A 48,983-nucleotide genomic window follows, 5' to 3' on the forward strand; every position below is an offset into this window, starting at 1 on the left:
TCCAGCCCGGTCCGCAGCCCGGCGAGATCGGCCGCCGACGCCGGTGTGCCCTGCTCCCCGAGATCCGTCATGTCTCCAGGATGCCGCTGGGCACCGACAGTGACCGTCAGCCCCGCGCCCCGAATCGCGGACGGATCGCGACACGACCACAGTCGATCATGCGACCGCTTCCAGAACCGTCCCAATTCGATCACGAACTCCCATATAGTGACGGCGAGTTGAGCATCAGGTGTCGCTTCTCGCCCAGGACACGCCCGAGGAAACGCCCGAAAACACGACCGAGGAACGTTCTCCCCCCAGAACACGACCGAGGACCGATTGATGACCGCGCCCCTCACCTCCGGCGAACGACCCACCTTCCGCGCCGTCGCGCCCGCTCCCCTGATCGCCGCCGTCCCGGCCGCGCTCGCGGTGGTCGGCGCGGTCGCCCTGGCGCCCGACTCGGTGCGCGCTCCCCTCGCCTGGGGCGCGGGCGCGGCCGCGGTGCTGCTGTGCGCGGCCGTCGCGGTGGCCGCCCGCGCCGTACAGTCGGCGAAGCTGGTACGCCGCCGACTCGACACCGTGACCCAGGACGCCGGACGGCTGCTCCAGGAACGGGCCCGGCTGGCCGAGGAGTTCAACCAGGAGCGGGCCAGGCTGGCCGACGACTCCGCGCGCGAGCGGGCCCGGCTGGCCGAGGCGGCGGCACGGGAGCGCGTGCATCTGACCGAGACGGCGGCGCGGGAACGCGCCCGCCTCACCGAGGAGTTCGCGGCCGAGCGGCAGCACCTCACCGACGAAGGCACCCGCCTCGCCGAGGAGAACGCGCGGCTGACCGAGCGCGCCCGGCAGGCCACGAGCGAACGGGCCGCCGCGATCTCGGCGACCGCCAACGCCGCCGGCCGCATTCAGGCGCTGGCCACCGGCATGCTCGCCGACCTGCGCGCCATGGAGGAGCGGCACGCCGACGAGGAGGTCCTCGCCGACCTCCTCCACCTCGACCACCGCACCGCGCAGGCGGGCCGCCTCGCCGACTCCGTCGCCGTCCTCACGGGCGCCCGCTCGGGCCGCCGCTGGGCACGCCCCATCGTCATGGAGTCGATCCTGCGCGGCGCGATGGGCCGCATCGGCGGCTACCAGCGCGTACGCGTGCACTCCGCCAGCGCGGCCGCCGTCGCCGGACACGCCGCCGAGGGCGTGATGCACGCGCTCGCCGAACTCCTAGACAACGCCGCGAACTTCTCGCCGCCGACCGCCGAAGTGCATGTGTACGTCGAAGAGGTCCCGGCCGGTGTCATCGTCTCCGTCGAGGACAGCGGGCTCGTCATGGGCGACGTCCAGCTGCGCCGCGCCGAGCGCGCCGTCTCCGGAGACGCGGAGAACACAGCGGAGCTCGGCGGGCTTTCGGGCACCCGGCTCGGCCTCGCGGTGGTCGGCCGGCTCGCCCGCAAGCACGGGCTGAAGGTGTCCTTCCGGCCCTCCGCACGTGGCGGCACGGGCGTCCTGGTGCTCATCCCCCAGGACCTCCTCACGCCTGCGAGCACGCCGCTGTCGTCCGCACCGCTGCCCGCGGAGCCCGCGCCGGCCGCGGTTCCGGTGCCGGCCACCGAGGTGTCGTACGCCGCCGCCCGCGCCGTGGGCGACCTCGACCCGGACCCGGTCCCCACCCACGACTCGCCCCGGCACGAGCCGCTCCCGCCGTCCACGGGCGCCCTCCCCAAGCGCCGCCGGGGCCGCACGCTGGCGCACGCCGAGCGCAGCCGCGCGCACGCCACGCCGCCGCCCCAGGCCGATCCGCAGCCCCGTACCGCCGACGACGCCACAGCAGGCGCCGCCGCCCGCTTCAGCAGCTTCCGCGAGGCGGTACGCGGCGCGGCACAGGGCGCCGAGGACGCCGTACGACCCGAAGACGCCGCACAGGAGACCGAAGCCACACAGGAGACCGAAGCCACACAGGAGACCGAAGCCGCACAGGAGGCCGAAGCCACACGGGAGGCCGAAGCCGTACGGGAGACCGGAGCCGCACGGGAGACCGGAGCCGCACGGGACACGACCCCCGCCACGCCTCACTCGCACCCGGAAGGCGACACCACTTCATGACCGGCACGACCACCGCCGACGCGAAGCTCACCTGGCTCATCGAGGGTCTTCTCGAGCGCACCCCGGGCGCCAGGCACGCGCTCGTGCTCTCCCGCGACGGCCTGAAACTGTGCCGGACTCCGGAGCTCTCGGTCGACCGGGCCGACCAACTCGCCGCGATCGCCGCCGGCATCCAGTCGCTGACCCACGGCGCGTCCGTGGAGTTCGGCGACGGCAGTGGTGGAGTGCGCTCGGCCATGGCCGAGTTCTACGGCGGGGTCCTGTTCATCGTGGAGGCGGGCGACGGCGCGCACCTGGCCGTGGTCACCGCCGAGGACGCGGACGCCGGTCTGGTCGGGCACAACATGAGCGAACTCGTGGAGCAACTCGGCGAACACCTGAGCGCGCGGCCCCGCACCTCATGAGCCGGCCGGGCAGGGACGACGCGCCCGACCGGCTGTACACCCTGACGGGAGGGCGCAGCCGGTCCGCGCACGGCACCCCCTTCGACCTGGTGACGCTCGTCGTCGCGGAGTGCGATCCGGTGGTGGGCATGCAGTCGGAGCACGCCGCGATCCTGCGGCTGTGCGAACGGCCCACCGCTGTCGTCGAGATCGCGGCGGAACTGCGGCTGCCGGTGAGCATCACAAAGATCCTGCTCTCCGACCTCCTCGCCGTGGGCCGCGTCAGCGCCCGCCACCCGCACGCCGCCACTCTCCCCGATCCCGACATCCTGGAGCAGGTGCTCGTTGGACTCCGTAACCTCTGACGCCCGTACGTCCACGGGTGTCCCCGGCACCCGTACGCCCCTGGCGGCGTCGGCCGACAACGGCCTCAGGATCGTGCTCGTCGGCGGCTTCGGCGTCGGCAAGACGACCCTGGTCCGGTCCGTGAGCGAGATACGTCCCCTCACCACCGAGGAGACGATGACCCAGGCCCGCGCGGCGGTCGACGACATCAGCGAGGTGCGCGGCAAGTCCGCGGCCACCGTGGCCTTCGACTCCGGCCGCATCACGCTGGACGCCCGCAATGTGCTGTACCTCTTCGGCGCGCCGGGGCAGGAACGCTTCTGGTTGCTCTGGGACCGGCTGTTCGCCGGGACGCTCGGCGCGGTCGTCCGCGTCGACACCCGCCGTGTCGAGGACTCCTGGTACACGATCGACCGCCTGGAGCACCACGGCACGCCGTTCATCGTGGCCTGCAACGACTTCGGCGGCCCCACGCACCCGCCCGCCCGGATCCGCGAGGCCCTCGACCTCGACCCGGGCGTCCCGCTCCTCGACTGCGACGCCCGCTCACGGGAGTCCGCCAAGCGGGTGCTGATCACCCTCGTCCAGCACCTCAAGTCTCTGTCCACCCCACGATCACCGGAGTTGGCGCTGTGACCCCCGCCCCCGTGCCCCTCAGCGGGCCCCGGTTCCAGACCGAACCCGCCGAGCTGTACCGGGAGATGCGGCGCGACCACGGTGCCGTGGTGCCGGTCGTGCTCGACGGCGACGTACCGGCGTGGCTGGTGCTCGGTTATCGCGAACTGCACCAGGTCACCGGCGATCCAGTCCTGTTCAGCCGGGACTCCGACCTGTGGAACCAGTGGGAGCGCATCCCCGGCGACTGGCCGCTGCTGCCGATGATCGGCCGCAGGCAGCCGTCCATCCTCTACACGGTCGGCGAACGCCACCGCGAGCGCGCCGCGATGATCAGCGACGCGCTCGAAGCGGTCGATCCCTTCGAACTGCGCTCCCACACCGAGAGGTTCGCCGACGAACTCATCGACACGATCTGCGCCAAGGGCGAGACGGACATCGTCGGGGAGTACGCCGCGCTGCTGCCCGTCCGCGTCCTCGCGACGCTCTACGGCTTCGCGGAGGAGCAGGGGCCGGGCCTGGTCACCGCCCTGAACGACATGATCAACGGGCGGGAGGGGGCACTGGCGGGCCAGCGGCACCTGGCCGCGTCCATGGCACGGCTGCTGGCCGACCGGAAGGCCGAGCCCGCGAACGACGTCGTGTCCAGGATGCTCGCGAGGGCGGATTCAAGGGATGGCGGCGGCTTCACCGACGAAGAGGTGATGCAGGACCTGATGGTCATGATGGCCGCGGGCCACCAGCCGACCGCCGACTGGATCGGCAACTCGCTGCGCCTGATGCTGACGGACGAGCGTTTCGCGGCGTCGCTCCTCGGCGGCCGGCACAGTGTCGCCGAGGCCATGAACGAGGTCCTGTGGGAGGACACTCCCACCCAGAACGTGGCAGGGCGCTGGGCCTCCCGCGACACCCAGCTCGGCGGCCGCCGCGTCCGCGCCGGCGACCTGCTGCTGCTCGGCCTCCAGGGCGCCAACTCCGACCCCCAGGTCCGCACCGACGGCTCCGCCCTCACCGGCGGGAACAACGCCCACTTCTCCTTCGGCCACGGGGAGCACCGCTGCCCGTTCCCGGCCCAGGAGGTCGCGGAGGTCATCGCGCGGACGGGGATCGAGGTCGTACTGGACCGGCTGCCGGACATCGACCTGGCCGTACCAGCCGAGTCGCTGACGCGGCGGCCGTCCCCGTGGCTGCGGGGCCTGACCGGACTCCCTGTGAGATTCACGCCCACTCCCGCTCTTGGAGGCCCTGCCGCATGACCACTCGTATCGCCCTGGATCCCTTCGTCACCGACCTGGAGGGCGAGAGCGCGGCACTGCGCGCCGCGGGCCCGCTCGCCGCCGTCGAGCTGCCGGGCGGCGTCCCGGTGTGGGCGGTCACGCACCACGCCGAGGCGCGCGCCCTGCTCACGGACCCCCGGCTGGTGAAGGACATCAACGTCTGGGGTGCCTGGCAGCGCGGCGAGATACCCCCGGACTGGCCGCTGATCGGGCTCGCCAACCCCGGCCGCTCCATGCTCACGGTGGACGGAGCGGACCACCGGCGCATGCGCACGCTGGTCGCACAGGCTCTCACCCCACGCCGGGTGGAGCAGATGCGCGAGCGGATCACCAAGCTGACGGAGGGCCTGCTGGACGGCCTGTCGGACTCCGCCGGGGTGATCGACCTGAAGGCCGACTTCGCCTACCCCTTCCCCATGTACGTCATCGCCGACCTCATGGGCATCGACGAGTCCCGGCTCCCCCGGCTGAAGGAGCTGTTCGAGAAGTTCTTCTCGACGCAGACTCCGCCGGAGGAGGTCGTCGCGACGCTGACCGAGCTGGCGGGCATCATGGCGCAGACGGTCGCGGCGAAGCGTGCCGAGCCCGGCGACGACCTCACATCCGCGCTGATCCTTGCCTCCGAGGACGGCGACCACCTCACCGACGAGGAGATCGTCTCCACCCTGCAGCTGATGGTCGCGGCGGGTCACGAGACGACGATCTCGCTGATCGTCAACGCGGTGGTCAACCTCTCCACCCACCCCGACCAACGCGCCCTCGTTCTCTGCGGCGAGGCCGACTGGGCGTCGGTGATCGAGGAGACCCTCCGCCACTCCACCCCCACCTCCCACGTCCTCATCCGCTTCGCGACGGAGGACGTTCCGGTGGGTGACAAGGTGCTCCCCGCGGGGGACGCCCTGATCGTGTCGTACGGCGCGATCGGCCGTGACGAGCAGGCCCACGGTCCGACCGCCAGCGCATTCGACATCACCCGCAGGACCGAGAACCGCCACATCTCCTTCGGCCACGGGCCCCATGTCTGCCCCGGCGCCGCCCTCTCCCGCCTGGAAGCAGCGGTCGCCCTCCCGGCCCTGTACACCCGTTTCCCGTCCCTCGATCTGGCGATTCCCGCCTCCGAACTCCGCCACAAGCCCGTGGTGACCCAGAACGACCTCTTCGAGCTGCCGGTACGACTGACGACGGGGTGATGTGGGGAGGGTTTTCGCCCCCGCCGCCCCTACCCGTCCCGACCTGCCTTTCGGCTGCGGGCCGGTGGGGGCTGGTCGCGTAGTTCCCCGCGCCCCTTCAGGAGGCGGCGGGGGCGAGAAACCCACCCCCAGGCCCGCACCCCCGTCTCACCCGACGGACGACGTTTCGCCCAGGTTTCCCGAAACGGCTAGGCTCCGATCGTGGCTGATATCCAGATCCCCGCTGACATCAAGCCCGCCGACGGACGATTCGGCGCGGGCCCCTCCAAGGTGCGTACGGAGGCGCTTGACGCGCTGGCCGCGACCGGTAGCTCTCTCCTCGGTACCTCCCACCGCCAGGCCCCGGTGAAGAACCTGGTCGGCAAGGTCCGCGACGGCGTGCGCGAGCTGTTCTCGCTCCCCGACGGGTACGAGGTCATCCTCGGCAACGGTGGCTCCACCGCGTTCTGGGACATCGCGACCCACGGCCTGATCGAGAACAAGTCGCAGCACCTCAACTTCGGCGAGTTCAGCTCCAAGTTCGCCAAGGCCGCCAAGCTCGCCCCCTGGCTGGCCGAGCCGACCGTGATCGTGAGCGACCCCGGCACCCACCCGGAGCCCCAGGCCGAGGCGGGCGTCGACGTCTACGCCTTCACCCACAACGAGACCTCCACCGGTGTAGCCGCCCCCATCAAGCGGGTCGCGGGCGCCGACGAGGGCGCGCTGGTGCTCGTGGACGCCACGTCCGGCGCAGGCGGCCTCCCGGTCGACATCGCCGAGACCGACGTCTACTACTTCGCCCCGCAGAAGTCCTTCGCCTCCGACGGCGGCCTGTGGATCGGCGTCTTCTCCCCGGCCGCGATCGAGCGCGCCGAGCGGATCCACGCGTCGGGCCGTCACGTCCCGGAGTTCTTCAGCCTCCCCACGGCGATCGACAACTCCCGCAAGAACCAGACGTACAACACCCCGGCCCTCGCCACCCTCTTCCTCCTCAACGAGCAGCTGGAGTGGATCAACGGCCAGGGCGGCCTCGCCTGGTCCACGGCCCGCACGAAGGACTCCTCGACCCGCCTCTACACCTGGGCCGAGGACTCCAAGTACGCCACGCCGTACGTCGCCGACCCGGCCAAGCGCTCGCAGGTCATCGGCACGATCGACTTCGCCGACGAGATCGACGCCGCCGCCGTCGCCAAGGTCCTGCGCGCCAACGGCATCGTCGACACCGAGCCCTACCGCAAGCTCGGCCGCAACCAGCTCCGCATCGCGATGTTCCCGGCGATCGACCCGGCGGACGTCGAGGCCCTGACGAAGTGCGTCGACTACGTGATCGAGAAGCTGTAGTTCTTCCTCCTGCGGAGCTCGTTTCCGTACGACATCGAGGGCGCCCGGCACAACCGGGCGCCCTCGTTCGTCAGCCCCGCCGAATGCCGTTGATGTCGAGCAGCAGCCCCCGCTCCGCCTGCCGCAGTTCACTTGCTTTGCCGGCGCTCCTGCTGGATCGTCTCCCGGTCGCGCAGTTCCTCCGTCTGCCGACGCAGCCGTTCCATCATCACCGCCAGGTCTGCACGTGCGGGAGGCTCTCGCCGAGAGGGTGACAAGCGGGGCAATCAGTGCCTCTATGGAGGACATGAGCAGTACCCCGACTCCGAGCCCCGAGCTCGCCCCGCTCGCCAAGCAGTACGCCGTCCTGCTGACGAGCCACAAGAAGGACGGCACAGGCGTCGGCACCCCGGTGAACATCGCCGTCGAGGGTGACCACGCGTACTTCCGCACCCCGGGCAGCACCTGGAAGGTCAAGCGCCTGCGCAACAACCCGGAGGTGGAGATCGCTCCCTCCACCTTCCGTGGCGCGCCCACCGGGCCCGAGATCCACGCCCGGACGCGGCTGCTCGACCACGGCAGCGAGGAGGACAAGCATGCGGCGAAGCTGCTGCGGCACAAGTACCCCTTCATGCAGGGCGTCTTCGTGCCGCTCGCCCACAAGGTGATGCGGACACCGACGCTGCACTACGAAGTAAGGCCGTTGGAGGAATAGCACTTGAAGTGATGCAGGTCAGCTCCGGCGCAGCAGCCGCCTGAAGCCGATGACGACGGCAAAGGCGGCTGCGACCGCGATGGCGCCGACCTTGAACCCGTCGCTCAGTCCGTCGCCGTTACTGCCAGAAGCCGAACTGCCGCCCTTCGAAGGCGACTTGGACCCGGACCCGTGGTATCCGGGCACGCTTTCCGGCTGCACGCCGCTGTCCGCGCCCTCGCTCCCGTACATGAGCTCGGACCCGTCGGGGGTGTAGGTGAGGGACTCTCCCTGCCCCTGCAGGGGGACGTTCAGCCGCCCCTGACGCTTGATCTTCCCGCCGTTCCAGTTGTACGCGATCCCGCCGAAGTACCCGCGTACGGCGAGTTGCTTGCCGTCGGGCGAGAAGGCGCCGTCGGTTGCCCAGAGGTCGATCGTGGCGACGGGCCTGAAGACGTTGGTGCCGGAGGCGGAGAGCTGGGCGGGGCCCTCGTAGAGGTGGCCGCCGTCCTCGTTCTTGTCGACGATGTAGACGCGTCCGGTCTTGGGATGGACCATCAGCGACTCGGCATTGCGCGGCCCGTCCGAGTACTTCACGACGTACTGCGTGGCGCGGATCGTCTGGTCCTTGAGCACCTTCGGCTCGGGCAGCTTGTAGACCCACACGTGGTCCCATTTGCCGCCGAGATTGTCGCCGATGTCGCCGACGTAGAGGTTGTCGTCCGGGCCGATGGAGATGGCCTCGACATCCCGGGGGGCGCCGACCCCGCTCATGGTGACGGTGGCGACGGTCCTGCCCGTCCTGCTGTCGACGGCGTACAAGTACGCCCCGTCGTCGCTGTCGTTGTGGGTCCAGTAGATGCCCGGGTGGGCATGCGAGGCGGCGAGTCCGCTGGACTCGGTGATCCTGGGGTCCTTGATCGTGAACCCGTTGTCCGCGCTGTCCGCGACGGCCGGCGCCGCCAGGGCGACGACGAGGACGGCTCCGGCGAGAAGCGAAGGCGATCGGCGCATGGCCCCAAGCCTGCCATCCCGGCGGACGGTTCACGCGGCGGCCGCCCGCCTGAACTCGCGTGGAGGCGTGCCCCGCATGGAGGCGTGTCCCGCACGAAGGCGCGTCCCGCACGAAGGCGCGTCCCGCACGAGGGCGCGTCCCGCATGAAGGCGTGTCCCGCATGAAGGCGTGTCCAGCCTCACACCCCCACGGCCCGAGACACCCCCACTGATCGTCCATGATGAGCGGATGCTCAGGTTCATGCCCGTCGGCGACTCCATGACGATCGGTAGCGCGGGCGAACACACATGGCGTTACCGAATGTGGCAGCACCTGCGCGCGACGTACGGGGGCCCGTTCAAGATCGTCGGTCCGCGCGAGACGCTCTACGACAAGGCGATGGACTCCCCCGACTCGTACGAGTACGCGGACCCGGACTTCCCCCGCGCCCACCTGGCCGGCTGGGGCGAGGGCTGGCTGCACATGGCCCCGCTGATTCGCGAGACGGTCCGCGCGCAGCGCGCCGACGTCCTGCTGGTCTCCCTCGGCCTGATCGACCTCGGCTTCTACACGAACGCGGCCCAGACGGCGGACAACGCCCGCGCCTTCATCGAGCAGGCCCGCGCCGCGAACCCGCGCATCCGCATGGTCCTCCTCCCGGTGATACCGAACGTCCGCGCCGAGTCCGACGCCCCCTTCGCCGCCGAGGTCGCCGCCTTCAACGAACTCCTCGCCAAGGCCGTGGCCGACCTCGACGAACCCCGCTCCCCGCTCCTTCTGGCCTCCCCGCCGCCCTCGTACGACATCCACTTCGACACGTACGACGGCACGCACCCGAACGCGAGCGGCGAGCACAAGATCGCGGAGGGGTTCGCGGAGGCGATGTACCAGGCGTGGGACCTGGGCGAGCCGTACACGGCCGAAACCGCCTGACCGATTCCCAGCGTTGCCTGGTCACCGTGCGTATCGTTGTACGGCGCGGCTGCACTCGACCGGGTGGCAGCCGGGAGGATCGCCACCATGACCGTCGTAGAGAACGACAGGATCGCCATGGCCACCATCAACGAACAGATCCTGGACGAGATGTTCGACCAGATGACCGTCCCCGAGGGCTACCTACGGCGGTGACGTCGACATGACCACCACGCTCCTCGGCCTCACCCTCGAGACAGCCGAATTCCCCCGGGACTGAAACGCGAGCATGTGGCACGATGCCGCGATGCTCGCCAACTCACCCATACCTCCAGCCGTCCCCGCAGGTCGGTTGGCCCGGACCCCGCAACCGGTACTCGACCTCCCCCACGGCCTGGAGCTGCGTCCCTGGCGGTCCGGCGACGCCGACGCGTTGGTGGCCGCGGGCCAGGATCCGGCGATTCGCCGATGGAACCTCCTGCACGTGGCGTCCCTGGAAGACGCCCGCAAGAGGATCGCGCGCATGCACGAACGCCGGCAGGCCGAGCAGGGCGCGATCTGGGCCATCGCGCGGTCGGACGACTACAACGGCGACGGCGGCGAGGCCATGGGACTCATCGGATGGAACGACATTGATCTCACCGGCGGCAGCGCCGAGATCGTCTATTGGATTCTGCCCGCGGCCCGTGGCGGCGGTGTCGTGGTCGAGGCCGTCAAGCGCCTCAGCCGGTGGGCCCTTGAGGACCTCGGGCTGCACCGCCTGCGGCTGTGCCACTCGGTGGCCAACCCGGCGTCCTGCCGAGTGGCGGCGAAGGCCGGCTACTCCCTCGAGGGCACCATGCGCGGCGCGCTGCTGCACGCGGACGGCTGGCACGACCAGCACCTGCACGCGCTCGTCCAAGGGGACAGTGCCTCTTAGGTACGTCTCCTGGGCACGCCTCTTCGCTCACCGCTCAGGTCCGGGCAGTGGTCCGCGCTGTCACCAGCGCGAAAGAGAGGTACTCACCCGAGTCGGCGGTCAGCATGTCGATGACGGGCTGTTGCGCGGCCCGCCCCTCCGGCAGGTGCTCAGCGCACGCCCGGCTCCACAGCAGCCAGTCCCGCCAGGCGTCCTCCTGCAGCCGCGCGGACGTCACCGTCACCAGTTCGGTGATCTCCCACTGGAACCGCCACCACTCGGCGGTGTGCCAGGCGATGGCCTCCCAGCCGACCACCGCCTTGATGTGCGGGGGAATCGCGCCGAGTTCGCGGATCTCGCGGGTCAACGCGGGTGTGGCGATGCCCAGTTGGCCACCGGGCCGCAAGTACCGCACCAGGTACGGCAGATAGCTGTCCGCCGTACCGAAGTACTCGAACGCGTCGATGCTCACGATCGCGTCGAAACTCCCCTCCTCGAAGGGCAGTTGATGCGCCTCGGCCCGTACGGCCGCCACCTGCCCGCCGACGCCGGCCGCCGCGAAGACGGCCGCCGCCTCATCGGTCCCGACCCACCAGTCGGCCGCGACGACCTGTACGCCGTACTCCCGCGCGAGGAAGACGGACGTCGCTCCCTTCCCCGACCCGAGGTCGAGCACCCGCATGCCGGGCCGCAGGTCCAGGTCCCGGGCGAGGTCCTCCAGGAGCCACAGGGGGTTGGGGCCCATGTCGAGACCGAGCAGCCAGGCCGGGTCGTAGGCGGAGGAGCGGGGGTAGCGGTCCGGGCGTACGAGGGCGGCGATTTCAAGCGGGGTCACGAGGACCGAGCCAAGCGGATCAGGGGCGGTGGGACAACTGGCTTTCGGGGACTTCCGCTTCTCAGACGCCGGAGGGGCTGATTCTTCAGCCCCTCCGGCGTCTGAGGTCGAGCGCGAAGCGCGATGACGGGGGCGATCACGACGAGCGCGAGCCCGAGATGTCGGCCACCGGATACGGGACCCGAGCCGGAATATCCGCCCCCGCCGGGGCGACGACAGCAGCGCTGTCAGCAGACATGGAAATACTCCACAGGTGGGCTGGAAACATTTCCCCGGGACATGAAAGCGACCGGAAAAGTCAACTTCTATTCCGAGAGAGAAGGCCGGGGCGAACGGAATCCAATGAAGCGGGACGCCCACACAATGCAATCCGAGGCGGGGTGCCGACAGGCACAACCCGGCCTCGGGACGAGCCCCCACCCTGACAGTCACAGCCCCTTGCCGACGGCAGAAGAATCCGCAAGACCGATGTGGCAATTCCCGCGCTTGACGAACTCCATGCCTTTGCGAGCACAGCGTGGAGGTGTCGGAATGTGCCCACACTTTCTCCGAAAACGCAAACCGTCGCCTCCCACACAACGAATAAGAAGCGGGGCCACCCCACGGTCGCTTCGCGCCCCCGGCCACCCGACCCGCCACGAGTGCGAACGCCCTTGCCTAGAGCGCACTCCACCCCGTTGGCTAAGGAGTCATGAAGTACACGCAGCTCGGACGCACGGGACTCAAGGTCAGCCGACTCGTCCTCGGCACCATGAACTTCGGTCCGCAGACCGATGAGGCCGACAGCCACGCCATCATGGACGCGGCGCTGGACTCGGGGATCAACTACTTCGACACCGCGAACGTGTACGGCTGGGGCGAGAACAAGGGCCGTACGGAATCGATCATCGGAAGCTGGTTCGCCAAGGGTGGCGAGCGGCGCGACAAGGTGGTCCTCGCCACCAAGCTGTACGGGAACATGGCGGTCGACGGCGACCCGTGGCCCAACCACGACAAGCTCTCCGCGCTCAACATCCGGCGGGCGGTCGACGCCAGTCTCAAGCGGCTCCGGACCGACTACATCGACATCTACCAGTTCCACCACATCGACCGCGCGACTCCCTTCGAGGAGATCTGGCAGGCGATCGACGTGCTGATCCAGCAGGGGAAGATCCTCTACGTGGGGTCCAGCAACTTCCCCGGATACAAGATCGCCCAGGCCAATGAGATCGCTGCCAGGCGCCACGGCACGATCGGCCTCGTCAGCGAGCAGTGCCTCTACAACCTCGCCGAGCGGCGCGCCGAGATGGAGGTCATCCCGGCCGCGCAGGAGTACGGGCTCGGGGTCATCCCGTGGTCGCCGCTGCAGGGCGGTCTGCTCGGCGGCGTGATCAAGAAGGAGGTCGCGGGCGGGCGCCGGGCGAGCGGCCGGGCCGCCGACTCCCTCGCCAACACCACCATCCGCGCGCAGATCCAGGCGTACGAGGATCTGCTCGACAAGCACGGCCTGGAGCCCGGCGAGGCCGCGCTGGCCTGGCTGCTGACCCGGCCCGGTGTCACCGGGCCCATCGTCGGCCCGCGCACCGCGCAGCAGCTGGAGTCCGCACTGCGCGCCGTGGAACTGGAACTGTCGCAGGAGCTCCTGACGTCCCTGGACGAGATCTTCCCGGGACCTGGGCCGTCGCCGGAGGCCTTCGCCTGGTAGCGCCCCGTGAGGGGCGCGGGGAACTGCGCGACCAGCCACGGCCGGCCCGCGGCCGGCGAACCCCCCGCGGCACCCCGGCGCTCCGGCGGAGCGCGGCGGTGGCGGTCGGTTACCTGACCGCCGCCGCCAGCGCCACCACGACGAACATCAGCACGAGCACACCGGCCATGATCCGGTTACGGGTTTTCGGGTCCACGCATCGAGCCTAACCGGCCGCTCCGAGCGGCCAGCGGGCGACCGCCTCATAACGGGGCTGCTCCCCGGGCACCCCCGATTTCGGCAGCCGGCTGCGGACGAGGCACAGCTCTCCCACCGTCCACTTCCGCCCTTCGAAGGCGCCCATGGCAGTGACGTACGCCTCGAAGTGCGCGGAACCGCGGCTGCGGGCCACTGTCAGATGCGGGTGGTAAGGGCGGTGCTGCCCCATCGGGATGCCCGCCTTGCGCGCGGCCGCCTCCGCCCGGTCGGCCAGCAGCCGCATGGTCTGCAGGTCGCCTGCCACACCCACCCACAGGGCACGCCCGCCGAAGTGGCCGCCGCCGCGCAGGGACACGGAGAAGGGATCCGTGCGGTGGGCCGCGCGCGCCAGTCGTTCCGAGAGGTCCGGGACGATCCCCTCGTCCACCTCGCCGAAGAACGCGAGCGTGAAGTGCCAGCCGGGGCGGCCCGTCCACCGCAACGCCTCGGCCCCCGGCAGCTGCTCCAACTCATCGACCTCCGAGGCGAGTTCACGGATCGCACCCTCCGGAGGCAGCACCGCCGCAAAAAGTCTCATGGCGTCACCCTTCCAGGGAACGGATCATCCGGCGACCCCCGCCCACACGGCCGCCGGCGACCGGCCGGGCCAGGTGCCGGCCCGGCCCGTGCGGCCGTCCGTCGTCACGCCGCCGGCGCCAGCTGCTTCTCCCGCTGCTCCTTCGGTACGAAGCGGACGTCCGGGTGGCCGTGGTGCCAGCCGAGGGAGAGGCGGAGGCCGCCGATGCGGGCCAGGATCAGGCCGATCGTGGTCGCGGCCGTCAACGAGATCAGGCCGCCGAGGGCGAAGCCGACACGGGCGCCGTAGGCGTCGGTGACCCAGCCGACGAGGGGTGCCCCCAGTGGCGTACCGCCCATGAAGACCATCATGAACAGCGCCATGACGCGACCGCGCATGGCGGGGTCGGTGGCCATCTGCACCGAGGTGTTCGCGGTGACGTTGACCGTCAGGCCGAAGATGCCGATCGGGACCATCAGGAGGGAGAAGAGCCACAGGGAGGGGGCTGCTGCCGCCACCACCTCCAGCGCCCCGAAGGCCACCGCCGCCGCGATCAGGATGCGCAGCCGGGCCGTGCCGCGCCGGGCGGCGAGCAGCGCGCCGGCCAGCGAGCCGAGCGCCATCAACGTGTTGAAGAGGCTGTACGCGCCGGCGCCCGCGTGGAAGATGTCGTCCGCGTACGCCGACAGCCAGACCGGGAAGTTGAAGCCGAAGGTGCCGATGAAGCCGACGAGGACGATCGGCCAGATCAACTCCGGGCGGCGCGCCACGTAGTGGAGGCCTTCGCGCAACTGGCCCTTGCCGCGGGGCGTCCGCTCGACCACGTGCAGTTCGCGGGCGCGCATCAGCAGCAGGCCCGCGACGGGGGCCACGAAGGAGAGGCCGTTGAAGAGGAAGGCCCAGCCGGTGCCGACGCCCGTGATCAGCAGGCCCGCCACCGCGGGGCCGACCAGACGGGCCGACTGGAAGTTCGCCGAGTTCAGGCTGACCGCGTTCTGCAGCTGGTCCGGGCCGACCATCTCGGAGACGAAGGACTGGCGGGCCGGGTTGTCGACGACCGTGGCGAGGCCTACGGCGAAGGCGGCCAGGTAGACGTGCCAGACCTGGACATGGCCGGAGAGGGTGAGGAAGGCGAGCGCCAGGCCGGTGACGGCCATCGCCGCCTGCGTCACAAGCAGCGTGGGCCGCTTGGGGAGGCGGTCGACGAGGACACCGCCGTACAGCCCGAACAGCAGCATCGGCAGGAACTGCAGCGCGGTGGTGATACCGACCGCGGCGGACGAGCCGGTCAGGCTCAGCACCAGCCAGTCCTGGGCGATGCGCTGCATCCAGGTGCCGGTGTTGGAGACGACTTGGCCGAGGAAGAACAGGCGGTAGTTCCGGATCTTCAGCGAGCTGAACATCGAGGAGGAACGGGACGGGTGAGAGGTGCGGGAGGTAGCGCTGGGGGCGCCGGACGCACGGTCGGGAGCGGACGGGGAGTCGTGGGTGGCTGGTGCGGGGGCGGAATCTGCTCCGGGTCCCGTACTCAAAAGGGCTCGCCTCCTAGGCAGTCGTTGACGTCGGCGTCATGGGAGGGCGTCGGCGATGGTCGAAACAGGGGAGCGGCCCTCCCGGGGGAGGGCCGCAGATGGTCACAGATGCGCGAGCTTTTCCAGAACGGGGGCGGCTTCGCGGAGCTTCGCCCATTCGTCCTCGCCGAGGGCCTCGACCAGTCCGGCCAGGAACGCGTTCCGCTTGCGGCGGCTTTCTTCGAGCATCGCCTCGGCCTTGTCGGTCTGCGTGACGACCTTCTGGCGCCGGTCCTCGGGGTGCGGCTCCAGCCTGACAAGACCCTTGGCTTCGAGCAGCGCGACGATGCGCGTCATCGAGGGCGGCTGCACATGCTCCTTGCGGGCGAGCTCGCCCGGCGTGGCGGTGCCGCAGCGGGCCAGGGTGCCGAGCACCGACATCTCGGTGGGGCTCAGCGACTCGTCGACCCGTTGGTGCTTGAGTCGACGCGACAACCGCATCACTGCGGAGCGCAAGGCGTTCACGGCGGCCTCGTCGTCGCCATGGGTGAGGTCAGGCATGTCTTTAGCTTAACTCATTACCCTCGCTAAAGACCACCGCAATGCCCGTGAACCGCGCCACGGAACCCCGACATCACTCATATGAGTGAGCCCGCTCGGGAAAGTGACCCCTCGCCCGCCGCGGTCCGGCGACCCTCGACTCCATGGGGACCAGCGTGCTCAGCCTGCGGATAGACGGGGAGCTGCTCAACCGGCTCCGAGACCACGCCGCCAAACGCGGAATGAGCGTCCAGGACTATGTCGTCCGAACGCTCATTCGCGATGACTTCGACGAGCGGTTCCAGACCGCGGTCGAGGAGACGGAGAAGTTCTACGGGGTCACGTGAGCCGATGGGCCACGTGAGACCCCGTACGGCCGCTTACGTCAGACCCAGCGCCGGCATCAGGTAGTAGAAGGCGAACACCGCCGACACCACGTACATCGCGATCGGGATCTCGCGGCCGCGACCGGCGGCCAAGCGCAGCACCACGAAGGTGATGAAGCCCATGCCGATGCCGTTCGTGATCGAGTAGGTGAACGGCATCATCATCATCGTCACGAAGGCCGGCATGGCGATCGTGTAGTCCGCCCAGTCGATCTCCTTGACCGAGTGGGACATGATCAGGAAGCCGACCGCGATGAGCGCGGGCGTGGCGGCCTGGGACGGGACCATCGTGGCGACCGGGGTGAGGAACAGCGCCACGGCGAAGAGCGCGCCGGTGATGACGTTCGCGAAGCCGGTGCGGGCGCCCTCGCCGACGCCCGCCGTGGACTCCACGAAGCACGTGGTGGCCGAGGAGGAGGTGGCGCCACCCGCGGCGACGGCGATGCCGTCGACGAAGAGGACCTTGTTGATGCCCGGCATCTGGCCCTGCGCGTCGGTCAGCTTGGCCTCGTCGCTGATGCCCATGATCGTGCCCATCGCGTCGAAGAAGGTCGACAGCAGCACGGTGAACACGAAGAGGATGCCGGTCAGCACGCCGACCTTGTCGAAGCCACCGAAGAGACTGACCTTGCCGACGAGCCCGAAGTCCGGGGTGGCGACCGGGTTGCCCGGCCACTTCGGGGTGGTCAGACCCCAGGACGGGATCGTGGCGACGGCGTTGATGATCACCGCGACGACCGTCATCGTGACGATCGAGATCAGGATCGCGCCGGGCACCTTGCGCACCATGAGCGCGAGCGTGAACAGCGTGCCGAGGATGAAGACCAGGACGGGCCAGCCGTTGAGGTGGCCGTCGGCGCCGAGCTGGAGCGGGACCGTGGTCTGCGCGATGTCCGGGATGCGCGTGACGAAGCCGGAGTCGACCAGGCCGATCAGCATGATGAACAGGCCGATGCCGATCGCGATGCCCTTGCGCAGGCCCAGCGGCACGGCGCTCATGACGCGCTCACGCAGACCGGTGGCGACCAGGAGCATCACGATGAAACCGGCCAGCACGACCATGCCCATGGCGTCCGGCCACGACATCCGCGGGGCGAGCTGGAGTGCGACAACCGTGTTCACACCCAGACCCGCCGCCAGCGCGATCGGCACGTTGCCGACGACACCCATGAGGAGCGTGGTGAACGCCGCGGTCAGGGCGGTCGCGGTGACCAGCTGACCATTGTCCAGGTGGTGCCCGTACATGTCCTTCGCACTGCCCAGGATGATCGGGTTCAGCACGATGATGTAGGCCATCGCGAAGAAGGTGGCGAAACCGCCGCGGATCTCACGCGGAATGCTGGAGCCCCGCTCGGAGATCTTGAAGTAGCGGTCCAGGCCGCCCTGCGCGGGGCGGGGATCCGGCTGCTCCGGGGTGGGGGCCTTGGTGAGGGCCGAGGTGGACATGCGTGACCTCATACGTGCGGGGCCTTACGGGGCCAGTACGGGCGCCCTGACGATGGGATTCCCCCGCTCGAGCGGAGTCGAGAGTGGGGGAGGGTGCCGGGCTGGGAACTTGATCGAGTCTGGCCGTTACGCGATCACCAGCAGGTTTCTTCGACGTTTCCGTTGGTGTTTCGTACGAACAGAAAGAGCCAGACTCAGACCGTTTCAGTATGAACATATGAGTCCGAAATCGCTATCTCCGCGCGTAGACCGTTGGTATACAAGGGCGGGGACGGGCCCGGCTCCCGCGCGATCCGCGGCCTCGTAAGCTGTGCACATGGCGAAGTGGACCCCCAAGCACGAGGCGCCGGAGCCCCTGGAGGGCCCCGTCGTCGCCACCATCACGGGCGGCACGATCCTCTGGTTCGTCCTCTTCCTGGTGCAGCTGCCGTTCTACGGCTGGTTCGACGACCACGGGCACACCTGGTGGGTGTGGACGTGCCTGGCCGGCGCGGGTCTCGGACTGATCGGCATCTGGTACGTCCGCAAGCGCGACGCCGCCATCAAGCGCGCCGCGGCCGCCGGCCCGGATCAGGCCGCCACTGCCGCGGAGTAACCAGCCCCCCTACACCCAGGGCATCACTCCCCCGCGCCCCCGTCCTCCCCAGGTCGGATCTTTGGGGCACTCGGCAGGTGAAGCCGTATATACGCACGTACCGTCGAATGCATGACGCACATCGACGCGGGCGCCGAACTCGATCCCGTTCACCCCGTGCCCATGCCCGCCTCGCGGCGGTCGGAGGGGCTGTCCGCCGCCGAGGTGGCCGAACGGGTCGCGCGGGGCGAGGTGAACGACGTCCCCGTGCGCAGCAGCCGCTCGATGGGCGAGATCGTCCGCGCCAACGTCTTCACCCGGTTCAACGCGATCATCGGCGTGCTCTGGCTGGTCATGCTGTTCGTGGCGCCGTTCCAGGACAGCCTGTTCGGGTACGTGATCATCGCCAACACCGGGATCGGCATCATCCAGGAGTGGCGGGCCAAGAAGACCCTGGACTCGCTCGCGGTGATCGGCGAGGCGAAACCGACCGTACGCAGGGCGGGGGTCGCCGTCACGGTCAGCACCTCCGAGATCGTGCTCGGCGACCTCATCGAGATCGGGCCCGGAGACAAGATCGTCGTCGATGGCACCTGCGCCGAGGCCGACGGCCTGGAGATCGACGAGTCGCTGCTCACCGGTGAGGCCGACCCCGTGGTCAAGCACCCCGGCGACCAGGTGATGTCGGGCAGCTTCGTGGTCGCGGGCGGCGGCGCGTTCACCGCGACGAAGGTGGGGCGGGAGGCGTACGCGGCGCAGCTCGCCGAGGAGGCGTCCCGGTTCACGCTGGTCCACTCCGAGCTGCGGACCGGTATCTCCACGATCCTCAAGTACGTGACGTGGATGATGATCCCGACCGCGATCGGTCTGGTCATCAGCCAGCTCGTGGTCAAGCAGCACGGCTTCAAGGACTCCATCGCGCGGACGGTCGGCGGGATCGTGCCGATGGTCCCGGAGGGGCTGGTCCTGCTCACCTCCGTCGCCTTCGCGATAGGCGTCATCCGCCTTGGCCGGAAACAGTGCCTCGTGCAGGAACTTCCCGCCATCGAGGGGCTCGCCCGCGTCGACACCGTGTGTCTCGACAAGACCGGCACCCTCACCGAGGGCGGCATGGACGTCACCGAGCTGCGGCCGCTCCAGGGCGCCGACGAGTCGTACGTGCGCAAGGTCCTCGGCGCGCTCGGCGAGTCGGACCCGCGGCCGAACGCCTCGCTCCAGGCGATCATCGCCGCCTACCCGGACAGCGAGGAGTGGCGCTGCACCGAGTCGCTGCCCTTCTCCTCGGCCCGCAAGTACAGCGGGGCGTCCTTCAGCGAGGGGGACGGGGAATCCAGTACGTGGCTCCTCGGCGCCCCCGACGTGCTGCTGCCCGCCGGAGATCCGGCGCTCGCCGAGACCGAGCGGCTGAACGAGGCCGGGCTGCGGGTGCTGCTGCTCACCCGGGCCTCCAAGGACCTCGACGCCCCGGAGGTCAAGAAGGGCGCCCGGCCCACCGCCCTCGTCGTCCTCGAGCAGCGGCTGCGCCCGGACGCGGCGGACACCCTGCGCTACTTCTCCGAGCAGGAGGTCAAAGCGAAGGTCATCTCCGGCGACAACGCGGTGTCGGTGGGCGCGGTGGCCGGGAAGCTCGGGCTCACCGGCTCCGTCGTGGACGCGCGCCACCTCCCCGACGAGCGGGAGGAGATGGCGAAGTCGCTGGACAAGGGCACGGTGTTCGGGCGGGTCACCCCGCAGCAGAAGCGGGACATGGTGGGCGCGCTGCAGTCGCGCGGGCACACGGTGGCGATGACGGGTGACGGCGTGAACGACGTACTCGCCCTGAAGGACGCCGACATCGGTGTCTCGATGGGCTCGGGCTCGGAGGCCACCCGGGCGGTGGCCCAGATCGTCCTTCTCAACAACAGCTTCTCGACGCTGCCTTCGGTGGTCGCGGAGGGCCGCAGGGTCATCGGGAACATCACCCGGGTCGCGACGCTCTTCCTGGTGAAGACGGTCTACTCGGTGCTGCTGGCCATCCTGGTGGTGTGCTGGCAGGTCGAGTACCCCTTCCTGCCAAGGCACTTGACGCTGCTCTCCACCCTGACGATCGGCGTCCCGGCCTTCTTCCTCGCGCTCGCCCCCAACAAGGAGCGCGCGAAACCCCACTTCGTACGACGGGTGATGCGGTACTCGATCCCGGGCGGGGTCATCGCCGGGCTGGCCACCTTCGTGACGTATCTGCTCGCCCGTCACTACTACACGGGCGAGGGCTCACTGGACGCGGAGACCAGCGCCGCCACGCTGACGCTCTTCCTGATCTCGATGTGGGTGCTCGCGATCATCGCCCGGCCCTACACCTGGTGGCGGATCTGCCTCGTCGCCGCGATGGGCGGGGCGTTCCTGCTGGTGCTCGTGGTGCCGGGCCTGCAGCACTTCTTCGCGCTGAAGCTGGTCGGCGCGACGATGCCGTGGGTCGCGGTGGGCATCTCGGCGGTGGCGGCGGCCACCCTGGAGTTCCTGTGGAAGTGGGTAGACCGCCGCTTTCCCGCGTAGGGGTTACTTCACGGGTTACTGCACGTCGACGTAGTCACCCGTGGCGTTGACCGCCGGGGTGGTCGTGGTGCCCGCGAAGCTGTAGCGGAAGTAACCGTCGACGGTGGCCGTCGTGGTCGTCTTCAGGTTGCCCGTCGAGTCCGACGTGATGGTCTTCAGCGTCGTGTAGGTGCTGGAGCCACTCTTGCGGAACTGCAGCTTCACCGACTGGTTGGCGTAGCCGTGGTACAGGAGGTCGTCCCAGTTGGCGCGGGACAGCTTGCCCGTGACCGTGACGGTCTTGCCCTTCTGCACCGGCTCCGGCGAGGCGTTGACCGTCAGCTTGGAGGCGCGCTGGACCTTGGCGGTCTTGTAAGCCTCGGTGATGATGTAGTCGCCGTCGTTGCCCGCGGCGCCGGCCCACACCTTCCAGGTGCCGGCCAGGATGTTGCCGTAGATGTTCTCGTTCGGGTCGGCGACGACCGTGACCTTGCAGGTCGCGGTGGTGGCGCTGGAGGCGGTGCAGGTGCCCTGGTCCGCGTCCGGGACGATCGCGCCGTCGACGTTGTCGATGTCGGAGCCGTGCCAGAGCATGGCGTAGCCGTCGTAGATACCGGCCGGGTCGGTGGCCGTCACCGCGATGGTGAAGGTCTTCTTCTGGGTGGTGCCGACCACGATGTCCTTGCCGCCGTTGACGGTGACGCTCGTGATCGTGGTGTCGCCGACGGTCTCGTCCGCCGGAGAGGCGGTGGAGAACGGCGTGACCTTCGAGGTGGACGGCACCTTCGAAGCGAGACTTACGGAGTGACTGTCCGCCTGCGCGGCCGGCACGGCGAGGGCGGAAAGGGCCAGGGCGCCGGAGACGGCGGCCACGGTGGCACGTATGCGCATGCGATCCCCAAGTGGGAAAGGGGCCCCGGTGGTGGTCGTTCCTCACGGCTCGTCGTCGCACGGGGCCCAAGTGATCATGGAGTCTGTTGACTCGGATGATCAGATCCGCGACGGGTGCGAATGGTTGTACGGGTGATGAAGATTTTGTGTGCGTATTAACAAGATCACAGGTGGCCCGGGGAACGTCCGGCAACCGCCGCACACCCCCCCGGGCCCGATACCCGTCATCAGCCACCCGATTTCAGCCGCTGCCCGACGTCAGTCGAACCAGCGGTCACGCGCCAACTCCTCCGTGCGGGACGGGTCCTCCAGGAGGGCCGCGACCTCGAAGCGGCGCGGCCACTGTCCGGCCGCCCAGGCGAGTCCGGCGGCGACGCCCTCCAGGGTGGCGGCGTGCAGCACGCCGTCCCGGGTGCGCCGCCAGTCGAGTTCGGTGCCGTCGACGACGAGCTCCTCGTGTTCGACGTACGAGGTCGGGGTCGACGGACCCAGCAGGACCCGCACGGAGTCCGGTACGTCGTGTTCGGTGCCCTCGGAATCCACTTCCCCGGTGACGGACTCACTGAGCCGCCGCACCTGGAACAGCTCGGCGAGCTCGGCAGCACGCGAGGGCCGTACGGGAAGCAGCGGCACCCCGCCGGTGAAGGGCAGCAGGTCGGGCGAGTCGACGACCACGGCGTCGGCCGCGTCCACCACGCGCACCTCGCCGTCGACGACGGCCCGCAGCTCGTCCGGCAGGGTCACCTGCTCAGGGTCGAGGTCGGCCAACGCGCCGTAGAGGGCGTGCAGTTGGGCGCCCGAGACCTTCCGGTCGGGATCGGCGAGCCGGTCGAGGAGCTCGGCGGCGCCGCCGGGTTCGGCGAGCAGGGCGGCCACCGAGGTGCGGACGCCGAGCGCCCGCAGCACCTGCTCGTCGTCGAAGCCGGTGGCGTCGGCGGCGTCGTACAGGCCGTGCAGGAGCGGGTCGCCGCCCGCGGCGCGCAGCCCGGCGGGGCGGCGGCCGTCGAGGACGGGATGGTCGCGCAGCCACCAGGCGGTGTACGGCCGGACGATCTCGTGCGTGCCGTCCGGCAGCAGGATCCGCACCGGCTGGGTCAGCGCGTCCCGCAGCGGCGGCTGCGAGAGCAGCGCGAGGGCCTGCGGCCACCGCTCGTCGTCCACCAGGTCCAGGTCCCGTACGGCGACGATCTCGGTGGCGACCGGCGGCACCGGCGTGTCGGGCAGCCGGTCGAGCACGTCCTCGCACCACACGTCGACGGCGTCGAGGAGGCCCGCGTCATCAGGCTCGGCGAAGTCGGAGTCGCGCGGCTCCAGTTCGTCCGGGTCGAGGACGACGTCGGTGGAGCGTACGAGGGCGAAGTTGGCGAGAACGCCACAGGCCGCGAGCGGCTGTTCGCCCCAGCGGTCGGCCAACTCGTTGTCGATGAAGGCGAGTTCGTCCTCGCGCATGACCTGCGCGAACGGGCTGCCGGGCAGCACCAGTTCACCCGCGGGCGCGAGTTCGCCCTCGTCGTCCGGGAGGGCGAGGGCGCCGAGCCAGGGCTCGTCGCCGGGTTCCAGGCCGGCGTCGCGGACCAGCGCGAGCACGGTGTCGGCAAGCTCCTCGGCGTCCGGTGCGTCCTCGTCCCACGCCCCGCCGTCGTCGTCGAGAGAGGCGGCGACGGCGGCGCGCACCTGCGGGGTGGTGAGCACGGCGCGGGGCGTGGCCGGGAGGGCGCCCAGCTTCTCCAGGAGCGGATGGGCGGCGTCCGGGTGGGCGACCTTGAGGCCGAGGCGGGCGAGGGAGTCGGAGGTGGCGGCCCAGGTGTCGTCGGGGGTGGGCCCGTCGGGAACCGGCAGCAGAACCTGCCGGGGGCCGATGGTCGTACGCCCGTCGGCGAGCGGCACGGGCAGCCCGGAGAGCCGGTCGGGGTCGACCCCGGCGAGGCTGTCGTAGAGACTCCGCCACCAGGTCGGGTCCTTCTCGAGACCGGCGAGGCGGTCCACGGCCTCCGTGAGGGGTACCCGCGCGACCCCCAGCGTCCGCAGCTCCACCCGGCGTTCGAGCCCGGCGGGCAGCAGGCTGGGGAGCACCTCGGCGAGGACGCGGACGGTCTCGGCTCCGGCGCCCTCGACGACCTCGGCGTCACGGGGGCGCAGGGCGGCCGGGTTCTCCGCGGCGCTGGTCTCGGGCCATTCGGTGGGGGTGTCCGGGGCGCTGTCCGGCTCGATGGCGGGCGGCAGGAAGGCGGTGCGCGGCAGCCGGTCCAGAATCGCCTGGCGCAGGGCGCCGTCCAGCTCGCCCTTGCCGAGCGGGCCCGGCACGAGGTCGATGATCGCGGCGTCCACCGGACGCCAGGCGGCGAGCAGTTCGGCGTACGCGTCCGCCGCGCGCTCCACCAGGAAGCCGGTGAGCGGGCCGGGGGCGGCATGGCGGCGGGTGGTGTCGAGCGGGAAGGAGGCGATGAGCAGGGCGGGCACGCCGAGCGGCTCGTCGCTGGGCGTGGGCGCGTGCACGACGGGGCTGGTGCGGGGGCGGCCCGGGGTGCCGTCACCGCTGTCCACGGGCACGGCCCAGGTCACGGACCAGTGCGGGCGCAGCCGCTCCTCGACCGGGCGGTCGGCGAGGAGGGCGGGGTCGAGGGGGCCGTGGTGGGAGATGGTGCGGTAGCGGGTGGTGCCCTCGTGGGAGTCCTCGAGGGTGACGCCGTGCTCTTCGGTACGGCGCCGGAGGGTGCGTACGTCCGCGTCCCCGATCTCGACGACCACTTCCTCCAGGCCCGGCAGGGCGAGCAGGAGGGCGTCGTCGATCTTCTGCAGGAGGCGCTCGGCGAGATCCTCGGCGGCGGGGTCCCGCAGGGGCAGGATCACGACGGTGTCGTACGGATCAGGGGCGGTGCCTTCGGCGGCGAACGGCAGCCGGAGCAGGGGCACATGACCGTCTCGCCGGCGGATCTCGTCCCCGAGTCCCGGGCTGTGGCGGGCGGTGTCCCCCGCCAGTTCGCGGGCCTCGGCGAGGGACCAGCGGACGCCGCCGTGCCGCCCGACGACAGCGGGCTCGTCCGTGACGGCCAGCACGGCGGCGAAACCGACGCCGAAACGGCCGACGGCGCCGACCGCCGTGTCGTGCGCTTCGCGCTTCGCGGAGGCGCGCAGCGTGGAGAGCGATTCGACGCCGGCAGCGTCCAGGGGGGCGCCGGTGTTCGCCGCGACGAGTACGTCGTCGCGGAGAGTGAGGCGGAGGCGGCCGGGGACGCCGGCCCGTGCCGCCGCGTCGGCCGCGTTCTGGGCGAGCTCGACGACCAGTCGGTCCCGGTAGCCGCCGAGGACGAGGTCCTCCTCGGCGTTGGCGTCCTCGCGGAACCGGGCCGGGCTGGTCGCCCAGGCGTCCAGCACGCCGCGTCGCAGGCGCGCCGTCCCGAACGGGTCCGCGCCCTCGGCTGCCGGCCGCACGAACTTGCTCACGGTTCACTCTCCCTCTCGGCTGGCGCGACCGCGAGTGCTGCGCTCGGTCGCGGCATGAAGGTACCGCGCGCCCGACCGACCTCCGGCCGGGGCTCTCCCTCGCACGGCACCCGCGCCGGTGCGGGCGCCAGGGTCTTTCGCCCCCTCCGCCCCTACCGTCTCGCACCTGGGGGCCGCGCCCCTTTGGGGGCGCGGGGAACTGCGCGACAAGCCCCCACCGGCCCGCACCGAACGAACAACCCGGGGGGCTGGGGGGCAGAGCCCCCCAGGTACGGGAATAGGCAGGGGCGACGGGGGCGAAAACAGATCCCCGGGCTACGAGTGACCGAGTTCCGCCGACTCGTCCGTCGTGATCGAGACCGAACCGGAATCCGGGGAGGGCCGCAGCGGGAAGGGGTCCACCCGGGTTTCGTCGATCACCGGCAGAGCCGGGCGCGGAGGCTTCGGCATGACCGCGGCCTCGGAGTGCCCACCGCAGCCGTACGAGAGGGAAACCACGTGCCCGTCGGCGGGCGAGAACTCATTGGCACAGACACCGAACGCCTGTCCGAGCGAGCCCCCGATGGGGTTGAGGAAGCCACAGCTGACGCACGACGCGGGCGCGGCCTGCGCCATCGCGGTCTTCGGGCCGTACCCCTCCTCCCACCGATCGGCCGCGACATGCAGCCCGTACCGGGACAGGACGCGCGCACGGCGCAACCCCAGCTCCTCCGCCACGGCGGCGATCGAGCCACGTCGAGGCGCAACCGGCAGCGTCGCCGGCCTCCCGCCCGCGACCTCCGCGTCCTCCGCTTCCACCAGCTCGGCCATCTCCTCCGAGACCGGCGAGTTCGGCGGCGGCTCGTCCTCGCCGGTGAAACCGGGCTCGAGGCGGAGATCCTCGGCGTCCGTGGGCAGCAGGTCCCCCGGCCCCATGTCACCGGGCCGCAGACGCTCGCTCCACGGCACCCACTCGGGAGCGAGGAGGGCGTCGGGACCGGGCAGCAGGACCGTCTCGTCGAGCGTGACGAACTTCGCGCGGGAGGCGCGGGCCACGGTCACCGCCCAGCGCCAGCCGCGGTAGCCCAGCTCCTTGCACTCGAAGAAGTGCGTGACAACGCGGTCCCCCTCGGAGACCAGCCCCACGTGATCGCCGACGATGCCGGGTGCGGCGGCCTCCTCGGCGGCGGCGCGGGCGAGGTCGACGGCCTCGGCGCACAGGCGGTCGGGGGTGCGGCTTCGCGTTGTCGCTGCGCTCACAGGTATCGCTTCTCTCCTACGCCGTCTCACGGGTGCGCCGTTTCTCGGCGGGGGTGCGGACGGAGCGGACCGGGGGACCGCGTCGACGTCCGCGCCCGATCGCACTCGGGCGCACCTACGCCATCCATTCTGCGGGATGGCCGAGAGGCGCGCGGCCGAGAACAATCGCCGCAGGCGCGTTACGCACGCTACCTTCTCCTGGCCCCTGGGCCCACACCGGCGGGGCTCTTCTGCGCTCCGCGCCGGGCTTTCCGCCGCTCCGCGGCCAGGTCTTCGCCGTTCCGCGGCCAGGTCCTCGCCGCTCCGCGGCCGGGTCCTCGCCGCTCCGCGCGCGGCTCTTCGGCGCTCCGCGGGCGCTTTCACGCCGCTCCGCGGCGGTTTCTTCGGCGCTCCGCGCCGTGTTTCCCGCCCGCCCACCCGACTCGGTCCGTCCCTCGGGCTCCGCCCGGACGCTCGTCCACGTCGCTCGTTCCCGTCGCTCCTCCCCGTCGCGACTCCCCAGCGCTCCTCCCCATCGCTCCTCCCCGGCGTGCGCCCACGACGTGCGCCCACGGCGTGCGCCCCCGGAAGGCTCCGGGAAGGACTTCCCCCGAGCACACCCCGACATCCCGCCCCGCCCCACTCGGCCCCCATACGCGCGGTAACCGCACTACGCACCCCCATCTCGGGGCACTATGACGGAGTGGCAGCCGCAAGGGCGCCCCAGGGAGCCACCGGAGTCGGTGGCGGCGCCAAGGGGAGCAGTCGGAGTGGCGGATCGGGCCGGGTGAGTGGGTCCGTCCGTGCGGTCGGGCGTGCCCTGCACTTCCCGGTGACGGGGACCGCGCGCGGGATCCGGAAGGCGACGCACGCGCACGGGGCGGGTGAGTCGGGGCTCGGCAAGCTGATCGAGCTGCACGCGGTGAACGGCGCCGGGGACGTCATGATCACCGTCGCCCTCGCCTCCACCGTCTTCTTCTCCGTCCCGACCGACGAGGCCCGCGGCCGCGTCGCCCTGTACCTCGCCATCACCATGGCGCCCTTCACCCTCCTCGCCCCCGTGATCGGCCCTCTCCTCGACCGCCTCCCGCACGGCCGCCGCGCCGCCATGGCGGGCGCGATGCTCGCCCGGGCCTTTCTCGCACTGCTGCTCTCCAGCGCGGTCGTCACCGGCAGCATCGAGCTGTATCCGGCGGCCCTGGGAGTGCTGGTCGCGTCGAAGGCGTACGGGGTCGTACGCAGTGCTGTCGTGCCGCGGCTGCTGCCGCCCAAGTTCTCCCTGGTGAAGGCCAACTCCCGGGTCACCCTCGGCGGGCTCCTCGCCACCGGCGTCGCCGCGCCGATCGGGGCGGGGCTGCAAGTGCTCGGCCCCCGCTATCCGCTCTACGGCGCCTTCCTGATCTTCATCGCGGGTACGTTCCTGTCGTTCACGCTGCCGCACAAGGTCGACTCGGCCAAGGGCGAGGACAGGGCGCTGCTCGCCGCGGACGAGGAGCATCTGCACGGGCCGCAGCTGATCAAGAAAAAGGTGCGGCGGCCCGGACTGCGGACCGTCGGCACGGCCGTCACGCACGCGCTCGGCGCCAACGCTTCCCTGCGCTGCCTCTCCGGCTTCTTGATCTTCTTCCTCGCCTTCCTGCTCCGCGAGCACCCGCTCACCGGCGAGAGCGCGGCGGTCTCGCTGGGGATAGTGGGCGTCTCGGCCGGCGCGGGCAACGCGCTCGGCACCGCGGTCGGAGCTTGGCTGAAACAGCGCGCTCCCGAGATCATCATCGTGACGGTCGTGGCGTTCGTGCTGGGGACCGCGATCATCGCCGCCCTGTTCTTCGGCGCGGCCCTCGTGGCGTGTCTCGCCGCGGTCGCCGGGTTCGCCCAGGCCCTCGCCAAGCTGTCCCTGGACGCGCTGATCCAGCGGGACGTCCCGGAACTCGTCCGCACGTCCGCCTTCGCCCGCTCCGAGACGCTGCTGCAGATGGCCTGGGTCATCGGCGGCGGCATCGGCATCGCGCTGCCGCTCAACGGCACGCTCGGGCTCTCCGTGGCCGCCGCGATCGTCGCCGCGGGATGGCTGACGACCGCACGGGGGCTGCTGAGCTCGGCGCGGCACGGTGGAGCCGTGCGGCCCCGGGTGGCCTGAGCCGGGCGGCCAGGCGGGGGCACGGCACGGCACGCCGTACCCCACGTGGGGAGAGCGCTGGACGTGCCCGATAGCCTTCCGACATGACATCCCTGCCCCGCGGCAGAGCCGCTAATGGACTCAGCGCTGCGCGCCGCCGTCGCGCCGTTGCCGTCGTCGGCACCGTATCCGCCGGACTTCTCGTCCTGTCCGCCTGTGACAAGCCGACGCCGCTGGCCACCATCACGGTCGGCAAGAACTCGGTGAGCTCCGAGACCGACTGCTACAACGACGGCAAGGAGGTGAAGACCGCGGATCTGGCGAGCTGCCTGAAGTCCAAGGACATCAAGTCCATCAAGGTCGACCCCGACGAGACCGTGCGGTTCGGCGTGGAACCGGAGATCGCGGACAAGGGCTGGACGATCCTGATGAACGGTCAGCCGCTGACCGACTCCAGCAACAAGACGTACCGCACGATCCCGGGCAGCGTGTTCTTCAACGCCCAGTACGGCGCCAGCGGCAACTCCACGCTCGTCTCCATCAAGGAGGGCGAGAAGACGGTCACCGGTCTGTGGTCCTTCAAGCTCAAGAAGGACTCCTGACCACGTCTTCCGCGGTACGTGTCCTCGTAGCCACCGCGGTCCCGGCCGAACGGGACGCGGTGGCGGGGGCGTTCGCCGGCCCGCTCCGTGAGGTCCCGCTCCCCGGGGTGACGCTCCACCGAACGAGCGGGGCACCCCGGTTCGACCTGCTCGCCGCCGGCGTCGGCCCCGCTCTCGCCGCCGCCTCCACCGCCGCCGCGCTCACCGCGGCCGCGATCGGCGGCGAACCGTACGACCTGGTCGTCTCGGCCGGCATCGCCGGCGGCTTCCAGCCCGACGCCCCCGTCGGGTCGCTCGTCGTCGCCGACGACATCACCGTGGCCGATCTGGGCGCGGACACCGCGGACGGCTTCGTCCCCGTCACCGGACTCGGCTTCGGAACCGTCAGCCACCGTCCACCGGAAACACTCGTACGAGCGATCGCCGCGGCCACGGGTGGACGCGCCGGGACGGTGCTCACCGTCTCCACCGTCACCGGCACCGCCGCGCGCGCCGCCGAGCTGAGCGCCCGGCACCCCCGCGCCCTCGCCGAGGCGATGGAGGGGTTCGGGGTCGCCGAGGCGGCCGCGGCTCATGGTGTGCCCGTCCTCGAGCTGCGCGCGGTCTCCAACCCCGTCGGCCCGCGCGACCGCGCCGCTTGGCGCATCGGCGACGCTCTCGCCGCTCTCACCGAGGGTTTCGGGAAGCTCGCACCCGTACTGGAGAGTTGGAACCCACATGAGCCCTGAGAAGCTGCCCGAGCCCTTGCAGATCGCCTACTCGCCCTGCCCGAACGACACCTTTGTCTTCGACGCCTGGGCCCACGGCCGGGTGCCGGGCGCGCCCGCGCTCGACGTCACCTTCGCGGACATCGACATCACCAACGGCATGGCCGAGCGCGGCGAGTTCGACGTGCTGAAGGTGTCGTACGCCGTGCTGCCGTACGTTCTCGACGAGTACGCGCTGCTGCCGTGCGGGGGCGCGCTGGGGCGGGGCTGCGGGCCCCTGGTGCTCACCCGCGAGGCGAACGCGGACCTCACGGGGCGTACGGTCGCCGTGCCCAGCGAGAAGTCGACCGCTTACCTGCTCTTCCGGCTGTGGGCCGCGGACGTCGTGGCCGGCGGGGTCGGCCAGATCGTGGTCATGCCGTTCCACGAGATCATGCCGGCCGTGCGGGACGGGAAGGTCGACGCGGGGCTCGTCATCCACGAGGCACGCTTCACGTACCAGAACTACGGGCTGCACAAACTCGCCGACATGGGCGAGCACTGGGAGCGGACGACCGGGCTGCCCATCCCGCTCGGCGCGATCATCGCCAAGCGCTCACTGGGCGAGGAGCGGCTGAAGGCCCTCGCCGAGGCGACCCGCGCCTCGGTCCGGGCCGCCTGGGACGACCCGGAGGCCTCCCGCCCCTACGTCCTGGAACACGCCCAGGAGATGGATCCGAAGGTCGCGGACCAGCACATCGGCCTGTACGTCAACGAGTTCACGGCCGATCTGGGCGACGACGGGTATGCCGCCATCCGCGGACTGCTCACACGTGCGGCGGCCGAGGGGCTGGTGCCGCCCCTCGGCCCGGATGCGCTCGCGTTCCCCTAGGGACCTGTCCCGGCAGTTCATGTCGGAGACGCGGGCCCTGGCACGCCCATCTGCGCTTATGAGGCGCCGCAGCTCCCCTCCGACCTGATCCGCCGGACAGGCCCCAGCGGGGTCCATACGTCCGACTAGACGTCCAGTTGGTCGGCGACGGCTCGCAGCAGGCCCGCGATCTTCTTGCCGGAGGCCCTCTCGGGGTAACGGCCCTTCTCCAGCATCGGCGTGATGTTTTCGAGGAGGGTCGTCAAGTCCTGGACGATGGAGGCCAGTTCGTCCGGCTTGCGGCGCTGCGCGGCCGCGACGGAGGGGGTCGGGTCCAGGAGGGTCACCGAAAGCGCCTGGTCACCGCGCTGACCGGCGACGACGCCGAACTCCACGCGCTGGCCGGGCTTGAGAGCATCGACTCCGGCGGGCAGGACCGAGGAATGAACGAAGACGTCGCCGCCGTCGTCGCGGGAGAGAAAGCCGAAGCCCTTCTCGCTGTTGAACCACTTGACCTTGCCGGTAGGCACGTCTGTCCTCGTCCTCGTACTCGTCGGAAACTGCTCTGAAAACTGCGCGGGCAACTGCCCGTAAACGGCTCTGGATAGCACTACAGCGGGTCGTCTGACCCGCCGGTACCAAGGCTAATGGTCCGGCGGCTGCTGACAAGACGTCGCTGGATTGTTCCTTCGCGCAGGGAACTACCCTGGTCCGGTGCGTGACAAAACCCAAGCGAATTCCGCCGAAGCCGGTGACCGGCTGATCCGTGCCGGTGCCATCGTGTTCTTCATCGGAGCCGTGGCCACTCTGGTCACCGTGGCACCGCTGCTGCTCGGTACGACTCCTTTTCCGACATACATGTTCGGCTTGAGCATGCTCATGGGTGTCGGATTCCTGTTGGCCGGAGCCGGGGTGCTCCAGTCCATCGCGGAGGGCCGCCGCCGGGCGCGCGCGGCGCGGGGCTAGGACGGCAGGTCCTCGCGCGGGCCGGGGCGGTGGTCCCCGCTCAGCGGCGGTACTCCTCCAGCCACGCCGGGAACTCCGTGAGATCGGCGAGGACGACGTCCGCGCCCGCCGCGCGGAGCTCCGCGGCGTCGCACGGCCCGGTGGCCACGGCGACGGAGTACGCGTCCGCCGTGTGGGCGCCGCGTACGTCTCCGGTGTGGTCGCCGACGTACACGCTCGCGCCGTGCTCGCGCAGCGCCTCCGCCTTCTGCTCGGCCCACAGGTTGCCGACCACCGCGTCCGCGTCGATGCGCAGATGCTCCAGGTGCAGCTTGGCGCTGGGCTCCCACTTCGCCGTGACGACGACGGCGCTCCCGCCCGACGCCCGCACGGCGGCGACCGCCTCCCGGGCGCCGGGCATCGCGAGCGTGCCGGTGATGGCGTATGTGGGGTACATCTCACGGTAGAGATCCGCGACGGCGGCGACATCCTCCGCCGGGAACCAGTTGACCAGCTCGTCCTCCAGTGGCGGCCCGAGCCGTGTGACCACCAGATCGCAGTCGATGTACGTCCCTGTCCGCGCGGAAAGCGCCTGGTAGCAGGCGTGAATACCGGGGCGGGAGTCGATCAGGGTCATGTCGAGGTCGAAGCCGACGGTCAGCGCGGGGGAAGTCATATGGGCCATTGTGCCCAGCGTCCGCGAGGCGGGGCGGTCCGCCCGTCAGCGTTGGCGCTGGGAGCGCCAGACCAGGTAGAGGGCGGAGGTCACGGCCGCGCCGCGGACGACCCAGGGCCAGGTCTCGGTGAGTGCGTCGTTCATATGGCCCTCGGCGATGGGGGCACCCCAGCGGCCGTTCGTGCGGCCCCAGAGCCAGACGATGCCGGTCGTGGCGGCCAGGCCGGGCAGTACGAGGACCGCCCACTTCGACTCGGCGGGGGTCAGCCGGCGCGAGCCGTAGGCGATGAGCCAGCCGAGGCCCAGGGCGAACCAGTTGCCGAGGACGGCGCCGGCGACCAGGAGCGCGGCGGCGAGCAGGAGGAGGGGGTTGCTCCAGCCGCTGAGGCTGGGCAGGAGGCGGCGCCGGGTCCGGTCCGTCTCCTCCTCGGCCTCCGGCTCCTTCTCCGCAACCGTCTCCTTCGGTGGCTTCGCCTCCTCGTCCCGCTTCTTCTCGGGCGGCCGCTTGAGCAGCTCCGGGATCTCCACGCCTCCGACGAACCCCGGCACGCTGTCGTCGAGCCCGAACGGGCTGCTGTCCACGCGCCACCAGTCCGGCTGTGTGGCGCTGTCGCCGAGTTCCTGCGCGCTCGCCAGGTGCGGCGGGGACGGGACGTCGCGGTTCTCGGTGGGTTCCGGCTCCGCGGGGCGCGGCCTCGGGACGACCCGGCGCAGGCCCTTGGGGCGGGGCTCCGGTTCAGTGGCGGGCTGGGTGGGGACGGCGGCCCACCTCTCCGTCCCGGGCGCCGCGTCGTCACCGCCCTGGCCGGCCGCCGCGACGATCTCGTCGGGGGTGCCGAGGCGGGCGAGGATGCGGCGGACGGCGGACGGGCTGTCGACGGTCGTCTTCGCCCTGCGGCGGTCGATCTCGTTGCGCAGCTCCGACACCAGACGCATGCGGGTCGCGGACGGCAGCTGGCGCTGCTGGGCCAGGTCGCCGACCCGGCTCAGGTAGTCGAAGACCAGCTGGTCGCTCTCAATCCCCACGAAGTCCCCTCCGGGGCGCGCGCGTTGAATACCCCGTGCTGACGAAGGTACCGGGTTTTTTCGCCCCCTCCGCCCCTGCCCGTCGCGTCCCTGGGGGCTGCGCCCCTGTCAGGGGCGCGGGGGGAACTGTGCGACCAGCCCCCTCGCGCACCCGCAGCCGAAAGGCCGGTACGGGACGGGCAGGGGCGGAGGGGGCGAACAACACCCCGGCCGCGCCCCACCCGCTACCGTTGACAGGATGAGCACCGAGACCGCTCCGCGTTCCCTGGCGGAAGCCCTCCGCGCGCGGGACGACGCCTCACTGTCCGCGCTCCTCAGGTCCCGCCCGGACCTGATCACCCCCGTCCCCACGGACCTCACCCAGCTCGCCACCCGCGCGGGCACCCGCGCCTCGGTCGTCCGCGCCCTGGAGCGCCTGGACCGTTTCGCCCTGCAGACGGCGGAGGCCCTGGCCGTGGCGTCGGACCCGGCGACGTACGACGAGCTGCTCGGGCTGATGGCGGGCGACGACGCCGACCCGGCGGTCACGGCCGCGTTCCCGCGCGCGATCGGGACGCTCGGCGAGCAGGCCCTCGTGTGGGGCCCCGACGACCGCCTCCGGCTGGTACGGACGGCCCGGGAGCTGCTCGCCCCGTCCCCCCAGCACCCGTCCCCGACAGGGCTCGGACCGACCGTCGCGGAGGCGACGGCGGGCATGTCCCCGGGGCGCATCCAGGAGATCGTGGCGGCGGCGGGGCTGCCGACCACCCACGACTCGGTGTCCGCCGTCGCCGCGCTCGGCAGCCTCTTCACGGACCGCACCCGCATGGCGGCGCTCCTCGACGAGGCCCCCGCCGAGTCGGTGGACGTGCTGTCCCGGCTGGTGTGGGGACCGCCGTACGGCCAGGTGACGGCGGACCCGGCCCGCCATCTGCGCTGGCTGATCGACCGCGGGCTGCTGCTGCCGACGGCGCCCGGCACGGTCGTACTGCCCCGGGAGGTCGCCCTGCACCTGCGGGCGGGCCGCGCGCACCGGGCGACGGAGGCGGTGGCGCCGGCCGTCGAGCCCGCGCGGATACACCGTCCACAGGTTGTGGACGCCGCGGCCGCGGGCCAGGCGTACACGGCGCTGGCGACCATCGAGGAGCTGCTCAAGGACTGGCACGAGGGCGGTCCGGCCGTGCTGCGCGCGGGCGGGCTGAGCGTGCGGGACCTGAAGCGGACGGCGGTGGCGCTCGACGCGGCGGAGCCGGTGGCCGCGTTCTGGGTGGAACTCGCCTACGCGGCGGGCCTGTTGGCGTCGGACGGCGAGGCCGACGAGCGGTACGCGGCGACGCCCGCGTACGACGAGTGGCTGGAGCTGCCCGCCGCCGAGCGCTGGGCGCGGCTCGCCTCGGCATGGCTGGCCGCGACCCGCACGGCGGGCCTGGTCGGGGGGAGGGACGCGAAGGACCGTACGCTGTCGGCGCTGGGCCCCGGCCTCGACCGTTCCGCCGCTCCGGAGGTCCGCCACCGCGTCCTCGCCTTCCTCGCCGCGCTCCCCGAGGGCGCCTCCCCCGCCGAGGACTCCGTCCTCGCCCGCCTCCACTGGGAGCGCCCCCTGCGGGGCCCCCAGGACGCCACGGACGACCTGCGCACCCGGCTGGCCCGCTGGACCCTGTCCGAGGCGGAGCTGCTGGGCATTACGGGCCGCGGAGCGCTGTCCGCGCAGGGGCGGGCGCTGCTGGGCTTCCCGTCGGGGACCGCCCGGGACACCGACTCCGCCGGTCCCGGCGACAAGCTCCCCGTCCACAAGCGGCACCACCCGCTGCCCGAGGCTCCGCACTCCCCCGCCGAACGGGCCGCGGCCGCCGCCCGGGCAGCCCGCCTGCTCGCCCCGCTCCTCCCCGAGCCGCTGGACCACGTCCTCCTCCAGGCGGACCTCACCGCGGTCGCGCCGGGCCCCTTGGAGCGCCCCCTGGCCGACACGCTCGGCGTCCTCGCGGACGTGGAGTCGAAGGGCGGAGCGACGGTCTACCGCTTCACGCCGGGCTCGGTACGCCGCGCTCTGGACGCGGGCCGCTCGGCGTCGGACCTGCACGCCTTCCTCGCGGCCCACTCCCGCACCCCCGTCCCGCAGCCGCTCGCGTATCTGATCGACGACGTGGCGCGCAGACACGGCCATCTGCGGATCGGCGCGGCATCGGCGTACGTCCGCTGCGACGACGACGCGCTGCTGAACGAGATCCTCGCCGACAAGCGCTCGGCCGGACTCCGCCTGCGCCGCCTGGCGCCCACGGTGCTGGCCGCCCAGGCCGACCCGGCCACCCTCCTCGAAGGCCTCCGCTCCATGGGCTTCGCGCCCGCCGCCGAGTCCGCCGAGGGCGACGTCCTGATCACCCGCGCGCACGCCCACCGCACCCCGCCGCGCAGCGCCCCCGAGCCCGTCCCCGACGGCCCCCCGGCCCCCGACGCCACCCTCCTCGGCGCCGCGATCCGCGCCATCCGCGCCGGTGACCTGGCCTCCACCACCCCCCGCAAGCCGGCCCCGGCCACCGATCGCCCGGGCAACGGCGAACTCCCCCGCACCAGCTCCGCCGAGACCCTCGCCACCATGCAGGCCGCCGTCCTCACCGGCGAGTCCCTCTGGATCGGCTACGTCAACGCCGAGGGCTCCGCGAGCCAGCGCGTCATCGCCCCCATCCGCGTCGAGGGCGGCTTCGTCACGGCGTACGACCACACCGCTGACGAAGTCCGCACCTATCCGCTGCACCGCGTGACGGGGGTGTCGGAGCTGGCGGACGACCAGCCGTGATCATCGCCCCTTGAGGCACACTGGACGTTTGGCCGGTCATCCGCGCAGGGGTGTCGGCACGCAGAAAGGGACGGGTGTGAACGGACCCCTCATCGTCCAGAGCGACAAGACGCTGCTCCTCGAGGTCGACCACGAGCTCGCCGACGCCTGCCGCCGGGCCATCGCGCCGTTCGCCGAGCTGGAGCGGGCGCCCGAGCACATTCACACCTATCGGGTGACGCCGCTGGGGCTGTGGAACGCGCGGGCCGCGGGGCACGACGCCGAGCAGGTCGTGGACGCGCTCGTGGAGTTCAGCCGGTATCCGGTTCCGCACGCGCTGCTCGTCGACATCGCGGAGACCATGGACCGCTACGGGCGGCTCACCCTCAGCAAGCACCCCGCCCATGGGCTGGTGCTCACCACCACCGACCGGCCCGTGCTCGAAGAGGTGCTGCGGTCCAAGCGGATCGCGCCGCTCGTCGGGGCGCGGATCGACCCCGACAGCGTCGCCGTGCACCCCTCCGAGCGCGGGCAGATCAAGCAGACGCTGCTGAAGCTGGGCTGGCCGGCCGAGGACCTCGCCGGGTACGTCGACGGGGAGGCGCACCCCATCGAGCTGGCGGAGGACGGGTGGGCGCTGCGGCCGTATCAGAAGCAGGCCGTGGAGAACTTCTGGCACGGCGGCAGCGGCGTCGTCGTACTGCCCTGTGGTGCCGGTAAGACGCTCGTCGGGGCCGGGTCGATGGCGCAGGCCAAGGCCACCACCCTGATCCTCGTGACCAACACCGTGTCCGCCCGGCAGTGGAAGCACGAGCTGGTGAAGCGGACCTCGCTGACCGAGGACGAGATCGGCGAGTACAGCGGTACGAGGAAGGAGATCCGGCCGGTCACCATCGCGACGTACCAGGTGCTGACGACCAAGCGGAAGGGCGTCTATCCGCACCTGGAGCTCTTCGACTCGCGGGACTGGGGGCTCATCGTCTACGACGAGGTGCATCTGCTGCCCGCGCCCGTGTTCAAGTTCACCGCCGATCTGCAGGCGCGCCGGCGGCTGGGGCTCACCGCGACCCTCGTGCGCGAGGACGGGCGCGAGTCGGACGTCTTCTCGCTGATCGGGCCCAAGAGGTTCGACGCGCCCTGGAAGGAGATCGAGGCGCAGGGATACATCGCGCCGGCCGACTGTGTCGAGGTCCGGGTCAATCTCACCGACTCCGAGCGGCTCGCGTACGCCACCGCCGAGACCGAGGAGAAGTACCGCTACTGCGCGACGACGGAGACCAAGCGGAAGGTCACGGAGGCGATCGTCCGCCGCTTCGCGGGCCAGCAGATCCTCGTCATCGGGCAGTACATCGACCAACTCGACGAGCTGGGCGAGCACTTGAACGCGCCCGTCATCAAGGGCGAGACCAGTAACGCGCAGCGCGAGAGGCTCTTCGACGCCTTCCGCGAGGGCGAGATCAGCGTCCTGGTCGTGTCCAAGGTCGCGAACTTCTCCATCGACCTGCCGGAGGCGACCGTCGCCATCCAGGTCTCGGGCACCTTCGGGTCACGGCAGGAGGAGGCCCAGCGGCTGGGCCGGGTACTGCGTCCCAAGGCCGACGGCCACCAGGCCCACTTCTACTCCGTCGTCGCCCGCGACACCATCGACCAGGACTTCGCCGCCCATCGGCAGCGGTTCCTCGCGGAACAGGGGTACGCCTACCGGATCGTCGACGCGGACGAGTTGCTGGCCGACAACGTCGGCAACGCCGACGGCGACGACGCCGACAGCTGAGGCAGCAGAACCAGCGCCAGTAGCGCGTACGGCGACGCCAACGGCTGCTGCCACCAGGGGAGTCGGAGATCCAGCGCGCCCTGGTGCGGGATCAGCCACAGCGTGCGGGCCGTGAAGACCGCCGCCACCAGCGCCGCCGTACGCCTGCGGCCGTCCGCCGCCGCCACGGCGATCAGCGGTACGCACCACACCCAGTGGTGCGACCAGCTGATCGGGCAGACGAGGAGGGCGGTGAGGGCGGTGATCAGGATGCCCCGGCGGTCGTCGCCGATGGCCGTGCGGCGGGCCAGCCAGAGGCCCGCGCAGGCGACGGCCAGCGCCGGCACCGCCCACGCCGGGCCCGGCGACGGCTCCCCCAGCGCACGCGCGATCAGCCCCTGGAGCGACTGGTTGTCCACGATCCACGCCTTGCCGACGCGGTGGGTCTCGTACAGCCGCCGGGTCCAGAAATCCACGCTCGCGTACGGCAGCACGAGCGCCCCCAGCAGTACGGTCCCGGCGCACGCGGCCAGGGCCGTCACTCCCTCGCGTACGCGGCCGGTGAGCAGCAGATACGCGATGAAGACGGCGGGGGTGAGCTTCACGCCCGCCGCGATGCCGAGGGCCACTCCCCTGCCGGGCGCGGTCTGCGGCCGGGTCAGGTCCCAGAGGATCAGGCAGGCGACGGCGAGGTTGACCTGGCCGAAGAGGACGGTCTGGAAGACGGGTTCGAGCCAGAGGGCGAGGGCGGTGGCGGCGCAGACGGCGGGGAGCCGCTCCGGGAGTCCGGCGAGACGGCAGGAGAGCCGGACGAGCACGGCCAGCAGGGCCACGTTCCCGGCGACGAAGGCCACCTTGAGGGCGTCCGGCGGGAGCCAGGCCGTCGGCACGAAGAGAAGCGCCGCGAAGGGCGGGTAGGTGGCGGGCAGCTGCCACTCGGTGACGGTGAAACCGTAGAGATCCGTGCCGTGCAGTACGGCCGCGCCCTCGGCCCGGTAGACCAGCGCGTCGGCCATGGGGGCGTGCGTGGCGACGCACAGCGCGCAGAAGGCGACGAAGGAGACGGCGAGCAGGGCGACTTCGGTGGGTGACGCGGCGGTCACGTTCCGTCGGAGCACGGAGTGACCCTAGTGTCCGGGCCCTTCAGCCCGGCGTGCGGCTCACCGGCGTGAGCTAGGCGTACCGCTCACGTGAGCCGGGCGTACCGGTCACCGGCGTGAGCCGGGTGTGCCGGTCACTGGCGTGGGCATCAGCGGCGTCGTACGCCTGCCTCCTCGCCGTACTCGCCGAGGAGCACCACTCCGACGGCCGCCTCCGCGAACACCTTGATGGCGCGCAGGGCGTCGCCGAGGCGGTGGCGGTGGTGGGTGGAGGTGGCGGCGGTCGCGCCGCTCGATGGGCTGGGGTGGACAGGTCCTGGGGTGAAAGTGGCTGCGCTCATGTATCCATGGTGGAACGCCGGGCCCCGAATGGCGTCGGCCTGCGGACCGAACCTCGGCGGCCCCCTCGTACACCTGCGGGCCGCCCGGCGTACGCCTCACGACGGACCCCGACCCCTAGGGCCCCGGGGGCGCGTCCCTGAGGCCGCGGAAAAACCGTTGGCCCCCACATGCTCCGGTCACCTAGAATCTCCGCTCTTGCCCGCCTCCCTTCACGGAGTGCTGCCGCCCGGCCGGAAACCGGACGGCGCCCAGGAATCACGCACTGCCACCGATTCCACGCAGAACCATCGGCAGCTCCTCGACGGAATCACTCCCGCAGCAGGCCCCGGAGGCAACCCCCGTGTCCACCCCGTCCGACTACCCGTCCGACTACCCGTCCGACGATCCCCTCTCCCGCGAGCGGACCCACCTCGGTTCGTCCCGCGCCGCCCTGCGCGCGATGCGCGAGGACGTGGAGAACCTCGACATCAGCGACGTCACCGCGAACTGGGTGAACGCCGAAGTGCTGCACCGGCAGATCGACGAGCGCATCAAGGCCCTCGCCGACCTCAGCCACACCCCGCTGTTCTTCGGGCGGCTCGACTACCTGCACGCCCCGGGCTCCGACAAGGCGGAGGGCGCGCAGGGCGAGCGGTTCTACATCGGGCGGCGGCATGTGCACGACGCCGAGGGCGACCCGATGGTCATCGACTGGCGCGCGCCGGTGTCGCAGCCGTTCTACCGGGCCTCGAAGAAGGATCCGATGGACGTCGGGCTGAGGCGCCGCTTCGGTTACACCGGCGGCGACCTCACGGCGTACGAGGACGAGCATCTGTCGGACCCGGCCGAGGCGGCGACCACCAGCAAACTGCTCCAGCAGGAGATCGAGCGGCCGCGCGTCGGCCCGATGCGCGACATCGTGGCGACCATCCAGCCGGAGCAGGACGAGATCGTCCGCAGCGGGCTCGCCGGGTCCGTGTGCGTGCAGGGTGGCCCCGGCACCGGGAAGACCGCCGTCGGCCTGCACCGGGTCGCGTATCTGCTGTACGCCCACCGGGAGCGGCTGGCCCGCACCGGCACCCTGGTCATCGGGCCGAACAAGTCCTTCCTGCACTACATCGAGCAAGTCCTCCCGGCCCTCGGCGAGTTGGAGGTCAAGCAGGCGACGGTCGACGATCTCGTCGCGCATGTCGAGGTGCGCGGGAGCGACGACGCGGCCGCCGCCGTCATCAAGGGCGACGCCCGGATGGCGAAGGTGCTGCGGCGGGCGGTGCGCTCCCATGTGACGCTGCCGACCGAGCCCGTCATGGTCGTACGCGGTTCGCGGCGCTGGCGCGTGGCGGCGTACGAACTCGAAGAGATCGTCCGGGAGTTGCTGGACCGCGACATCCGCTACGGCGCCGCCCGCGAGGCCCTTCCGCAGCGCATCGCGCACGCCGTGCTGGTCCAGATGGAGCGGTCCGGCGAGGCGCCGGACGACCGGGTGCAGGACGCCGTCGCCCGCAACACCGCCGTGAAGGCCGCGGTCAAGGCCATCTGGCCGCCCGTCGACCCGGCCAAGCTCGTGCTGCGGCTGCTCTCCGACCCGGACTTCCTCGCCGTACACGCGGAAGGTCTGCTCGACGAGGACGAGCAGAAGAGGATCCTCTGGCAGAAGCCGGTGCGGTCGGCGAAGTCGGCCAAGTGGTCCGCCGCCGACGCCGTGTTGATCGACGAGGCCACCGATCTCGTGCAGCGCACGCACTCGCTCGGGCACGTGGTGCTCGACGAGGCACAGGATCTGTCGCCGATGCAGTACCGGGCGGTGGGGCGGCGCTGCACGACCGGTTCGGCGACCGTGCTCGGGGATCTCGCGCAGGGGACGACCCCTTGGGCCACCCGGAGCTGGGACGAGGCGCTGCGCCACCTCGGCAAGGCGGAGGCCGTCGTGGAGGAGCTGACGGCGGGCTTCCGCGTGCCCACGGATGTCATCACCTACGCGTCCCGGCTGCTGCCGCACATCGCGCCCGGGCTGACGCCGGTGGCGTCGGTGCGGGAGAACCCGGGCTTCTTCGAGGTACGGCCGAGCGCGGCCGACTCCGAAGTGGTCGGCGCCTGCGCGGAGTTGCTGCGCAACGAGGGCTCGATCGGGCTCATCGCCGCGGACGCCAGGATCCCGGTCCTCGCCGAGGCGCTGACGGCGGCCGGCCTGACGTACCTCGGCCCGGGCGAGGAGACGACGGCCGAGACCCGTCTGACCCTGGTGCCGGCCTCACTCGCCAAGGGCCTGGAGTACGACTACGTGGTCCTGGACGAGCCGCAGGGCGTCGTCGACGGCGAGCCGGACGAGCGGACCGGTCTGCGCCGCCTCTACGTGGCCCTGACCCGAGCGGTCTCGGGCCTGATCGTCACGCACGCGGCACCGCTGCCCGCACAACTGGGCTAGGGACTTGCTCTTGGATCACGCCGACTCCGGGCCACGTCCCCCGCGACGGGCGGCGACCAGGACCGGCTGACGCTGCTGGTCCTGGTGTCCGGCATCGCCTCGGTCGGCGGCTCAGCGGCCGGCGGGCGGCTGGCGGCTGGTGGACAAGTGGGGCCCACGGGCGGTGATCCTGACCGGCAGCACGGCGTACGTGGTGCTCGCGGCGGCCTCGCCCTGGACCCTGCGCACCATGCCGACGGCGCTGGCCGCATCCGCGCTCACCCCGCTGGTCGGCTGGTCGATCGCGGTCGCCCTGATCACCCGCGTGGCCTCCCTGGACCCCGCCAACGCGCCCGTCCTGGTCTCCCTCAACAGCAGCGCGCTCTACCTGCTCATCAGCAGCGCCCTCTACCTGGGCATCGCGGCGGCGGGCGGCACCGGCAGCCTGGCCATCGCCCTGTACGGCGACCGGTGGTTCCTGCTGGTGGGGGCGGGGCTGATGGTGATCGCGACGGGGGTGGCTGCCGTGACGACGCGGGCACCGGCGAGTGGCCCCCGGCGCAGAGCGCCGGAGGCCACCGACGACCGTACAGATGCCGTTACTTGAACTTGCGGCTGGTCGCCAGATAGACCTGCTTGGCGTTCTTGCCGAGGCGTGGCCCGGTGATGAACGTCTTGCGGTCACTCAGCGAGTTGTTGGAGACCAGGTAGGTCCGGCCGCTGTGCGTCATGAACCAGGGGCCGCCGGAGGCGCCGCCGTTCATCGTGCACCCGATCATGAACTGGGCGGGGGCGTTGCTCGCCAGCACGAAACGCTTGGTGGCGCCGCGGCAGTCGTACATCTTCGAGCCGTCGTACGGCGCCTCGGCGGGGTACCCGCGGACCTTCATGTTCTTGACCTTGTTGGCCGCCGGGGCGTTGAACCACACCGGCAGAGCCGAACCGAGCCGCTCCTGAAGGGACTTCTTGCCGCTCTCGGGCTTCACGTGCAGCACGGCGTAGTCGTACGCCGAGGCCGCGTTGCCCTGGTGGCCGCCGCCCTTGATCCACTGGGACGAGGTCGTGGCCCAGTTGGCCCACCAAATACCGTACGGGGAGACGGACTTGGCGCGCGGGTTGGTGATCTGCCGGTTGCTCAGCCTCGCGCCGTTGTTGTACGAGGGGACGAAGGCGATGTTGCGGTACCAGCCGCCGCCCTTGCCCGCGTGCACGCAGTGGCCCGCGGTCCACACCATGTTGGACTTGCCCGGGTGCGCCGGGTCGGTGACGACCGCGGCGGAGCAGACCATGGAGCCCTCGGGCGAGGAGAAGAACAGCTTGCCCACGGGGGCCGCGTAGTGGTGGTAGGTCGCCTTGACCTTCGTGGCCGCCTTCCGCTTCACCGTCCCGTCGGGCAGGTACGAGGTGGCACCATTGCCCGAACCGGAGCTGGTGCTGCCCGCCTGCGCGACCGGAATGCTGGACTTGGCCGCGGCCATCTTCTCCGGCGTCCAGAAGTCCTTGATGTACGGGTTGGCGAAGTCCTCGGCCTTGGATGCCCAGTCGCTGTAGTCCTTCCACCCCCCGTTCTTCCACTTCTCCAGGGCGGCGCCGCTGAGGTCGGTGGGAATGCCGGCGGGCAGCTTGTAGCCGCCGAGCGAGGTGGAGCCGTCGTCGTCCTGGCCGGTGTCGACGTTCTTGTCCGCCTGCGTGGACGACGAGGGCTGCGCGGCGGCCCCGTCGTCCTTCTTGCTGTCACAGGCCGTGGTGGTGACCATGAGGGCCGCGATCACGGCTGCGGCGGCCGCGAGCGAGCGGCTGCGTATGGATGGCATGGAGCCTTGTCCCCCTGTTGCTGCGTGCGTCGTGCCTCGCGCGCGTGCGGGTCACTCCCGCGGGCGCGCGCATGCGTAGTGGCTTGACATGCCATGACGTGGCATGGCTTGTCATGCCCTGGCCGATCCAGGGCGTCTTTACTATGCACGCACGGAGCCGGAGAGTGATCGCGGGAGGGCGGTCAGCACACAACAACTACCGCTCGGATATAGATCCGTGACCTCGGGTCAGGGGTGGGTGAGGACGGACGGGGCGGGGGTGTGGTGGTGAACGGGGCCGGGGATGGAGGTCGCGTGCTGCCGCGTCCCTACGCGTCCAGCGCCTGCCGCCACTCCCGTACCGCCTCCGGTGACACCGGCGCGGTCCACCCGCCCGGGCGGGCGGCCCCGCCGATGTGGAAGGCGTCGATGCCCGCCGTGCGCAGGCGCGGCACATGGTCGAGACGCAGGCCGCCGCCGACCATGATCCGCTGCTCGTAGCCCGGCTCACCGCCGCGCGCGGCCTCGGCGAGCAGCGTGGGGAGGCCGTCGTCGACGCCCGCCGCGGAACCGGCGGTCAGGTAGGCGTCGAGGCCCGGCAGATCCGCGAGCTGCTTGCGCAGGGCGTCGCGGTCGGCGGCGCGGTCGATCGCGCGGTGGAAGGTCCAGCGGCAGCCGTCCAGCTCGGCGACGAGCCGCTCCACGGCGGCCAGGTCCGCGCCGCCGTGCTCGTCGAGGAAGCCGAGCACGAACTCGTCCGCCCCTGCGTCGCGCATCTCCCCGGCGACGCGGACGAGCGCGTCGACGTCACCCGCGGCGAACCCGTCCGCGAGGCGGAGCATCACGCGCAGCGAGATGTCCACGGCGGCGCGGATACCGGCGAAGGTCTCCACCGGTGGGGTGAGCCCGTCGGCGGCCATGTCGGTGACCAGCTCCAGCCGGTCCGCACCTCCGGCCTGGGCGGCGACCGCGTCCTCCACGCCGAGGGCGATCACCTCCAGGACTGCGCGCTTGCGCTTGATCATCGGACCTCTTCCCTTGGGCGGCTACAGGTCTAGTCCAATCTCAGGGTACGCGGGTGGGGCTGCCGCCGCGAGAAGATCACGCCGAGTCGGGGCGCGGGCAGGGGTTTTCGCCCCCTCCGCCCCTACCCTCCCCCACTCTCGGCTTCGCTCGAGCGGGGGGACCCTCATCGTCCCTGGGGGCTGCGCCCCCCCCAGATCCCCCTAAAAGATCGCGCAGTTCCCCGCGCCCCCAAAAGGGGCGCGGGGAACTGCGCGAACAACCCCCCGGCCCGCGGCCGAAAGGGAGGGGCCGTCAGCCGAAGATGTTCAGCTCCCCCTTCTCCGCCCCGACCAGCTCATACCGCTCCCCGTCGACCGGACGCCCCGCGTACAGCCGTACCAGCGTCGCCGCACCCCCGATGTACCGGGCCGGCGGCCGCTCCCCCGGCACACTCCCCAACCGCAGCGGCTCGTCCACGTCGTCGAGGTCGGCGTGCAGCGGCAGATGCCCCTTGTGGCGGGTGACTTGCGCGAGAAGGGTGAGCGCGTGCGGCAGCCCGTCGCCCGCGTACGCCCCCGGCTCCTCGAAGACCTCGCGCACATCCCCGGCGTGCACCCACTCCCCCAGCGCGATCGGGTCGAGCACGCCACCCGCCTCGGCGATCACCGGCCCGGCCTCGGTCATCCCGCGCTCCAGCTCGTCCACGACCCACGCGTTCGTCCAGGCGGCCCGCTCCGCGATGTCCCGGTCGTTCGACTCGGGCGAGAACACCCCCTTCTCGAACCGCCCCTCCAGCACCCGGATCAACGCGGCCGAACAGTGCGCGAGCACGTCCCGCACGGTCCACCCCGGACACGCGGCGGTCGCCAGCGCGAAGTCCTCGTCCGGCCGGGCCCGCAACAGCGGGATCAACGCGTCACGCTCGATGGTCAGGAGCCGCCCGGGCAGCTCGGGGTCCCGTACCTCGTGCACGTCAGCAGTATTCATGGGTGCCACGCTAGGGGCGCGGGGCGCCACACGGGAGAATGGGCGCATGGCCGATCTCGACGCCCTGCGCATCCGCTGGACCCGTGCCCTGGAAGGAGCCCGGACACCCGGCGCCGGCCCGGACCCTGCCCCGTACGCGGACAACCTCCTCGCCCGCTGGCAGGAGCCCCAGCGCCACTACCACACCGTCACCCACCTCCAGGCGGTCCTCGACCACATCGACGTACTGGAGAAGCACGCGGACGACCCGGACCTCGTACGCCTGGCGGCCTGGTTCCACGACGCCGTGTACTTCCCCGACCGCTCCGAGAACGAGGAGCGCTCGGCCCGCCTCGCCGAACGCGCACTCCCCGAGGCCGGGGTGTCCGAGGAGAGGACCGCGGAGGTCGCCCGTCTGGTCCGCCTCACCGTCACCCACGACCCGGCCGACGACGACCGCAACGGTCAGGTCCTGTGCGACGCCGACCTGGCGATCCTGGCTGCGTCCCCGAACGCGTACGCCGCCTACACCGCCGCCGTCCGCCAGGAGTACGCCTTCGTCCCCAACGAGGCGTTCCACGAGGGCCGCGCCACGATCCTTCGCCAACTCCTCGACCTGCCCCGCCTGTTCCGCACACCGCACGGTGCGGCGCAGTGGGAGGCCACCGCGCGGTACAACATCGGCGCCGAGCTGGAGCTGCTCACCGACTGACATCGCTCACGCACTCTCGCGCTCGGGCATGCGCGCACTCTCGCCGAAAACCGGTTCGACGACGGGCACTGGACCACGTACGAAGGGAGGATGCCGATGCCCTCGAGCCCCGAACCGTTGCCCCCGGATGCGACCGATATATCCGATACGCCTCATACATCCGACACGCCCGTCCCCGCCGCTCATCACCCCCGCCCCCGTATGCCGCTGGCCGTCTACATCCTCGGACTCTCCGTGTTCGCCCTCGGCACCAGCGAGTTCATGCTCTCCGGGCTGTTGCCGCCCATCGCCGAGGACATGAACGTCACGATCCCGCAGGCGGGCCTGCTGATCTCGGCGTTCGCGATCGGCATGGTCGTGGGGGCGCCCCTCCTCGCGGTGGTGACGCTGCGGCTCCCCCGACGGACCACCCTCGTCGCCCTCATCGCGCTGTTCGGCCTGGGCCAGGTCGCGGGGGCACTCGCGCCGACGTACGCCGTGCTGTTCGCGTCCCGCGTCGTCAGCGCGCTCGCCTGTGCGGGCTTCTGGGCGGTCGGCGCGGCGGTGGCCATCGCGATGGTTCCGGTGAACGCGCGGGCCCGGGCGCTGGCCGTGATGATCGGCGGTCTGTCGATCGCGAACGTCCTGGGGGTGCCCGCCGGCGCCTTCCTCGGGGAGGGGCTCGGCTGGCGATCGGCCTTCTGGGCCGTGGGCGCGGCCTCCGCGATCGCCCTCGTCGGGATCGTCACGCTCATTCCGCGTATCCCCCTTCCCGACAAGAAGCCGCAGCTCAAGCGAGAACTGCGCATCTTCCGCGATCATCAGGTCGGGCTGTCCGTCGGCGTCATCGCGCTCGCCGCGGGCGGCGTCTTCTGCGCGTTCAGCTATCTCGCGCCGCTGCTCACGGACGTGGCGGGGCTCGACGACGGGTGGGTGCCGACCGTGCTCGCGCTCTTCGGGGCCGGCGCGCTGATCGGTACGACGATCGGCGGGCGGATCGCCGACGCGCACCTCTTCGCGGTGCTGATCAGCGGCATCGCGGCCGACACCGTCATCCTGATCGCGCTCGCGCTGTTCGGGCAGTACGCGATCGCCGCCGTCGCCCTCTCCTTCCTCCTCGGAATCGCCTGCTTCTACACCGCCCCCGCGCTCAACGCCCGGATGTTCAACGTCGCCGCGGCCGCCCCCACCCTGGCCGGCGCCACGACCACGGCCGCCTTCAACCTGGGCAACACCGGCGGGCCCTGGGTCGGCGGCGCGGTCATCGACGCGGGGTTCGGGTACGCCTCCACCGCCTGGGCGGGAGCGGCGATGACGGTGGCCGCGATCGGGGTGGCCGTCGTCTCACTGCGACTGCATCGCCGTACGCAGTCCTCGCGCGTCGTGACCGTCGTGCCCAAGGCGGGCGCCGCGAACAAATCGGTGCGTACGGAGGCGTGATCCGACCTATCCTCGCCCGCATGGGAGACATGGGCGGGGACGTGAGCGGGCGCTTGGGCGGGGACGTGAGCGAGGCCACGGGTGAGGAAGTGAGCGGGCACCTGGCCGCGGACCAGGTGGCGGAAGCCGTCGCGGGGAGCGTCGCGCTGCTGCGTACGGCTGCCGGGCGGGACTGGGAAGCCGTCAAGGCGGGTGGCCTGGAGTGGAGTTGCCGGCGGACGGCCGAGCACATCTCCAGCGATCTCATCGCGTACGCGGGGCAGCTGGCCGGGCGGGCCACCGAGGCGTACGTGCCCTTCGAGATCGTGATGGAGGACGGCACCGACAACGCGGGCGTCGTCGACGTGATCGAGACGACCGGCGCCCTGTTCGCGGCCACCGTCCGTACGACGCCGCGCGAGGTACGCGCCTTCCACCCGTACCCCTTCCGCAGCGCGAACCGCGAGGGCTTCGCCGCGATGGGCATCGCCGAAGTCCTGTTGCACACGCACGACATCGCGGAGGGGCTGGGGCTTGCGTACGAACCCCCGGCCGCGCTCTGCGAGGGCGTCCTGACTCGGATATTTCCCCAGGTCCGGCCGGCGTCCTCCCCCTGGCGCACCCTCCTGTGGGCCACCGGCCGCGGCGAACTGCCGGGCCGTGCCCCGGTCACCGAGTGGCGCTGGAGCAACAACCTCGTGATCGAGTCCGAGCGGCTCACGCTCCAGGGGGTCACCCCGGCGGCCGCCGCCGAGCTGCGCGCGGGGGGCACGGGCGGCTTCGAGTGGATCGAGGGCGGCCCGTTCGAGGGCACGCGGGACGCCGCCGGAATGGTCGTGAAGGCGTACGAGGGCGGGGTGCACCGGCCGGAGTGGGGCATGTTCGTCCTCGTCCGCCGGGAGGACGGGCGCGCCGTCGGCGGCATGGGCTTCCACGGCGTGCCCGACGAGGAGGGCCGCGCCGAGGTCGGCTACGACCTCGCGGAGAACGCCCGCGGCAACGGTTACGCGACCGAGGCTCTGCGCGCCCTCGCCGCCTGGGCCCTGGTCCGCGACGACGTCCAGCTCCTCTTCGCCGCCATCGACCGGGCCAACACTCCCTCCCAGCGCGTCGTTTCGCGCGCCGGTTTCACCCGGGTGAGCGAGGACGTGGAACGCTACGCGTACGAGCTCCGCGGCATGGACCGGTCACTCCAGCTGTACGCCCGAGCGACCTGACAGCCCGGGCTTGCCCTACGCGTTTCTCGCCCCCCTCCGCCCCTACCCGTCCCGACCACTCTTTCGACTGCGGGTGCGTGGGGGCTTGTCGCGCAGTTCCCCGCGCCCCTTCAGGGGCGCGGGGAACTGCGCAGTCTTTTAGCGGGGGTCCGGGGGCGGC

General features: G+C 71.4%; 44 protein-coding genes (1 of these 44 cut by a window edge). 26 read left to right on the forward strand and 18 right to left on the reverse strand.

Features of this window, described 5'->3' with window-relative positions:
• Nucleotides 1–71, reverse strand: the start of a protein-coding gene (locus ACZ4RZ_RS32515; RefSeq protein ID WP_467750059.1) for an FAD-binding and (Fe-S)-binding domain-containing protein. Its footprint begins 2,908 nt before the window's first position; the window shows 71 of its 2,979 coding nt (coding positions 1–71); the start codon lies at nt 69–71; its stop codon lies beyond the left edge, outside the window.
• Nucleotides 72–321: 250 nt separating this feature from the next.
• Here ACZ4RZ_RS32515 and ACZ4RZ_RS32520 point away from each other — a divergent pair, with 250 nt between their 5' ends.
• The 8 genes from ACZ4RZ_RS32520 (at nt 322) to ACZ4RZ_RS32555 (ending at nt 7,903) form a co-directional block, all read left to right on the forward strand.
• Nucleotides 322–2,079, forward strand: coding sequence for an ATP-binding protein (locus ACZ4RZ_RS32520; RefSeq protein WP_467750061.1), 1,758 nt, complete (start codon nt 322–324; stop codon nt 2,077–2,079).
• Nucleotides 2,076–2,483: a roadblock/LC7 domain-containing protein gene (locus ACZ4RZ_RS32525; RefSeq protein WP_467750063.1), complete on the forward strand. Its 408-nt coding sequence runs from the start codon at nt 2,076–2,078 to the stop codon at nt 2,481–2,483. Before ACZ4RZ_RS32520 ends, ACZ4RZ_RS32525 begins: the two co-directional genes overlap by 4 nt.
• Nucleotides 2,480–2,827 (forward strand): DUF742 domain-containing protein, encoded by a 348-nt coding sequence (locus ACZ4RZ_RS32530; protein WP_467750065.1) that lies wholly within the window; start codon nt 2,480–2,482, stop codon nt 2,825–2,827. The genes ACZ4RZ_RS32525 and ACZ4RZ_RS32530 overlap by 4 nt, the downstream gene beginning before the upstream one ends.
• Nucleotides 2,808–3,443, forward strand: a complete 636-nt coding sequence (locus ACZ4RZ_RS32535) for a GTP-binding protein (RefSeq protein WP_467750066.1) — start codon at nt 2,808–2,810, stop codon at nt 3,441–3,443. The genes ACZ4RZ_RS32530 and ACZ4RZ_RS32535 overlap by 20 nt, the downstream gene beginning before the upstream one ends.
• The gene (locus ACZ4RZ_RS32540) at nt 3,440–4,678 is read left to right on the forward strand and encodes a cytochrome P450 (RefSeq protein WP_467750068.1); all 1,239 of its coding nucleotides are present in this window, start codon (nt 3,440–3,442) and stop codon (nt 4,676–4,678) included. Before ACZ4RZ_RS32535 ends, ACZ4RZ_RS32540 begins: the two co-directional genes overlap by 4 nt.
• Nucleotides 4,675–5,889, forward strand: coding sequence for a cytochrome P450 family protein (locus ACZ4RZ_RS32545; RefSeq protein WP_467750070.1), 1,215 nt, complete (start codon nt 4,675–4,677; stop codon nt 5,887–5,889). The genes ACZ4RZ_RS32540 and ACZ4RZ_RS32545 overlap by 4 nt, the downstream gene beginning before the upstream one ends.
• Before the next feature lie 201 nt (nt 5,890–6,090).
• Nucleotides 6,091–7,209 carry a phosphoserine transaminase gene (serC, locus tag ACZ4RZ_RS32550; protein ID WP_467750072.1) on the forward strand — a complete coding sequence of 373 codons (1,119 nt, stop codon included), beginning with the start codon at nt 6,091–6,093 and terminating at the stop codon, nt 7,207–7,209.
• A 286-nt stretch (nt 7,210–7,495) separates the two neighbouring features.
• Complete coding sequence (locus tag ACZ4RZ_RS32555) at nt 7,496–7,903, forward strand: PPOX class F420-dependent oxidoreductase (protein WP_399085772.1); 408 nt, start codon at nt 7,496–7,498, stop codon at nt 7,901–7,903.
• 18 nt (nt 7,904–7,921) lie between these two features.
• Here ACZ4RZ_RS32555 and ACZ4RZ_RS32560 read toward each other — a convergent pair whose 3' ends face one another.
• Nucleotides 7,922–8,896: a TolB-like translocation protein gene (locus ACZ4RZ_RS32560; protein WP_467750074.1), complete on the reverse strand. Its 975-nt coding sequence runs from the start codon at nt 8,894–8,896 to the stop codon at nt 7,922–7,924.
• Between the two features lie 229 nt (nt 8,897–9,125).
• Here ACZ4RZ_RS32560 and ACZ4RZ_RS32565 point away from each other — a divergent pair, with 229 nt between their 5' ends.
• Both ACZ4RZ_RS32565 and ACZ4RZ_RS32570 read left to right on the forward strand, forming a co-directional pair.
• The gene (locus ACZ4RZ_RS32565) at nt 9,126–9,809 is read left to right on the forward strand and encodes an SGNH/GDSL hydrolase family protein (RefSeq protein ID WP_467750076.1); all 684 of its coding nucleotides are present in this window, start codon (nt 9,126–9,128) and stop codon (nt 9,807–9,809) included.
• Nucleotides 9,810–10,095: 286 nt separating this feature from the next.
• Nucleotides 10,096–10,707 carry a GNAT family N-acetyltransferase gene (locus tag ACZ4RZ_RS32570; RefSeq protein WP_467750077.1) on the forward strand — a complete coding sequence of 204 codons (612 nt, stop codon included), beginning with the start codon at nt 10,096–10,098 and terminating at the stop codon, nt 10,705–10,707.
• Between the two features lie 34 nt (nt 10,708–10,741).
• Here the strand turns inward: ACZ4RZ_RS32570 and ACZ4RZ_RS32575 are convergent, their stop codons facing one another.
• Nucleotides 10,742–11,521 (reverse strand): SAM-dependent methyltransferase, encoded by a 780-nt coding sequence (locus ACZ4RZ_RS32575; RefSeq protein ID WP_467750079.1) that lies wholly within the window; start codon nt 11,519–11,521, stop codon nt 10,742–10,744.
• Nucleotides 11,522–12,212: 691 nt separating this feature from the next.
• Between ACZ4RZ_RS32575 and ACZ4RZ_RS32580 the strand changes: the two genes are divergently transcribed.
• The gene (locus ACZ4RZ_RS32580; RefSeq protein ID WP_467750081.1) at nt 12,213–13,205 is read left to right on the forward strand and encodes an aldo/keto reductase; all 993 of its coding nucleotides are present in this window, start codon (nt 12,213–12,215) and stop codon (nt 13,203–13,205) included.
• 205 nt (nt 13,206–13,410) lie between these two features.
• On the opposite strand, the gene thpR is transcribed toward ACZ4RZ_RS32580, so the two are convergent.
• The 3 genes from thpR to ACZ4RZ_RS32595 form a co-directional block, all read right to left on the reverse strand.
• Entirely contained in the window at nt 13,411–13,980 is a 570-nt protein-coding gene (gene thpR / locus ACZ4RZ_RS32585; RefSeq protein ID WP_467750083.1) for an RNA 2',3'-cyclic phosphodiesterase, read from the reverse strand.
• Between the two features lie 104 nt (nt 13,981–14,084).
• A complete protein-coding gene (locus tag ACZ4RZ_RS32590) occupies nt 14,085–15,491 on the reverse strand; it encodes an MFS transporter (RefSeq protein WP_467750084.1) in 1,407 nt (468 codons plus the stop codon).
• A gap of 102 nt (nt 15,492–15,593) precedes the next feature.
• Nucleotides 15,594–16,031 (reverse strand): MarR family winged helix-turn-helix transcriptional regulator, encoded by a 438-nt coding sequence (locus tag ACZ4RZ_RS32595; protein ID WP_467750086.1) that lies wholly within the window; start codon nt 16,029–16,031, stop codon nt 15,594–15,596.
• A 143-nt stretch (nt 16,032–16,174) separates the two neighbouring features.
• Here ACZ4RZ_RS32595 and ACZ4RZ_RS32600 point away from each other — a divergent pair, with 143 nt between their 5' ends.
• The gene (locus tag ACZ4RZ_RS32600; RefSeq protein WP_467750088.1) at nt 16,175–16,357 is read left to right on the forward strand and encodes a ribbon-helix-helix protein, CopG family; all 183 of its coding nucleotides are present in this window, start codon (nt 16,175–16,177) and stop codon (nt 16,355–16,357) included.
• A 33-nt stretch (nt 16,358–16,390) separates the two neighbouring features.
• Here ACZ4RZ_RS32600 and ACZ4RZ_RS32605 read toward each other — a convergent pair whose 3' ends face one another.
• Complete coding sequence (locus ACZ4RZ_RS32605) at nt 16,391–17,842, reverse strand: NCS2 family permease (protein ID WP_467750090.1); 1,452 nt, start codon at nt 17,840–17,842, stop codon at nt 16,391–16,393.
• Nucleotides 17,843–18,158: 316 nt separating this feature from the next.
• On the opposite strand from ACZ4RZ_RS32605, the gene ACZ4RZ_RS32610 reads away from it, so the two are divergent.
• Both ACZ4RZ_RS32610 and ACZ4RZ_RS32615 read left to right on the forward strand, forming a co-directional pair.
• Nucleotides 18,159–18,437 carry a DUF2530 domain-containing protein gene (locus ACZ4RZ_RS32610; RefSeq protein WP_189186205.1) on the forward strand — a complete coding sequence of 93 codons (279 nt, stop codon included), beginning with the start codon at nt 18,159–18,161 and terminating at the stop codon, nt 18,435–18,437.
• A 111-nt stretch (nt 18,438–18,548) separates the two neighbouring features.
• Complete coding sequence (locus ACZ4RZ_RS32615; protein ID WP_467750092.1) at nt 18,549–20,948, forward strand: cation-translocating P-type ATPase; 2,400 nt, start codon at nt 18,549–18,551, stop codon at nt 20,946–20,948.
• Nucleotides 20,949–20,963: 15 nt separating this feature from the next.
• On the opposite strand, the gene ACZ4RZ_RS32620 is transcribed toward ACZ4RZ_RS32615, so the two are convergent.
• The 3 genes from ACZ4RZ_RS32620 to ACZ4RZ_RS32630 form a co-directional block, all read right to left on the reverse strand.
• The gene (locus tag ACZ4RZ_RS32620) at nt 20,964–21,818 is read right to left on the reverse strand and encodes a calcium-binding protein (protein WP_467750094.1); all 855 of its coding nucleotides are present in this window, start codon (nt 21,816–21,818) and stop codon (nt 20,964–20,966) included.
• A 258-nt stretch (nt 21,819–22,076) separates the two neighbouring features.
• Nucleotides 22,077–25,262 carry a sacsin N-terminal ATP-binding-like domain-containing protein gene (locus ACZ4RZ_RS32625; protein WP_467750096.1) on the reverse strand — a complete coding sequence of 1,062 codons (3,186 nt, stop codon included), beginning with the start codon at nt 25,260–25,262 and terminating at the stop codon, nt 22,077–22,079.
• A gap of 315 nt (nt 25,263–25,577) precedes the next feature.
• Nucleotides 25,578–26,501 (reverse strand): DUF3027 domain-containing protein, encoded by a 924-nt coding sequence (locus tag ACZ4RZ_RS32630; protein ID WP_467750098.1) that lies wholly within the window; start codon nt 26,499–26,501, stop codon nt 25,578–25,580.
• Between the two features lie 682 nt (nt 26,502–27,183).
• Between ACZ4RZ_RS32630 and ACZ4RZ_RS32635 the strand changes: the two genes are divergently transcribed.
• The 4 genes from ACZ4RZ_RS32635 (at nt 27,184) to ACZ4RZ_RS32650 (ending at nt 30,776) form a co-directional block, all read left to right on the forward strand.
• Complete coding sequence (locus ACZ4RZ_RS32635; RefSeq protein WP_467750100.1) at nt 27,184–28,617, forward strand: MFS transporter; 1,434 nt, start codon at nt 27,184–27,186, stop codon at nt 28,615–28,617.
• An 83-nt stretch (nt 28,618–28,700) separates the two neighbouring features.
• The gene (locus ACZ4RZ_RS32640; RefSeq protein ID WP_467750101.1) at nt 28,701–29,198 is read left to right on the forward strand and encodes a DUF2771 domain-containing protein; all 498 of its coding nucleotides are present in this window, start codon (nt 28,701–28,703) and stop codon (nt 29,196–29,198) included.
• Nucleotides 29,168–29,926 carry a futalosine hydrolase gene (locus ACZ4RZ_RS32645; protein WP_467750102.1) on the forward strand — a complete coding sequence of 253 codons (759 nt, stop codon included), beginning with the start codon at nt 29,168–29,170 and terminating at the stop codon, nt 29,924–29,926. Before ACZ4RZ_RS32640 ends, ACZ4RZ_RS32645 begins: the two co-directional genes overlap by 31 nt.
• Nucleotides 29,916–30,776 carry a 1,4-dihydroxy-6-naphthoate synthase gene (locus ACZ4RZ_RS32650; protein WP_467750104.1) on the forward strand — a complete coding sequence of 287 codons (861 nt, stop codon included), beginning with the start codon at nt 29,916–29,918 and terminating at the stop codon, nt 30,774–30,776. The genes ACZ4RZ_RS32645 and ACZ4RZ_RS32650 overlap by 11 nt, the downstream gene beginning before the upstream one ends.
• 125 nt (nt 30,777–30,901) lie before the next feature.
• Here the strand turns inward: ACZ4RZ_RS32650 and ACZ4RZ_RS32655 are convergent, their stop codons facing one another.
• Nucleotides 30,902–31,285 carry a cold-shock protein gene (locus ACZ4RZ_RS32655; protein WP_467750105.1) on the reverse strand — a complete coding sequence of 128 codons (384 nt, stop codon included), beginning with the start codon at nt 31,283–31,285 and terminating at the stop codon, nt 30,902–30,904.
• A gap of 184 nt (nt 31,286–31,469) precedes the next feature.
• Between ACZ4RZ_RS32655 and ACZ4RZ_RS32660 the strand changes: the two genes are divergently transcribed.
• Nucleotides 31,470–31,721 carry a hypothetical protein gene (locus ACZ4RZ_RS32660; RefSeq protein ID WP_467750107.1) on the forward strand — a complete coding sequence of 84 codons (252 nt, stop codon included), beginning with the start codon at nt 31,470–31,472 and terminating at the stop codon, nt 31,719–31,721.
• Between the two features lie 40 nt (nt 31,722–31,761).
• Here the strand turns inward: ACZ4RZ_RS32660 and ACZ4RZ_RS32665 are convergent, their stop codons facing one another.
• Together ACZ4RZ_RS32665 and ACZ4RZ_RS32670 are read right to left on the reverse strand one after the other, a co-directional pair.
• Nucleotides 31,762–32,385 (reverse strand): HAD family hydrolase, encoded by a 624-nt coding sequence (locus ACZ4RZ_RS32665; RefSeq protein ID WP_467750109.1) that lies wholly within the window; start codon nt 32,383–32,385, stop codon nt 31,762–31,764.
• 36 nt (nt 32,386–32,421) lie between these two features.
• A complete protein-coding gene (locus ACZ4RZ_RS32670; RefSeq protein ID WP_467750110.1) occupies nt 32,422–33,402 on the reverse strand; it encodes a hypothetical protein in 981 nt (326 codons plus the stop codon).
• Nucleotides 33,403–33,640: 238 nt separating this feature from the next.
• Here ACZ4RZ_RS32670 and ACZ4RZ_RS32675 point away from each other — a divergent pair, with 238 nt between their 5' ends.
• Entirely contained in the window at nt 33,641–36,175 is a 2,535-nt protein-coding gene (locus ACZ4RZ_RS32675; RefSeq protein WP_467750112.1) for a helicase-associated domain-containing protein, read from the forward strand.
• Nucleotides 36,176–36,251: 76 nt separating this feature from the next.
• Nucleotides 36,252–37,928 (forward strand): DNA repair helicase XPB, encoded by a 1,677-nt coding sequence (locus tag ACZ4RZ_RS32680; RefSeq protein ID WP_467750114.1) that lies wholly within the window; start codon nt 36,252–36,254, stop codon nt 37,926–37,928.
• On the opposite strand, the gene ACZ4RZ_RS32685 is transcribed toward ACZ4RZ_RS32680, so the two are convergent.
• Both ACZ4RZ_RS32685 and ACZ4RZ_RS32690 read right to left on the reverse strand, forming a co-directional pair.
• On the reverse strand, nt 37,853–38,980 hold the full coding sequence (locus ACZ4RZ_RS32685; protein ID WP_467750136.1) for a glycosyltransferase 87 family protein: 1,128 nt from the start codon (nt 38,978–38,980) through the stop codon (nt 37,853–37,855). The genes ACZ4RZ_RS32680 and ACZ4RZ_RS32685 overlap by 76 nt on opposite strands.
• Nucleotides 38,981–39,156: 176 nt before the next feature.
• Nucleotides 39,157–39,348, reverse strand: coding sequence for a hypothetical protein (locus tag ACZ4RZ_RS32690; RefSeq protein WP_467750116.1), 192 nt, complete (start codon nt 39,346–39,348; stop codon nt 39,157–39,159).
• Nucleotides 39,349–39,689: 341 nt separating this feature from the next.
• Between ACZ4RZ_RS32690 and ACZ4RZ_RS32695 the strand changes: the two genes are divergently transcribed.
• Nucleotides 39,690–41,753: a HelD family protein gene (locus ACZ4RZ_RS32695; RefSeq protein WP_467750117.1), complete on the forward strand. Its 2,064-nt coding sequence runs from the start codon at nt 39,690–39,692 to the stop codon at nt 41,751–41,753.
• A 139-nt stretch (nt 41,754–41,892) separates the two neighbouring features.
• Complete coding sequence (locus ACZ4RZ_RS32700; protein ID WP_467750119.1) at nt 41,893–42,339, forward strand: hypothetical protein; 447 nt, start codon at nt 41,893–41,895, stop codon at nt 42,337–42,339.
• On the opposite strand, the gene ACZ4RZ_RS32705 is transcribed toward ACZ4RZ_RS32700, so the two are convergent.
• From ACZ4RZ_RS32705 to ACZ4RZ_RS32715, 3 genes are all read right to left on the reverse strand, one after another.
• Nucleotides 42,332–43,546 carry a trypsin-like serine peptidase gene (locus tag ACZ4RZ_RS32705; RefSeq protein ID WP_467750121.1) on the reverse strand — a complete coding sequence of 405 codons (1,215 nt, stop codon included), beginning with the start codon at nt 43,544–43,546 and terminating at the stop codon, nt 42,332–42,334. The two genes, ACZ4RZ_RS32700 and ACZ4RZ_RS32705, sit on opposite strands and share 8 nt — an antisense overlap.
• Before the next feature lie 308 nt (nt 43,547–43,854).
• Nucleotides 43,855–44,550: a copper homeostasis protein CutC gene (locus tag ACZ4RZ_RS32710; protein ID WP_467750123.1), complete on the reverse strand. Its 696-nt coding sequence runs from the start codon at nt 44,548–44,550 to the stop codon at nt 43,855–43,857.
• 292 nt (nt 44,551–44,842) lie between these two features.
• A complete protein-coding gene (locus tag ACZ4RZ_RS32715) occupies nt 44,843–45,517 on the reverse strand; it encodes a maleylpyruvate isomerase family mycothiol-dependent enzyme (protein WP_467750125.1) in 675 nt (224 codons plus the stop codon).
• Between the two features lie 46 nt (nt 45,518–45,563).
• Here ACZ4RZ_RS32715 and ACZ4RZ_RS32720 point away from each other — a divergent pair, with 46 nt between their 5' ends.
• The 3 genes from ACZ4RZ_RS32720 (at nt 45,564) to ACZ4RZ_RS32730 (ending at nt 48,823) form a co-directional block, all read left to right on the forward strand.
• Nucleotides 45,564–46,208, forward strand: coding sequence for an HD domain-containing protein (locus ACZ4RZ_RS32720; protein WP_467750127.1), 645 nt, complete (start codon nt 45,564–45,566; stop codon nt 46,206–46,208).
• A 201-nt stretch (nt 46,209–46,409) separates the two neighbouring features.
• Complete coding sequence (locus ACZ4RZ_RS32725) at nt 46,410–47,627, forward strand: Cmx/CmrA family chloramphenicol efflux MFS transporter (protein WP_467750137.1); 1,218 nt, start codon at nt 46,410–46,412, stop codon at nt 47,625–47,627.
• Between the two features lie 116 nt (nt 47,628–47,743).
• A complete protein-coding gene (locus ACZ4RZ_RS32730) occupies nt 47,744–48,823 on the forward strand; it encodes a GNAT family N-acetyltransferase (RefSeq protein ID WP_467750139.1) in 1,080 nt (359 codons plus the stop codon).
• Nucleotides 48,824–48,983: the final 160 nt, after the last annotated feature.

It is taken from the genome of Streptomyces sp. NPDC027189 (genome assembly GCF_055566975.1).

Bases quoted from the DNA above. Each gene is read 5' to 3' on its own strand.
- ACZ4RZ_RS32520 (WP_467750061.1), top strand. From the start codon at position 322: ATGACCGCGCCCCTCACCTCCGGCGAACGACCCACCTTCCGCGCCGTC.
- ACZ4RZ_RS32525 (WP_467750063.1), top strand. From the start codon at position 2,076: ATGACCGGCACGACCACCGCCGACGCGAAGCTCACCTGGCTCATCGAG.
- ACZ4RZ_RS32530 (WP_467750065.1), top strand. From the start codon at position 2,480: ATGAGCCGGCCGGGCAGGGACGACGCGCCCGACCGGCTGTACACCCTG.
- ACZ4RZ_RS32545 (WP_467750070.1), top strand. From the start codon at position 4,675: ATGACCACTCGTATCGCCCTGGATCCCTTCGTCACCGACCTGGAGGGC.
- ACZ4RZ_RS32555 (WP_399085772.1), top strand. From the start codon at position 7,496: ATGAGCAGTACCCCGACTCCGAGCCCCGAGCTCGCCCCGCTCGCCAAG.
- ACZ4RZ_RS32560 (WP_467750074.1), bottom strand. From the start codon at position 8,896: ATGCGCCGATCGCCTTCGCTTCTCGCCGGAGCCGTCCTCGTCGTCGCC.
- ACZ4RZ_RS32565 (WP_467750076.1), top strand. From the start codon at position 9,126: ATGCTCAGGTTCATGCCCGTCGGCGACTCCATGACGATCGGTAGCGCG.
- ACZ4RZ_RS32570 (WP_467750077.1), top strand. From the start codon at position 10,096: ATGCTCGCCAACTCACCCATACCTCCAGCCGTCCCCGCAGGTCGGTTG.
- ACZ4RZ_RS32580 (WP_467750081.1), top strand. From the start codon at position 12,213: ATGAAGTACACGCAGCTCGGACGCACGGGACTCAAGGTCAGCCGACTC.
- thpR (WP_467750083.1), bottom strand. From the start codon at position 13,980: ATGAGACTTTTTGCGGCGGTGCTGCCTCCGGAGGGTGCGATCCGTGAA.
- ACZ4RZ_RS32595 (WP_467750086.1), bottom strand. From the start codon at position 16,031: ATGCCTGACCTCACCCATGGCGACGACGAGGCCGCCGTGAACGCCTTG.
- ACZ4RZ_RS32600 (WP_467750088.1), top strand. From the start codon at position 16,175: ATGGGGACCAGCGTGCTCAGCCTGCGGATAGACGGGGAGCTGCTCAAC.
- ACZ4RZ_RS32605 (WP_467750090.1), bottom strand. From the start codon at position 17,842: ATGTCCACCTCGGCCCTCACCAAGGCCCCCACCCCGGAGCAGCCGGAT.
- ACZ4RZ_RS32610 (WP_189186205.1), top strand. From the start codon at position 18,159: ATGGCGAAGTGGACCCCCAAGCACGAGGCGCCGGAGCCCCTGGAGGGC.
- ACZ4RZ_RS32615 (WP_467750092.1), top strand. From the start codon at position 18,549: ATGACGCACATCGACGCGGGCGCCGAACTCGATCCCGTTCACCCCGTG.
- ACZ4RZ_RS32620 (WP_467750094.1), bottom strand. From the start codon at position 21,818: ATGCGCATACGTGCCACCGTGGCCGCCGTCTCCGGCGCCCTGGCCCTT.
- ACZ4RZ_RS32640 (WP_467750101.1), top strand. From the start codon at position 28,701: ATGACATCCCTGCCCCGCGGCAGAGCCGCTAATGGACTCAGCGCTGCG.
- ACZ4RZ_RS32650 (WP_467750104.1), top strand. From the start codon at position 29,916: ATGAGCCCTGAGAAGCTGCCCGAGCCCTTGCAGATCGCCTACTCGCCC.
- ACZ4RZ_RS32665 (WP_467750109.1), bottom strand. From the start codon at position 32,385: ATGGCCCATATGACTTCCCCCGCGCTGACCGTCGGCTTCGACCTCGAC.
- ACZ4RZ_RS32675 (WP_467750112.1), top strand. From the start codon at position 33,641: ATGAGCACCGAGACCGCTCCGCGTTCCCTGGCGGAAGCCCTCCGCGCG.
- ACZ4RZ_RS32690 (WP_467750116.1), bottom strand. From the start codon at position 39,348: ATGAGCGCAGCCACTTTCACCCCAGGACCTGTCCACCCCAGCCCATCG.
- ACZ4RZ_RS32705 (WP_467750121.1), bottom strand. From the start codon at position 43,546: ATGCCATCCATACGCAGCCGCTCGCTCGCGGCCGCCGCAGCCGTGATC.
- ACZ4RZ_RS32710 (WP_467750123.1), bottom strand. From the start codon at position 44,550: ATGATCAAGCGCAAGCGCGCAGTCCTGGAGGTGATCGCCCTCGGCGTG.
- ACZ4RZ_RS32715 (WP_467750125.1), bottom strand. From the start codon at position 45,517: ATGAATACTGCTGACGTGCACGAGGTACGGGACCCCGAGCTGCCCGGG.
- ACZ4RZ_RS32720 (WP_467750127.1), top strand. From the start codon at position 45,564: ATGGCCGATCTCGACGCCCTGCGCATCCGCTGGACCCGTGCCCTGGAA.
- ACZ4RZ_RS32725 (WP_467750137.1), top strand. From the start codon at position 46,410: ATGCCGCTGGCCGTCTACATCCTCGGACTCTCCGTGTTCGCCCTCGGC.